General features: G+C 72.6%; 50 protein-coding genes and 3 pseudogenes (2 of these 53 only partly in view). 15 read left to right on the top strand and 38 right to left on the bottom strand.

What is annotated here, in order from left to right:
* On the bottom strand, positions 1 to 573 hold the 5' end (the start) of the coding sequence (locus tag Q2K16_RS28500; protein WP_302741351.1) for an ATP-binding cassette domain-containing protein. 3,000 nt of this gene lie to the left of the window's left edge; 573 of the gene's 3,573 nt are visible here — the first part of the coding sequence; its start codon is at positions 571 to 573; its stop codon lies beyond the left edge, outside the window.
* Positions 574 to 978: 405 nt separating this feature from the next.
* Complete coding sequence (locus Q2K16_RS28495) at positions 979 to 1,818, bottom strand: GNAT family N-acetyltransferase (RefSeq protein ID WP_302741349.1); 840 nt, start codon at positions 1,816 to 1,818, stop codon at positions 979 to 981.
* 129 nt (positions 1,819 to 1,947) lie between these two features.
* Here Q2K16_RS28495 and Q2K16_RS28490 point away from each other — a divergent pair, with 129 nt between their 5' ends.
* Positions 1,948 to 2,526, top strand: coding sequence for a PadR family transcriptional regulator (locus Q2K16_RS28490; protein WP_302741347.1), 579 nt, complete (start codon positions 1,948 to 1,950; stop codon positions 2,524 to 2,526).
* Positions 2,527 to 2,706: 180 nt separating this feature from the next.
* On the opposite strand, the gene ispG is transcribed toward Q2K16_RS28490, so the two are convergent.
* The 5 genes from ispG to Q2K16_RS28465 form a co-directional block, all read right to left on the bottom strand.
* Positions 2,707 to 3,879 carry a flavodoxin-dependent (E)-4-hydroxy-3-methylbut-2-enyl-diphosphate synthase gene (ispG, locus tag Q2K16_RS28485; protein WP_302741345.1) on the bottom strand — a complete coding sequence of 391 codons (1,173 nt, stop codon included), beginning with the start codon at positions 3,877 to 3,879 and terminating at the stop codon, positions 2,707 to 2,709.
* Positions 3,880 to 3,888: 9 nt separating this feature from the next.
* A complete protein-coding gene (locus Q2K16_RS28480; protein ID WP_302741344.1) occupies positions 3,889 to 5,130 on the bottom strand; it encodes a M50 family metallopeptidase in 1,242 nt (413 codons plus the stop codon).
* The gene (gene dxr, locus Q2K16_RS28475) at positions 5,130 to 6,341 is read right to left on the bottom strand and encodes a 1-deoxy-D-xylulose-5-phosphate reductoisomerase (RefSeq protein WP_302741342.1); all 1,212 of its coding nucleotides are present in this window, start codon (positions 6,339 to 6,341) and stop codon (positions 5,130 to 5,132) included. The genes Q2K16_RS28480 and dxr overlap by 1 nt, the downstream gene beginning before the upstream one ends.
* A gap of 265 nt (positions 6,342 to 6,606) precedes the next feature.
* Complete coding sequence (locus Q2K16_RS28470; protein WP_302741340.1) at positions 6,607 to 6,816, bottom strand: DUF397 domain-containing protein; 210 nt, start codon at positions 6,814 to 6,816, stop codon at positions 6,607 to 6,609.
* Between the two features lie 51 nt (positions 6,817 to 6,867).
* On the bottom strand, positions 6,868 to 7,611 hold the full coding sequence (locus tag Q2K16_RS28465; RefSeq protein WP_302741338.1) for a helix-turn-helix domain-containing protein: 744 nt from the start codon (positions 7,609 to 7,611) through the stop codon (positions 6,868 to 6,870).
* A gap of 150 nt (positions 7,612 to 7,761) precedes the next feature.
* Between Q2K16_RS28465 and Q2K16_RS28460 the strand changes: the two genes are divergently transcribed.
* From Q2K16_RS28460 to Q2K16_RS28450, 3 genes are read left to right on the top strand one after another with little or no spacing between them, the layout of a single operon-like run.
* Positions 7,762 to 8,022: a hypothetical protein gene (locus Q2K16_RS28460; protein ID WP_302741337.1), complete on the top strand. Its 261-nt coding sequence runs from the start codon at positions 7,762 to 7,764 to the stop codon at positions 8,020 to 8,022.
* The gene (locus Q2K16_RS28455; RefSeq protein ID WP_302741336.1) at positions 8,019 to 8,366 is read left to right on the top strand and encodes a hypothetical protein; all 348 of its coding nucleotides are present in this window, start codon (positions 8,019 to 8,021) and stop codon (positions 8,364 to 8,366) included. The genes Q2K16_RS28460 and Q2K16_RS28455 overlap by 4 nt, the downstream gene beginning before the upstream one ends.
* A complete protein-coding gene (locus Q2K16_RS28450) occupies positions 8,363 to 8,725 on the top strand; it encodes a hypothetical protein (protein ID WP_302741334.1) in 363 nt (120 codons plus the stop codon). Before Q2K16_RS28455 ends, Q2K16_RS28450 begins: the two co-directional genes overlap by 4 nt.
* 149 nt (positions 8,726 to 8,874) lie before the next feature.
* On the opposite strand, the gene Q2K16_RS28445 is transcribed toward Q2K16_RS28450, so the two are convergent.
* On the bottom strand, positions 8,875 to 10,524 hold the full coding sequence (locus Q2K16_RS28445) for a pectate lyase family protein (protein WP_302741333.1): 1,650 nt from the start codon (positions 10,522 to 10,524) through the stop codon (positions 8,875 to 8,877).
* 516 nt (positions 10,525 to 11,040) lie between these two features.
* On the opposite strand from Q2K16_RS28445, the pseudogene Q2K16_RS28440 reads away from it, so the two are divergent.
* Positions 11,041 to 11,874: pseudogene (locus Q2K16_RS28440) on the top strand (YhjD/YihY/BrkB family envelope integrity protein); the annotation flags it as partial.
* Here Q2K16_RS28440 and Q2K16_RS28435 read toward each other — a convergent pair.
* Positions 11,823 to 14,144 (bottom strand): MMPL family transporter, encoded by a 2,322-nt coding sequence (locus Q2K16_RS28435; RefSeq protein WP_302741331.1) that lies wholly within the window; start codon positions 14,142 to 14,144, stop codon positions 11,823 to 11,825. The pseudogene Q2K16_RS28440 and the gene Q2K16_RS28435 sit on opposite strands and share 52 nt — an antisense overlap.
* 222 nt (positions 14,145 to 14,366) lie before the next feature.
* On the opposite strand from Q2K16_RS28435, the gene Q2K16_RS28430 reads away from it, so the two are divergent.
* A complete protein-coding gene (locus tag Q2K16_RS28430) occupies positions 14,367 to 15,968 on the top strand; it encodes a phytoene desaturase family protein (protein ID WP_302741330.1) in 1,602 nt (533 codons plus the stop codon).
* A 62-nt stretch (positions 15,969 to 16,030) separates the two neighbouring features.
* Here Q2K16_RS28430 and Q2K16_RS28425 read toward each other — a convergent pair whose 3' ends face one another.
* The 3 genes from Q2K16_RS28425 to Q2K16_RS28415 form a co-directional block, all read right to left on the bottom strand.
* On the bottom strand, positions 16,031 to 16,987 hold the full coding sequence (locus Q2K16_RS28425) for a pyridoxamine 5'-phosphate oxidase family protein (protein ID WP_302741328.1): 957 nt from the start codon (positions 16,985 to 16,987) through the stop codon (positions 16,031 to 16,033).
* Between the two features lie 185 nt (positions 16,988 to 17,172).
* Positions 17,173 to 17,781, bottom strand: coding sequence for a TMEM175 family protein (locus Q2K16_RS28420; RefSeq protein ID WP_302746643.1), 609 nt, complete (start codon positions 17,779 to 17,781; stop codon positions 17,173 to 17,175).
* A 287-nt stretch (positions 17,782 to 18,068) separates the two neighbouring features.
* On the bottom strand, positions 18,069 to 19,634 hold the full coding sequence (locus Q2K16_RS28415; RefSeq protein ID WP_302741327.1) for a Rieske 2Fe-2S domain-containing protein: 1,566 nt from the start codon (positions 19,632 to 19,634) through the stop codon (positions 18,069 to 18,071).
* Between the two features lie 286 nt (positions 19,635 to 19,920).
* Between Q2K16_RS28415 and Q2K16_RS28410 the strand changes: the two genes are divergently transcribed.
* Complete coding sequence (locus tag Q2K16_RS28410) at positions 19,921 to 20,142, top strand: DUF2631 domain-containing protein (RefSeq protein WP_088645513.1); 222 nt, start codon at positions 19,921 to 19,923, stop codon at positions 20,140 to 20,142.
* Positions 20,143 to 20,209: 67 nt separating this feature from the next.
* Here the strand turns inward: Q2K16_RS28410 and Q2K16_RS28405 are convergent, their stop codons facing one another.
* From Q2K16_RS28405 to Q2K16_RS28370, 8 genes are all read right to left on the bottom strand, one after another.
* Complete coding sequence (locus Q2K16_RS28405) at positions 20,210 to 21,457, bottom strand: DivIVA domain-containing protein (RefSeq protein WP_302741324.1); 1,248 nt, start codon at positions 21,455 to 21,457, stop codon at positions 20,210 to 20,212.
* On the bottom strand, positions 21,457 to 22,632 hold the full coding sequence (gene rlmN / locus Q2K16_RS28400) for a dual-specificity RNA methyltransferase RlmN (RefSeq protein ID WP_302741322.1): 1,176 nt from the start codon (positions 22,630 to 22,632) through the stop codon (positions 21,457 to 21,459). The genes Q2K16_RS28405 and rlmN overlap by 1 nt, the downstream gene beginning before the upstream one ends.
* A 104-nt stretch (positions 22,633 to 22,736) precedes the next feature.
* Positions 22,737 to 24,008, bottom strand: a complete 1,272-nt coding sequence (locus tag Q2K16_RS28395) for a phosphatidate cytidylyltransferase (protein WP_302746642.1) — start codon at positions 24,006 to 24,008, stop codon at positions 22,737 to 22,739.
* A gap of 414 nt (positions 24,009 to 24,422) precedes the next feature.
* A complete protein-coding gene (gene frr / locus Q2K16_RS28390; protein WP_088645509.1) occupies positions 24,423 to 24,980 on the bottom strand; it encodes a ribosome recycling factor in 558 nt (185 codons plus the stop codon).
* Between the two features lie 86 nt (positions 24,981 to 25,066).
* Entirely contained in the window at positions 25,067 to 25,834 is a 768-nt protein-coding gene (gene pyrH / locus Q2K16_RS28385; protein WP_088645508.1) for a UMP kinase, read from the bottom strand.
* A 171-nt stretch (positions 25,835 to 26,005) separates the two neighbouring features.
* On the bottom strand, positions 26,006 to 26,833 hold the full coding sequence (gene tsf, locus Q2K16_RS28380) for a translation elongation factor Ts (protein WP_088645507.1): 828 nt from the start codon (positions 26,831 to 26,833) through the stop codon (positions 26,006 to 26,008).
* Positions 26,834 to 26,967: 134 nt separating this feature from the next.
* Positions 26,968 to 27,825, bottom strand: a complete 858-nt coding sequence (rpsB, locus tag Q2K16_RS28375; RefSeq protein ID WP_194823632.1) for a 30S ribosomal protein S2 — start codon at positions 27,823 to 27,825, stop codon at positions 26,968 to 26,970.
* Between the two features lie 350 nt (positions 27,826 to 28,175).
* A complete protein-coding gene (locus Q2K16_RS28370; RefSeq protein ID WP_302741318.1) occupies positions 28,176 to 29,441 on the bottom strand; it encodes a hypothetical protein in 1,266 nt (421 codons plus the stop codon).
* Between the two features lie 234 nt (positions 29,442 to 29,675).
* On the opposite strand from Q2K16_RS28370, the gene Q2K16_RS28365 reads away from it, so the two are divergent.
* The 3 genes from Q2K16_RS28365 to Q2K16_RS28355 all read left to right on the top strand — a co-directional run bounded on the left by Q2K16_RS28365 (position 29,676) and on the right by Q2K16_RS28355 (position 32,795).
* Positions 29,676 to 30,035 (top strand): YraN family protein, encoded by a 360-nt coding sequence (locus Q2K16_RS28365; protein ID WP_302741316.1) that lies wholly within the window; start codon positions 29,676 to 29,678, stop codon positions 30,033 to 30,035.
* Between the two features lie 64 nt (positions 30,036 to 30,099).
* Complete coding sequence (locus Q2K16_RS28360) at positions 30,100 to 31,620, top strand: YifB family Mg chelatase-like AAA ATPase (protein ID WP_302741314.1); 1,521 nt, start codon at positions 30,100 to 30,102, stop codon at positions 31,618 to 31,620.
* The gene (locus tag Q2K16_RS28355) at positions 31,617 to 32,795 is read left to right on the top strand and encodes a DNA-processing protein DprA (RefSeq protein WP_302741313.1); all 1,179 of its coding nucleotides are present in this window, start codon (positions 31,617 to 31,619) and stop codon (positions 32,793 to 32,795) included. The genes Q2K16_RS28360 and Q2K16_RS28355 overlap by 4 nt, the downstream gene beginning before the upstream one ends.
* 75 nt (positions 32,796 to 32,870) lie before the next feature.
* Here Q2K16_RS28355 and Q2K16_RS28350 read toward each other — a convergent pair whose 3' ends face one another.
* Together Q2K16_RS28350 and Q2K16_RS28345 are read right to left on the bottom strand one after the other, a co-directional pair.
* Complete coding sequence (locus Q2K16_RS28350; protein ID WP_302741312.1) at positions 32,871 to 33,089, bottom strand: hypothetical protein; 219 nt, start codon at positions 33,087 to 33,089, stop codon at positions 32,871 to 32,873.
* Positions 33,083 to 40,579, bottom strand: coding sequence for a LamG-like jellyroll fold domain-containing protein (locus Q2K16_RS28345; protein WP_302741311.1), 7,497 nt, complete (start codon positions 40,577 to 40,579; stop codon positions 33,083 to 33,085). Before Q2K16_RS28345 ends, Q2K16_RS28350 begins: the two co-directional genes overlap by 7 nt.
* Before the next feature lie 206 nt (positions 40,580 to 40,785).
* Here Q2K16_RS28345 and Q2K16_RS28340 point away from each other — a divergent pair, with 206 nt between their 5' ends.
* The 3 genes from Q2K16_RS28340 (at position 40,786) to Q2K16_RS28330 (ending at position 44,641) form a co-directional block, all read left to right on the top strand.
* Complete coding sequence (locus Q2K16_RS28340) at positions 40,786 to 42,117, top strand: serine hydrolase domain-containing protein (RefSeq protein ID WP_302741308.1); 1,332 nt, start codon at positions 40,786 to 40,788, stop codon at positions 42,115 to 42,117.
* Positions 42,118 to 42,291: 174 nt separating this feature from the next.
* Positions 42,292 to 43,347: a tyrosine recombinase XerC gene (locus Q2K16_RS28335; protein WP_302741306.1), complete on the top strand. Its 1,056-nt coding sequence runs from the start codon at positions 42,292 to 42,294 to the stop codon at positions 43,345 to 43,347.
* 106 nt (positions 43,348 to 43,453) lie between these two features.
* Positions 43,454 to 44,641 carry an aminotransferase class V-fold PLP-dependent enzyme gene (locus tag Q2K16_RS28330; RefSeq protein ID WP_302741305.1) on the top strand — a complete coding sequence of 396 codons (1,188 nt, stop codon included), beginning with the start codon at positions 43,454 to 43,456 and terminating at the stop codon, positions 44,639 to 44,641.
* 78 nt (positions 44,642 to 44,719) lie between these two features.
* On the opposite strand, the pseudogene Q2K16_RS28325 reads toward Q2K16_RS28330, so the two are convergent.
* A pseudogene (locus tag Q2K16_RS28325) lies at positions 44,720 to 45,274 on the bottom strand (murein hydrolase activator EnvC family protein); the annotation flags it as partial.
* Positions 45,275 to 45,482: 208 nt separating this feature from the next.
* On the opposite strand from Q2K16_RS28325, the gene Q2K16_RS28320 reads away from it, so the two are divergent.
* Positions 45,483 to 46,589, top strand: coding sequence for a sulfite oxidase (locus Q2K16_RS28320; protein WP_302741303.1), 1,107 nt, complete (start codon positions 45,483 to 45,485; stop codon positions 46,587 to 46,589).
* Positions 46,590 to 46,642: 53 nt separating this feature from the next.
* On the opposite strand, the gene Q2K16_RS28315 is transcribed toward Q2K16_RS28320, so the two are convergent.
* From Q2K16_RS28315 to proS, 12 genes and pseudogenes are all read right to left on the bottom strand, one after another.
* Entirely contained in the window at positions 46,643 to 46,966 is a 324-nt protein-coding gene (locus Q2K16_RS28315) for a DUF2469 domain-containing protein (protein WP_011905215.1), read from the bottom strand.
* Positions 46,963 to 47,775, bottom strand: a complete 813-nt coding sequence (locus tag Q2K16_RS28310; protein WP_302741287.1) for a ribonuclease HII — start codon at positions 47,773 to 47,775, stop codon at positions 46,963 to 46,965. Before Q2K16_RS28310 ends, Q2K16_RS28315 begins: the two co-directional genes overlap by 4 nt.
* Positions 47,769 to 48,248: an NUDIX hydrolase gene (locus Q2K16_RS28305; RefSeq protein ID WP_302741285.1), complete on the bottom strand. Its 480-nt coding sequence runs from the start codon at positions 48,246 to 48,248 to the stop codon at positions 47,769 to 47,771. Before Q2K16_RS28305 ends, Q2K16_RS28310 begins: the two co-directional genes overlap by 7 nt.
* A 58-nt stretch (positions 48,249 to 48,306) precedes the next feature.
* The gene (gene lepB / locus Q2K16_RS28300) at positions 48,307 to 48,942 is read right to left on the bottom strand and encodes a signal peptidase I (protein WP_302741283.1); all 636 of its coding nucleotides are present in this window, start codon (positions 48,940 to 48,942) and stop codon (positions 48,307 to 48,309) included.
* Positions 48,943 to 49,094: 152 nt separating this feature from the next.
* A pseudogene (lepB, locus tag Q2K16_RS28295) lies at positions 49,095 to 49,928 on the bottom strand (signal peptidase I); the annotation flags it as partial.
* Positions 49,929 to 50,120: 192 nt separating this feature from the next.
* The gene (gene rplS, locus Q2K16_RS28290) at positions 50,121 to 50,477 is read right to left on the bottom strand and encodes a 50S ribosomal protein L19 (RefSeq protein WP_088646705.1); all 357 of its coding nucleotides are present in this window, start codon (positions 50,475 to 50,477) and stop codon (positions 50,121 to 50,123) included.
* Between the two features lie 142 nt (positions 50,478 to 50,619).
* Complete coding sequence (trmD, locus tag Q2K16_RS28285) at positions 50,620 to 51,408, bottom strand: tRNA (guanosine(37)-N1)-methyltransferase TrmD (protein ID WP_302741280.1); 789 nt, start codon at positions 51,406 to 51,408, stop codon at positions 50,620 to 50,622.
* A 15-nt stretch (positions 51,409 to 51,423) separates the two neighbouring features.
* Complete coding sequence (gene rimM / locus Q2K16_RS28280; protein ID WP_302746641.1) at positions 51,424 to 52,008, bottom strand: ribosome maturation factor RimM; 585 nt, start codon at positions 52,006 to 52,008, stop codon at positions 51,424 to 51,426.
* Positions 52,009 to 52,010: 2 nt separating this feature from the next.
* Positions 52,011 to 52,271, bottom strand: coding sequence for an RNA-binding protein (locus Q2K16_RS28275; protein WP_172862164.1), 261 nt, complete (start codon positions 52,269 to 52,271; stop codon positions 52,011 to 52,013).
* Complete coding sequence (gene rpsP, locus Q2K16_RS28270; RefSeq protein WP_302741278.1) at positions 52,246 to 52,722, bottom strand: 30S ribosomal protein S16; 477 nt, start codon at positions 52,720 to 52,722, stop codon at positions 52,246 to 52,248. Before rpsP ends, Q2K16_RS28275 begins: the two co-directional genes overlap by 26 nt.
* 262 nt (positions 52,723 to 52,984) lie before the next feature.
* A complete protein-coding gene (locus Q2K16_RS28265) occupies positions 52,985 to 53,632 on the bottom strand; it encodes a ribonuclease FAU-1 family protein (protein ID WP_302741276.1) in 648 nt (215 codons plus the stop codon).
* A 152-nt stretch (positions 53,633 to 53,784) separates the two neighbouring features.
* The gene (proS, locus tag Q2K16_RS28260) at positions 53,785 to 55,191 is read right to left on the bottom strand and encodes a proline--tRNA ligase (protein ID WP_302741274.1); all 1,407 of its coding nucleotides are present in this window, start codon (positions 55,189 to 55,191) and stop codon (positions 53,785 to 53,787) included.
* A 69-nt stretch (positions 55,192 to 55,260) separates the two neighbouring features.
* Here proS and Q2K16_RS28255 point away from each other — a divergent pair, with 69 nt between their 5' ends.
* Positions 55,261 to 55,782 (top strand): hypothetical protein, encoded by a 522-nt coding sequence (locus tag Q2K16_RS28255; RefSeq protein WP_302741272.1) that lies wholly within the window; start codon positions 55,261 to 55,263, stop codon positions 55,780 to 55,782.
* Positions 55,783 to 55,862: 80 nt separating this feature from the next.
* Here Q2K16_RS28255 and Q2K16_RS28250 read toward each other — a convergent pair whose 3' ends face one another.
* The 3 genes in view from Q2K16_RS28250 to ffh are tightly spaced (at most 18 nt apart) and all read right to left on the bottom strand, a layout consistent with a single transcriptional unit that may run on beyond the window.
* On the bottom strand, positions 55,863 to 56,942 hold the full coding sequence (locus Q2K16_RS28250) for an amidohydrolase family protein (RefSeq protein WP_302741270.1): 1,080 nt from the start codon (positions 56,940 to 56,942) through the stop codon (positions 55,863 to 55,865).
* A gap of 18 nt (positions 56,943 to 56,960) precedes the next feature.
* On the bottom strand, positions 56,961 to 57,089 hold the full coding sequence (locus Q2K16_RS28245) for a hypothetical protein (RefSeq protein WP_302741268.1): 129 nt from the start codon (positions 57,087 to 57,089) through the stop codon (positions 56,961 to 56,963).
* Positions 57,090 to 57,098: 9 nt separating this feature from the next.
* A protein-coding gene (ffh, locus tag Q2K16_RS28240) for a signal recognition particle protein (protein ID WP_088646712.1) crosses the window boundary here: on the bottom strand, positions 57,099 to 57,156 show its 3' portion. The gene runs 1,499 nt beyond the window's last position; the window shows 58 of its 1,557 coding nt (coding positions 1,500-1,557); its start codon lies beyond the right edge, outside the window; it ends in the stop codon at positions 57,099 to 57,101.

Here is a 57,156-nt window from a genome sequence, read left to right as displayed (position 1 = left end):
CACCGCCTCCTCCATCACGGCGGCCAGATCCGACCAGGCTTCCTCCTCGGACATCCGGGCCGGGGCGATGGCGGCGGTGGGACGGCGCAGCAACACGATGAGCAGCACGGTGAGCAGCAGCATCGCCACCCCGGCCGGCCACCAGACGAACAGCGCGCTGACCGTGGCGAGCAGGCAGAGCACCAACCCCTGGACCAGCCGTACGCCGGTGTTCCGCAGCTCGGAGGCGACCTGGTAGACGTCGTTGTCGATCCGGTCGAGCAGTTCCCCGACCGGGGTGCCCTCCAGGGTGGGCAGATCCTGTCCGAGGGCGACCCGGCAGAGCCGGCGACGCACGTCGGCGGACCAGTCGGCGGTGATGCCCGCCATCAGCAGCGAGATGACCAGATCGCCGAAGACGGCGACGACCAGCGCGACGACCAGGGCGGCGAACCACCCGGCCGAGCGGTGCACCAGCACCGGGCCGGCGACCGCCGAGGCGGCGGCCTGACCGGCGGCACCGAGGACGACGAGGACGATCACGACCGTCACGCGGCGCGGCGCGGACGCCCAGAGATCACGGAGCAGGCGCATGGAGATTCCCTCCGGGACTCGGGGTGGCGGTACCCCCCAGCCTGACCCCCCGCACCCCTCCCCTCAACGCATTTACCACCACCCCGCCCAACTTCCCCCTCCCGCCCTGCCCCCACCACCCGCCCCACTCCACCCAGCCCCGCCCCGCCCTGCCCCACCCCGGTGATCAAGATGTTTGCGTCAAGGTTGATCTTCAAGTTGCCCCGAACCTCTTGATCAACTGACCTGAACCTCTTGATCACCGGGACGAGCCGGCGACCAGCGGGGCGAGCCGGCGACCAAGGGTGCGAGGCGGAGCAGGGCGGGGCAGGGCAGGGCAGGGCGGGGCAGGGCAGAGAGAGTCGGGGCGGGTGAGCGGGGGCAGGGTGGGGCCCCGGGGAGGTGGGAGAGTGACCGAGGGGTGGGTCAGAAGAGGATGGTGGCGAGGGTGCCTACGCGGTGGAAGCCGCAGCGTTCGTAGACCCGGCGGGCGGGGCGGTTGAAGTCGTTGACGTAGAGGCTGACCGTGGGGGCGACCCGGAGCAGCGCGTCGCGGACGACGGCGGACATCGCGGCGCTGGCGATCCCGCGTCCACGCCACGAGGGGGCCACCCAGACGCCCTGGATCTGGGCGGTACGGCGGGTCACCACCGCGAGTTCCGCCTTGAACACGACCTCCCCGTCGACCATGCGGGCGTACGCCCGGCCGGCGCGGACCAGGTCCTCGACCCGTCGGCGGTAGGCCCGGCCGCCGTCGTCGGCCAGCGGTGAGACGCCGACTTCCTCGGCGTACATGGCGACCGCGGCGGGGAAGAGCCGGTGCACCTCGTCGGGGCGGACCCGGCGCACCTCGGGGTCGACCGGGATGGCGGGCGGGGCGTCGGTGGCCAGTAGCGGCTGGTTGGGGCGGACGTCGCGGGCCGGACCCCAGTGGTCGGCGAGCCGGTCCCAGAGGCCGAGCACCGCGTCGGCCCGTCCGACGATGGAGGAGCAGAGCCGTTCCTCACCGGAGAGCTGCTCGGCGAAGGCGGCGACGGCGGAGTCGGTGGCGAGGATCGGGGTGAGGTTGCCGCCGAGCCAGCAGATCGACTCCAGGTTGCGGCGGGTGCCGTAACCGAGGATGCGGCCCTCGGCCCGCCACCAGGCCAGGCCGCGCGCGGAGACCCGCTCGGCGACCTGCGCGCCCGCGAACGGGTCGAGGTCGAGCAGCCGCTCGACGGCGCGCCGCTCCGACTCTCCCAGTTGGCGTACCGGCACCGTCAGCACGCTTACCAGCGTGCCAGATCCGGGCGGTGGTTCGCCGGGCGACTGGCACAGCCGCCAGGGGACTTGTCGTCAACACATTGCCGATATATCGTTGATGCATCAGCGACAGCACAACGAAGGGACGACACGATGGGATTCCACAGTCGGATCCATGCTCTACAGGAGGCCCGGCAGCGCGGCTTCGGCTTCCCGCCCGTACCGCCCGGCCCGCACGGGCACGGGGGTTGGGGCGGCGGCCGGGGCGGGCGCGGGCGGGGCCGGGGACGCCGGCCCAACGTCCGGGCCGCCGTGCTGGCCCTGCTCACCGAGCGGCCGATGCACGGCTACGAGATGATCCAGGAGATCGACTCCCGCACCGGCGGGGCCTGGCGACCCAGCCCGGGGTCGATCTACCCGACGCTGCAACTGCTGGAGGACGAGGGCGTCATCGCCGCCAGCACCGATCCGGGCGGCGGCGGGCGCAAGCGGTTCGACCTGACCGAGGCCGGCCGGGAGGAGGCCGCCACGGCCGCGCAGACCCCGCCCTGGGCGGAGTTCGCCGAGGACACCGTCAACAGCTGGCACGACATCCGCGACGCGGGCTCGCAGGCCATGCACGCGCTGCGCCAGGTGATGATGACCGGCACCGACGACCAGCGGGAACGCGCCGCCCAGGTGCTCGACGAGACCCGCCGCAAGCTGTACGCGATCCTCGCCGAATCCGAGTGACCGCCGGGCCCGCCCCGGCACCCCGACGACCGTCGACGTCCGGGCCCGGCACGGCGAACCCCGCCGGCCGGCCCGGACCACCACATGACCCCGGCGCCGGGTCACCACGACCCCGGCCCGGGTCGCGTACGAGGAAAGGGCGGCCCTCCCACCGGGAGCGCCGCCCTTTCCGACGGTGGATCAGTGCACGGTGACCGTGGGGCCGGGGACCAGGTCGCGCAGTTCCTCGGGGATCTCCGCGGCCATCTCGTCGGCGATCCGCAGCGCCTCCTCGATCAGCGTCTCGACGATCCGCCCCTCGGGGACGGTCTTGACGACCTGCCCCTTGACGAAGATCTGCCCCTTGCCGTTGCCGGAGGCGACCCCGAGATCGGCCTCGCGGGCCTCACCCGGCCCGTTCACCACGCAGCCCATCACGGCGACCCGCAGCGGGACGGGCAGCCCCTCCAGGCCGGCGGTGACCTCCTCGGCCAGCTTGTAGACGTCCACCTGGGCCCGGCCGCAGGACGGGCAGGAGACAATCTCCAGCCCGCGCTCGCGCAGCCCCAACGACTCCAGGATCTGGTTGCCGACCTTGATCTCCTCGACCGGCGGGGCCGACAGCGACACCCGGATCGTGTCGCCGATGCCCTCGGCCAGCAGCGCCCCGAAGGCGACGGCCGACTTGATGGTGCCCTGGAACGCCGGGCCGGCCTCGGTCACCCCGAGGTGCAGCGGGTAGTCGCACTGCTCGGCGAGCTGCCGGTACGCCCGGATCATCACCACCGGGTCGTTGTGCTTGACCGAGATCTTGATGTCCCGGAAGCCGTGCTCCTCGAACAGCGAGCACTCCCACAGCGCCGACTCGACGAGCGCCTCGGCGGTGGCCTTGCCATACTTGGTGAGCAGCCGCTTGTCGAGCGAGCCGGCGTTGACGCCGATCCGGATCGGCGTACCGGCGGCGGAGGCCGCTGCCGCGATCTCCCTGACCTTGTCGTCGAACTGGCGGATGTTGCCCGGGTTGACCCGGACGGCCGCGCAGCCGGCGTCGATCGCGGCGAAGACGTACTTCGGCTGGAAGTGGATGTCGGCGATCACCGGGATCTGCGACTTCTTCGCGATCGCCGGCAGCGCCTCCACGTCGTCCTGGCTGGGCACGGCGACCCGGACGATCTGGCAGCCGGACGCGGTCAGCTCGGCGATCTGCTGGAGGGTGGCGTTGACGTCGGAGGTGAGGGTGGTGGTCATCGACTGCACCGAGACGGGGGCACCGCCACCGACGGGCACCGAACCGACCATGATCTGGCGGCTGGCCCGGCGCGGGGCGAGCGGCGGGGGCGGTACGGCGGGCATACCGAGACTGACAGCGGTCACTTCAGGCACTCACCTTGTGAAGAGGGTGATGGGGTTGACGATGTCCGCGGTGGCGGTGAGCAGCGTGAACGCGCCGCCGATGAGGATCACCGCGTACGTGATGGGCATCAGCTTGAGGTAGTCGACCCGGCCGGGGTCGCGCCGGCCGATCCGGGCGTAGAGCCAGGAGCGGGCCCGTTCGAACCAGGCGATGGCGATGTGGCCGCCGTCCAGGGGCAGCAGCGGCAGCAGGTTGAACACGCCGACGAAGAAGTTCAGCGAGATGAACAGCAGCACCAGTAGCTGCCAGACGCCGTTCTCCAGGGCTTCACCGCCGAGCCGGCTCGCACCGACGACGCTGATCGGGGTGTCCTTGTCCCGTTCGCCGCCGGTGACGGCGGTCCACAGGGCGGGCACCTTGTCGGGGATGCGCTTGAGTGCCTCGTAGGTGCCGACGGCCAGGTCCTTGGTGTAGCCGGCGGTGGCGGGGATGGCCTCGACCGGGCCGTAGGTGACGTTCGCCGGGACGCCGGGCGGGAGCATCGGGCCGGCGACGCCGAGGGCGGAGACGGTGACCGGGGCGCCGTTCGGGTCGTCCAGCGGCTTGCGCTGCACGGCGGCGAGGTCGGCCCGGACCTGGCCGGCGACCCCGTCGCGTTCGTAGCTGATCGTCGCCGGCTGGCCCGGGGGCAGGTCACGGACGGTCTTGACCAGCGCGGTGTAGTCGGGGACGGCGATGCCGTTCACCGCGACGATCTTGTCGTCGTCGCGCAGCCCGGCCTGTTTGGCGGGGCTGACCGGGTCACCCGGGGCGCACTCGCGGACCGCGTCGGTGGGGACGACGCACTCGACGATCTTGACGTGCGCCGGGAGCGGGTTGGGTAGATCCTTGTTGGGCAGGCCCATGAACATGGCGGCCAGCCAGATAGCGATGACGGCCAGCGCGAAGTGGGTGACCGAGCCGGCGGACATCACGATCGTCCGCTTCCAGACCGGGTAACGCCACATCGCCCGCTTCTCGTCGCCCGGTTCGACGTCGTCGTCCTGCGGCGTCATGCCGACGATCTTGCAGAACCCGCCGAGCGGGATGGCCTTGAGGCCGTACTCCGTCTCGCCCCGGCGGAACGACCAGATGGTCGGCCCGAAGCCGACGAAGTAGCGGGTGACCTTCATGCCGAACGCCTTGGCGGTCAACATGTGACCGGCCTCGTGCAGGCTCACCGAGATGAGGATCGCCAGGGCGATCACCACCACCCCGAGCAGATAGAGCATCAGGCTTCCTTCCCCGACCCCGAGATGATCTCCTGCGCGTGCGCGCGCGCCCACGATTCGGCGGCGAGCACGTCCTCGACGGTACCTGGTTCACCGAAATCGGGGGCCTCCTCCAACACCCGCCCGAGGGTGTCGACGATGCCGAGGAACGGCAGCCGTCCGGCGACGAACGCCGCCACACACTCCTCGTTGGCCGCGTTGTAGACCGCCGGGCGGCAGCGGCCCGCCACGCCTGCCGCCTTGGCCAGCGCCACCGCCGGGAACGCCTCGTCGTCGAGCGGGGCGAACTCCCAGGTGTGGGCGGTGGTCCAGTCGACGGCGGTGGCGGCGTCGGGCACCCGGTCGGGCCAGCCGAGGCCGAGCGCGATGGGCAGCCGCATGTCCGGCGGGCTCGCCTGGGCCAGGGTGGAGCCGTCGACGAACTCGACCATCGAGTGGATCACCGACTGCGGGTGCACCATCACGGTGATGTCGGCGTAGGGCACGTCGAACAGCTCGTGCGCCTCGATCACCTCAAGCGCCTTGTTGACCATGGTGGCCGAGTTGATCGTGACGACCGGTCCCATGTTCCACGTCGGGTGGGCGAGCGCCTGCTCCGGGGTGACGGCGGTCAGCTCGTCGCGCCGCCGCCCCCGGAACGGCCCGCCGCTTGCCGTGACGACCAGCCGCCGCACCTCGCCCCGGGTGCCGCCGCGCAGGCACTGGGCCAGCGCCGAATGCTCCGAGTCGACGGGCACGATCTGCCCCGGCCGCGTCACCGCGGCCTTCACCAGCGGGCCGCCGGCCACCAGCGACTCCTTGTTGGCCAGGGCGAGGGTACGACCACAGCGCAGCGCGGCCAGCGTCGGCGCGAGCCCGAGCGACCCGACCACCCCGTTGAGGACCACGTCGCAGGGCCACCGCGCCAGCTCCGTCATGGCGTCCGGGCCGGCGATGATCTTCGGTAGCTTGAATTCCCCGGTGGCCCAGCCGCGCCGGCTCGCCTCGGCGTAGAAGGCGAGCTGGAGATCCTGCGCGGCGGACGCCTTCGCCACCCCGACCGCGTGCACGCCCAGTTCGAGGGCCTGCCGGGCGAGCAGTTCGACGTTGCCGCCGCCTGCGCCGAGCCCCACCACCCGGAACCGGTCGGGGTTGCGCCTGACGATGTCGATCGCCTGGGTGCCTATCGAACCGGTGGAGCCGAGCAGGACGAGATCCCGGGGAGTTGTCACCCGGCCATTCTGCCCCGTACGCGCTGTGCGCCGGCTGGGAGCCTCGCCCCTCGACGTCGCCCGCCGCGCCCGACGACCCACCCCACGCGCTTGATCAACACATCGGGGCCGATACGGGGGTGTCCCCGTCGACCTTCACCCCCATATCGGCCCCGTTGAGTCGATCATCACGTCGGCGGCAGGCACGTGGGACGGGCCTGTCGCCCGCCTGTCGTCCGGGCGGCGAACGGCAATGAAACGGCGGGCGACTGCGCCGGCAGTACGATCAATTTCGGGCGGAGTTCAGGTCACCTGAGCGGGTCGCGGCGACGAAGCTGACCCAGGCAGCGGGCGGGAAGGTCAGCGCGGGGCCGCCACGGTCCTTGCTGTCCCGCACCCCGACCACCTGCGGCAGATTCGTCGCCACCTCCACACAGGTGGAGCCACCGTTGTCGCTGCGGGTCGACTTGCGCCAGACTGCACCGGTCAAGTCCATGACTTCGCCAACTCCCGAATGAGATCCCGGGAGGCCCGGCGTGGCAGTGCTTCACCGCGCAGTCTCCCATCTGCGCTGAAGGCTATCAACATCGTCCGGCCGGTCGGTGATGTGCGCCCGCAGGGCGCTGTCCAGGTGCACGACCTCCCCTCCGTCGGGCACGCGGACCAGAATGAACGGACCAGCCAGGCCGGCGTGCATCCCCGCATCTGTTGGCACCACATGCACGCTGATGTGCGAGTGCTCAGTCAGCCGCAGCAGATGCTCGAACTGCTCGATCATCACCGCCGGTTCGCCGATCCCCCGGCGCAGCACCGCCTCGTCGATCACTGCCACCACCTCGGGCGGATGCTCCCGGGTCAGCACTGCCTGCCGATCCATTCGGGAGGAGACACGCTGCTCGATTTCACTCTCCCGGAGCATTCCGCCGCCGTGCAGCACCGCACGGGCGTACGCCTCGGTCTGTAGGAGGCCGGGGATGAGGGACGGTTCGAACCAGCGGATCAAGGTGGCCTCCCGCTCCACGCTGATCCATTCGCGTAGCCACGGGGGTGCGGAGTCGGCGCGGACCAGGGCGAGCAGCCGTTCGAAGAGGCCACCGGCCGCCAGGGCGGCGTCCGCGCGGGTGATGAAGTCCTGCGACGGCGTCCGGTGGCCGATCTCCACCATGCCCACCAGCGACGACGAGTAGCTGATCTGTTGGGCCAGGTCCTCCTGACTCAGCCCGCGCTCCTTGCGCGCCCGGCGCAGCTCCGCCCCGAGAAATTCCAGGGTCGACATCGGTCCACCGGTCATCACACCTCCACCACACATTTGTCACCAACCGCCAGCGCCGGCCACCTGGCCGGACCCGTTCGGCACACCCGACGCTGAGACCCCGCGCCACCTTCCGACAGTAGTCGCGTCCACAGCAGAGTGTGAACAGGCGTGAGGAAGGACGAACCAATGAGGAAGTGGCACACCCCCGTACCGATGTCGCCACGGCATCGGCGGAACTGGTCGCGGTGGGGTCGGTACTGCACCTGCGGCCTGCGCTGGCCGTGCCCGGACCGGCTGGCCGGCGTACCCCGGCGGGAACCGCCACCGGCCACGCTGCCCGCGCCGCGCCACCACCTGTGGAACGGCCCCACCGCCGTGCACTGGGTGAGCGCGGCGGGCCTGATCACCCGTGGCCAGGCCTACCGGGCGAACGGCGGACACCGGTGACCCCGCCGGCCGGCACGCCGCCGACGACCCGACCGGAGGGCACCGCGCCGGTGACCGCTGCGGAAGGTGCGCCACCGCTCGCCGCACCGGTCGTGTCAGCCGGCACGGTGACGGTGGGTGACCTGGTCACGGTGGGCGAGGTCGACTACTGCTACGGGACCGGCCCGTTGCGGCTGCGGCTCACCGCGCCGCCGATCGGCCTCGACCGCGTTGGGCTGGAGTGGGTCGAGCTGACCGGGGTGCCCCTGCACCCGGACGGCAGCGTGGCGCAGGGTGGACGATCGCGCACCGTCCTGGTCCGGGTGGCCGCGCTGCACCGGCGGTTCGCAGGACCGGCCCGATGAGCGACGACCCGGCGACCGACCGCCGGACAGGCGGCGACCGGGCGACGGCGCTCGAACGGTGGCGGCAGGCGGCTGCCCGGCGGGACGGTCCCGGGCCGCACGTCGCCGCGCGGCCCGCCTGGCGGTGCCGGGCCTGTGCCGCCCCGTGGCCGTGCCAGCCGGCCAAGCTGAGCCTGCGGCGGGAGTACGCCCACGACCGACCCGCGCTGTCCATCTACCTCTGGCTGCTGATGCACGACGCGATCACCGACGCGCTGCGGGTCGCCACCGGCCCGGTCGACCCGGCCACCTACTTCACCCGCTTCATCGCGTGGACCCGCCACGGCTGGCCGCCGCCCGGGGCGTCGGAAGAGCGGTGATCCCCACAACGGGGCCGATGTGGGGGTGTCCACGCCGAACGGACACCCCTACATCGGCCCCACTGAGTTGATCACCTCCCGCGCGGTTCGGACGTCACCCCGCGCCGCCTGGGGAGGCGGGCACCGCCCCCGGGACGGCCCGGAGGTGGTCAGGCGTAGGTCTCGAACTCGGCGACCTTCGGGGTGGCGGAGGAGCTGTTGATCCGGAAGGTGACCTTCTTCAGCGAGGTACGGGCGAAGGTGACCACGCCGGCCCGGCTGCCGGAGGCCAGCACCGCGCCGGTGTCGCCGTTGAGCACCTGCCAGGAGGTGACGCTGCCGGCCGAGCCGGACGCCTCCCGGATGTTGATCGAGGAGATGCTGGTCGCGGAGCCCCACTTGATCGAGATGTCACCTGTCGATCCGGCGGGCGACCAGTAGGTGCCCAGGTTGCCGTCCCGGACGTCGCCGTAGCTCGTACCGCTGGCCTTGCTGGAGCCGTCGGAGCCGGCGCCGATGCTGAGGTTGGTTCCGCCGGGGGTGCTGGTGGGCGGCGGGGTGGTCGGGGCCGGCGTGGTCGGGGCCGGCGTGGTCGGGGCCGGCGTGGTCGGGGCCGGCGTGGTCGGGGCCGGCGTGGTCGGGGCCGGCGTGGTCGGGGCCGGCGTGGTCGGGGCCGGCGTGGTCGGGGCCGGGGTGGTCGGGTTCGGGGTGGTCGGCGTGCAGCTTCCGTTCGACTCCTTGAGGCCGGTGTTCGCGCCGGCCGTCTGCCGGACGATGTCCGGCACGCAGCTCGCCCCGTCGAGACGGTACGAGTACGGGATGCTGACGCTGGTGTTCGACGGCATGCCCGGGCCGGCGGGGTTGGTCTCGCTGCCGGGGCTGGACCAGGTCACGTTGTCCAGGATGTTGCCGCTGGCCTGCCAGTACCCGGCCTCGCTGGTGTAGAAGGTACCCAGGACGTCCCGGGAGTTCTTGAAGTAGTTGTTCTCCACCTTGGCCCGCGCGCCGGCCCGGGAGTTGATCCCCGATTCGTTGAGCTGCACGTACGAGTTGTTGTAGGCGTGCGCGATCCCGCCCCGCAGCAGCGGCGTACGGGAGTCGATGTTCTGGTAGAGGTTGTGGTGGAAGGTGACGAAGCCGTTGCCCCGGTCGCTCTCGCTGGAGCCGATCAGGCCGCCCCGGCCGGAGTTGCGCAGGATGCTGTACGACAGCGTCACGTACTGGACGTCGTCCTTCATGTCGAACAGCCCGTCGTAACCTTCCGACTCGCCACCCGACGCCTCCAGCGTGGCGTGGTCGACCCAGACGTTGCGCACGCTGCTCTCCATGCCGATGGCGTCACCGCCGTTGGAGATGGGCGAGCCCGACTTCTTGACGTTCCGGACGGTCACGTTCTGGATGATGATGTTGCGGGAGTCGCGGAGGTGGATGCCGAGCTGGTCGAAGACCGCCCCGCTGCCGACCCCGACGATGGTGACGTTGCTGATCTCCTTCAGCTCGATCTTGTCGGCGGCGGTGTTGCAGCTGCTGCCGGAGACCTTCGTGGTGTTGCCGTGGTTGATCGTGCCCTGCACCTCGATCACGATCGGGGTGCTGCTGCTGGCCCGGTTGCACAGCGCCGCGTGGATCGCGGTGCCGGTGCTGGCCCGTACGGTCTGCCCGCCCGCGCCGCCGGTGGTGCCGCCGTTCTGGGTGGCGTAGCCGCTGGCGCTGCCGGCCGCCGCCGACGCCTGGTGCACCGGCAGGGCCACGCAGATCGCGGCACCGACGGCGGCCGTGGCCAGCCCCGCCTGGACTCGTCGTGCGACTGGTCGTCTCATCCTCGCGTCACCTTTCTCATTACCTGGTGGTGGTGCCGCTGCCGGGTGGTGTGTGGTGCCCGGTCGGGCGGCAGTGATGGTGGCGATCCTGTGGACCTCTGCGCGCCGGGGACGGGCCGGGCCTCCGCGGCCGTCAGGCGGAGTCGCCGGCCGGCCAGGGGTGCCTGCGCCGGTGTACCGGGTCGACCCGCTCGCCGTGCTGCCGCGCACGGCGAACTGACGCCTCCGGCGGTGGCTGAACTCACCGGGGCACCCGCACTGAGCATTTGGAAAGCGCTTTCCACAAGCGAGAATAGGGCGACGTCTATCGATACCGCAAGATGTCGTCCGGATTGCGGTTAATGACCGCCTACCCGCCGGTCAGTCCGCTAGTGATCCACTCGCCGGGGCCGATGTTGCGCCATCCCGGAGCCCCGACACCGCAACATCGGCCCAGTTGACCCGATCATCGACGGTGCCGGCCCTGACGCGGGATCGTGATGCGTGGCGGCGGGCGACAGGGGGAAGAACAGCGCGATGGGCGACGCATGGCAGCGTACGAAGCGGATCACCAGCGCCGCGTTCCGGCCGGTACGGGGCCGGGACCTCTCCCTGCACGCCGCCGCGATCACCTTCTACGGGGCGATCGCCGTGGTGCCGGTGGCGCTGCTGGCGATCTGGCTGACCTCGCTGCTGGCCGGCGCGGACCGGGTGCGCCGGCTCACCGCGTACGCCGTGGAGACGCTGCCGGACGCGATCGGCGCGCCCGAGGCGGTGGACGCCCTGGTCAACGCCGGGGTGCAGTTGACCCCGCTGCCGGCGCTGGCCTCCCTGCTGCCCGCCTCGCTCTACGGTGAGGGGCTACGCCGGGCGTTCGTCTCGGTCGCCACCGCACCCAACCCCGACGAGTCGCTGGTCGGCTGGCGGGGCCGGTTGCTGCTGCTGCCGCTACTCGCCCCCGCTCCCGCCCTGCTGCTGTCGATCCTCATCGCGCTGCCCACCACCACCCGGCTGATCCGGCAGGGTGGCTGGGTCGCCGCCCTGGGCATCGTGCTGTCGTTCCTGGCGGTGTGGCTGGTGCTCACCCCGGTGTTGATGTGGGTGTTCCGGGTGGTCGGGCCGGCCTCACCGGACTGGCTGTCGACGTTGGCGGTCGGCTCGTTCACCGCCGCCAACCTCTCCGGCTTCCTGCACGGCTTCGTGCTGTTCTGTTCGCTTCCGCTGGATCTCGGGGTGCCGTTCGGCGGCTTCGACCCGGTCGGGGCCGGCGTCGCGGTGCTGCTCTGGCTCTACCTGTTCCACGTGATCGTGCTGGCCGGCTACTCGGCCACCCTCGCGTTGTCCCGCTGGCGGGCCCGCCGCGCCGCCGCCTCCGGGTCGGCGTCGGGCTCCGGGGCCGACGCCGTCGGGACGTCCCGGTCCGCGACGGCGAACCACCCCGCGGCGTCCGACCCGGCCGTCGGGGCCGTCGGCCCCGACCCGTCGGGGGTCGGCGACTCCGCCGGATCGTCGGTCTCGCGGAGGCCGTAGCGGGCCCAGAACCGGGCCAGGGGCGTCGGGGCCCACCAGTTCCACCGGCCCAGCAGCCGCATGGTGGCCGGCACGAGCAGCGCCCGGACCAGGGTCGCGTCCACCACGATCGCCACGATCATGCCGACGCCGATCAGCTTGATGTAGGCCATTCCGCCGGTGGTGAAGCCGGCCACCACGATGATCAGCAGCAGCGCGGCGGCGGTGATGATCCGGCCGGTGCGTTGCAGGCCGGCGGCGACCGAGGCGGTGTTGTCGCCGGTGCGGTCCCACTCCTCGCGGACCCGGCTGAGCAGGAACACCTCGTAGTCGGTGGCCAGCCCGAACAGCACCGCGAGCATGAGGATGAGGTTGCTCGGCTCGATGAACCCGGTGGAGGTGAAGCCGAGCAAGCCGGACAGGTGCCCGTCCTGGAAGATCCAGACCACCACGCCGAACGACGCGCCGATCGACAGCAGGTTCATCAGCACCGCCTTGACCGGCAGCACCACCGAGCCGAAGGCGAGGAAGAGCAGCAGCAGGGTCGCGCCGGCCATCAGCAGGGCCATCCACGGCAGCCGGTCGCCGAGGCTGTCCAGCAGGTCGACGTCGGCGGCGGGCCGTCCGCCGACCAGCACCTGCGCCCCGTCCGGGCCGGGCAGGTCGCGCAGCGCCCGCACCACGTCCCGGGCGGCGTCGCCGGTCGGCTCCCCCGGGTAGCTCACCGACAGCAGCGTGGACTCCCCCTTCGCCGCCGTGACCTGGACCCCGGTCACCCCCGGCACCGCCGCGATCCGGTCGGCGAACGGGCGTACCGCGTCGGCCGACGCGCCGGAGACCAGCACCTCGACCGGGGCGATCGTGCCGCCGGGGAACTCGGCGGCGATCCGCTCGGAGACCACCCGGGGCGCGGCGTCCGCCGGCAGCACCCGCTCGTCGACTCCGCCGAAGGTGATCCGCGCGAACGGGGTGGCCAGCACGCCGAGCAGCACCGCGACCCCCACCAGGTACAGCACCGGCCGGCGCATCACGCTGCGCGCGATCCGGGCCCAGGCGCCGCCGGGCTCACCCGCCGCCCGCCGCGCACCCCGCGACCCCCGCCGCCACGGCAGCGGTACGCGCACCGCGTCCACCCGGTGGCCGAGCACCACCAGCAGGGCCGGCAGCACGGTGAGCGCGGCCAGCATGGCGATCAGCACGGCGGCCATCCCGCCGAAGCCCATCGACCGCAGGAACGGCTGCGGGAAGATCAGCAGGCTGGCCATGGCGAGCGCGACGGTCAGCCCGGAGACGAAGACGGTCCGGCCGGCGGTGAGCATGGTACGGCGGATCGCTTCGGCGACGGGCCGGCCGGCGGCCAGTTCCTCCCGGAACCGGCTGACGATGAACAGCGCGTAGTCGACAGCCATCCCGAGGCCGATCAGGGTGATCACGTTGATCGCGAAGATCGACACGTCGGTGACCATGTTGACCAGGCGTACCGCGAGGAACGCGCCGAGGATGGCCAGCCCGCCGACGAGCAGCGGGGTGCCGGCGGCGACCAGCCCACCGAAGATCAACACGAGCAGCACCAGCAGCACCGGCATGGACAGCAGCTCGGCGCGGGTGACGTCCTCGGTGCTCTGGGTGGTGGCCGCCGCCTGGAACGCCACCAGCCCGCCGACGTCGGTGCGCAGGCCTGGCGCGTCCAGTGCGGGACGCAGCGCCGCGAACTGCGCCGAGCGGGCGTCCTCGTCGCCGCCGGTGAGCTTGACCAGCGCGTAGGTGGCCCGGTGGTCGGTGGCGACCAGCGCGGGCGCGGGCGCGTCGTACCAGGTGGTCACCTCGGCCACCTCGGCGCGCTGGCGCAGCCCGGCCACCGTGAAGGTCACCGGGTCACGGAACCGCGGGTCCTCGACGGTGACGGTGTCGCTGGACCACAGGACGATCACGTCCGCGCCCTGCCTGCCGAGTTCGGCGGTGACCCGCTGCACGGTCCGGCTGGACTCGCTCGACGGGTCGTCGAAGCCACCCCCGCTCAGCTCGCCGAACACCCCGGTGCCCCAGGTCGCCCCGACGGCGATCAGCACCCCGGCGACGGCCAGCACCGCCCACCGGGCGCGCACCACCACCCGCCCCCACCAGGCGAACATCGGCCTCTCCCCTCGTCGACCCGCCGACCCGTCGTCGCCCGCACCCGGGCCGCCCACCGACGGGGGGCCGGCGTCGGCCCCGCAACGACCGACGTCAACTATCGCAACAACCGTTCACGTTCGACGGGCCGGCCCGGCCGCTCCCCCGGTTGCCCGCACCGGCCGGTCCCGCCGGTCGAGCCGGCAGACTTCACGCCGCGTACCGCACTAGGCTGCGCAGGCATGAGCGATGCGAGTGAGCTGCCGTCCCGCGCCGACGTCGTGATCGTCGGATCGGGGCACAACGGGCTGGTCTCCGCCGTCCTGCTGGCCCGCGCCGGGCTGGACGTGCTGGTGCTGGAGGCGGCGGAGGTGATCGGCGGGGCCACCCGTACCGAGAACCCGTTCCCGAAGGTGCCCGCGCTGCGCCACTCCACCGGGTCGTACCTGCTGGGGCTGATGCCGCCGGAACTGCTCGCCACCCTGGACGTCCGCATCCCCGTGCTGCGCCGCGACCCGCACTACTTCCTGCCCACCCCGGGCGGGCCCGGTGCGCCGTACCTGCTGTTCGGCAGCGACACCGCCGCGACCCGGCGGCAGCTCACCGAGTTCTTCTCCCCCGCCGACGTGGCCGCCGACGACGCGCTCCAGGCCGAGCTGGGCCGGCTGCGCGCCGACCTGGCCCCGGCCTGGCTGGCCGAGCCGCTGCCGGCGGAGCAGACCGCCGAACGCTACGTCCGCCCCGAGCTGCGGCAGGTCTTCGTCGACCTGGTACGTGGCTCCGTCGCCGACTACCTGGCCCGCTTCGACTTCCGCTCCGAGCTGCTGGTCAGCATGTACGCGGTCACCGACGGGCTGTCCGGCCTCAACGCCGGCCCGGACGACCCCGGCACCGGCCACAACTTCCTCGTGCACAACATGTGCCGGCTGCCCGGCGCCGACGGCACCTGGATGATCGCCGAGGGCGGGATGGGCACCGTCTCCCGCACCTTCGCCGAGGCCGCCCGGTCGGCCGGGGCGACCATCCTGACCGGTGCCCGGGTCGACGCCGTCACCCTGTCCGGGGGCACGGCCTCGGGCGTCCGGCTCGCGGACGGGCGGGAGGTCGCCGCCGAGGTGGTGCTCGGCGCGTGTGACCCGTACCGGCTGATGGAGCTGCTGCCCGACGGCGCGCTGCCGGCGGAGCTGGGCGCGCGGATGGCGGCGGTCCGCCGGCCCGGGACCACGCTCAAGCTGAACCTGGCGTTGACCGGGCTGCCCCGGTTCTCCTGCCTGCCCGCCGACGCGCCCAGCCCGTTCGGGTCCACCATCCACCTGCTCCCCGGGTCGGCGTCACTGGTCGGGGCGGGCGGCGAGTCGCCGATGGCGGCGCTGCGGGCGATGTGGGCGGACGTGCAGGCCGGGCGGCTGCCCGACGAGCCGACCATCGAGTGGTACCTGCACACCACCGTCGACCCGTCGCTGTCCGACCCGGCCGGGCACCACTCGTCGGCGCTGTTCGTCCAGTCGGTGCCCTACACGCTGGCCGGCACCGACTGGGACACCGCGCTGCCCGGTTACGTCACCCGGCTGGTGGAGATCTGCGAACGGTACGCGCCGGGCACCGGTGACCTGATCGCCGACGCGGTGCCGCTGCCCCCGCCCGGCATCGAGGCGCACTTCGGCATCACCGGCGGGCACATCCACCACGTCGACAACACCGTCTCGTTCACCGACCGGATGCCCTACGCCACAGGCATCGACGGCGTCTACGCGGGCAGCGCCGGCTGTCACCCGGCGGGCAGTGTGATCGGCGCGGCCGGCCACAACGCGGCCCAGCGCATCCTCGCCGACCTCGGCCGTTGAGGGGTGTCGACACCCACGGGCCGGCAGGCACCCCTCCACACCGCGGCCGACACCGGGCCCGGCTACCGGCTGCTGCCCTCGGGGCGCAGGGCGCGGTAGGCCGCCCAGGGGATGGTGGGTCGCTTCCAGCCACGCCGCCGCAGGTAGCGGCGGGTGGCGGCTCGGGTGGAACGCACCGTGCGCAGCGAGTCCGTCCGGCGGGGCTGGTGCCTGGCGGCCGGCTCGATCAGCCGCCGGGGGCGCAGCGTCCAGGCCCCGGCGTCGCGGACCAGCTCACCGCGCACGTTGGCGTTGTGCAGGTTCCACAACTGCGCGTCGTGCTGGTGGACCAGCAGGCTGGCCGGGCCCTCGACCGGTGCCAGCCCGTCCGGCACCACCACCCGGTAGCCGTCCACGCCGGCGGTCGCCGTGGTACGCACCAACAGCGGCGCCCCACCGGCGTCCAGGGTCGCCAGCACCACACTCGGGTACGTCGCCAGCACCTCCGCGCCGACCAGGCCCTCCCCCGACGGCGCGCTCCCGGCTGACCCGGTGACGGCGGTGGTGGTGGGCAACGGGCGGGTGCTCACCTCGGTCGGGGTGACGGTGATCAGTAGCCGCATGAAGTAGAAATCGGTGAACATGGTCGCCGGCCAGTCGAGGTATCCCCGGCTGACCGGCTGGCGCTGGAACATCTGGGCCCAGAAGGCGCCCAGGTCCCCGGTCGGCTCGGTGTGTACCTCGTCGGGGCAGTCCGCCGTGCCGCGTACCAGGATCTGCTCCGGCCGGGTCAGCCCGCTGGCCGTGGGGTCGGAGAAGAGCAGCGCCACCCGGGGATCGCGGCGCACGTTGAAGGCCTTCTGCGGGTACCCCAGCGAGGTGGTGATCATGATCGTGCCGTCCGGGCGGAGCAGCCCTGAGGTCGGCCAGGCGACCGGCGTACCGTCCTTGGCGAGCGTTGCCAGCTCACAGGTGCGGTAGGCGGATATCGCGGCACCGAGGAGGGATCCGGGCGCGATGCTCACCGAGGGTTGCTGCATGGCCCGCATCGTAGCGAGCCGATCAACTGGTGGAGATCTGCGGGCGGTACGCCCCGGGCACCGGTGACCTGATCGCGGGCGCGCGTGACCGGCGCGTCCGGCCGGAACGCCGCCCGACGCCTCCTCGCCGACCGGGGCCGCCGGACCGGGCCGCCCGGCCGGGCCCCGGGGCCGGCGCGGCGTGGTCAGGCGCGGGCCGGGCGGGAGGACGGCAGGTCGCCCGGACCCCGGATCAGGTACAGCCCGGTCAGCAGGAAGTACGCCGCGAGGCTGAGCACCGGGTCGACGAAGGAGATGCCGAACGCGACCACGTACAGCACCGGGCCGAGCAGGAAGCGGCGGGCCACGGCGCGGGCCAGCCGGGGGTCCAGCCCCGGGTCGAGCAGCCGGCGGCGGCGGGCCCACCACCAGCTCAGGTTGAAGAACAGCGCCTCACCGAGCACCGTGCCCACGTAGAGCGCGGCGGTCAACCGCTGGTCGGCGACGGTGCCCCGCAGGTTGTCGGCGAGCAGGCTGGCCGCGAACGGAATGGCCGCGACGAACAGCAGCAACAGCAGGTTGAGCACGAGCAGCAACTGGTCGACCTTGACCACGTACCGCCACATGTTGTGGTGGGTCAACCAGACCTGACCGACGATCACGAACGTGATCACGTACGCCAGGTAGGCGGGCCACTCGTGGAACAGCGCCCCGGGCAGGTCCTGACCCTCGGGCCGCTGCGGGCTGAGTTGGAGCAGCTCCACCGCCATCAGGGTGAGCACGATCGCGATCACCGCGTCGCTGAACGCCTCCACCCGCGAGGCGTCCCGCTCCTTCTCCCGCCGATGCCCGAACTCGTACTCCTCCTCGAACTCCTCCTCGAACTCCTCCTCGTCCCCCACCCCTCCCCCGCTCTCCACGCCCCCCACCCTCCACCCCCCACCCTCCATGCCTGTGTCGATCATGGAGTTGTGGTGCCCGGCGTGTACCGCTTCAGGGCCTTTGCGGCCCAGCACAACTCCATGATCGCCGAAAACGGGGGTGGGGTGGGGTGGAATCGGGGGGAGGGGGCGGGAGGGGAGGGGGTGGGGGGGTTAGGGGGTTAGGGGGTGGGGGTTTGGGTGCGGGCGGCGCGGATCTTGTGGCCGACGCTGGTCAGGCAGCGGCCGGACGGCAGGTCGAACTTCCAGCCGTGCAGCTGGCAGGTGAGCTGGTCGCCCTCGACGATGCCGAACCGGGTCAGGTCCGCCTTCAGGTGCGGGCAGCGGCGCTGCACCACCCAGTCACCCAGGGTGACGTCCTCCGCGTCGACGGCCCGCTCGTGCTCGTCGTACCAGCCCTCGGCGTACTGGAGGCGCTCGGTGGACAGGCACTTGAAGAAGGCGTAGACGAACTCGTTGTACTGGCCGATCCGGGCCGCCGAGAAGCGGCAGGACAGGAAGAGCGAGTTGACCCAGTCAACCTCGTCGATGTACAGCAGGTGCTCGATCAGCGCCCGCTCGGTACGGAACCGGTACCGGACCTTCTCGTCGGCGTACGGCCGGACCTGCTTGCCGGGAAAGTCCACCACGATGGATTCGACGGTCTCCCCGCCCGAGCCGTCGGTGCCCACCAGGTCGAAGCGGACCGGGCCGCCGACCCCCTTGGCCAGGTAGATCGACTCGTCGAGCAGCGGCTCGATCCGGCGCTTCATCCCGGCCAGGACGTCGATCTCGGGGTGCCGCCAGGACGCCTTCTCCGCCTCGATGACCTGGCGCTTACGCTCCCGCATCTCCTCCAGGTGCGCGGTCTTGTTCGCGAAGAACTCCTCGACCGGCTGCGGGTGGGTGGTGGTCGCACCGGAGCTGGTCACCTCGGCGACGCTGCCCGGCAGCAGCACGATGCCGTTGGTGCCGCCGACCTTCGCGTACTCCGACAGGAACACCGACTGGTCCGGGAAGATGTTGCCCTCGTCGCCGTGGATGTCGTTGAACTGCCACAACGCGTCGTCGAGGAAGCACGGCGGGCCGGCGATCGGGAAGACGTGGTCGGCCTTCAGGTCGTCGATGTAGCGCCAGGTCCGGTCGAACTGCCGCTCCCGCTTCTGCTTGCCGAACGCGGTCTTCGCCGCCTGCGGCAGCTCGTAGACCATCGGATACCAGATCGCGCCGGAGAACTGGAGCAGGTGCGCGTGCACGTGGCCCAGCTCGGCGAAGACGGTCAGGTCGGTGGGGCGGGCGTCGTTCTGGTTGAGCAGCCGGACCCCGTCGTACTCCACCCAGAGCGACGAGTCGCCGATCGGGCCGTCGGTCGGGCTGGTCAACGCCTGGATCATGATCTTCAGGCCGCCGTCCAGCTCCACCACCTGCTCGTTGGGGGCGCGCAGGAACTTCGTGAAGCCCAGCGCCCGCAGCTCGTCCTCCATCTCCGAGGTGGGGAACTCGGGCAGTAGGACGGTGGCGTCCTTCGAGACGAAGTCCCGCAGATGCTTGGCGTCGAAGTGGTCCCGGTGCAGGTGCGACACGTACAGGTAGTCGACCCGGCCCAGGGTCTCCCAGTCGAGCAGGGAGTTGTCGGGGAACGGGAACCACGAGGCGAAGTAGGCCGGATTGACCCACGGGTCGCACAGGATGCTGCCCGCAGCCGTGTCGATCCGCATGCTGGCGTGTCCCGTACCGGTCACTCGCACCGCAGTCCCCCTCAAACAGACAATCAAGGTGTACGTCAGAACGCTACCGGAGGCAGTGTGGTCGACGGCCCGCGACGCCGGTAGAGCCGACCCGCCCCACCGGGAAGGGGACCTTCGGCCCGGGTGCCGCCCCGGCCGGCCCACCCCACCCGGTGGCGTGGTCCTGCCCCACCCGGTTGCGTGGTCCTGCGCCGCACCGCGCCCTCAGCAGGGCGGACCCCGCACCGGGCCCGGGGCGGGGCGTGCCAGACTAGCCGGAGATCCGATCGCGAGGGAAGGACCGACAGTGGCAGGAAGCGAGCCGGTAACCGCGCCAGATCAGCACAGGCCCGGGCACCGCAAGGCCGGGCGGATCGGCGCGGTGCTCTCCGCGTTGGCGCTGCTGGCGATGCTGTGCGGCAACCACGAGGGCAAGGTCGAGGACATCTGGCTGGTCGGCCTGGCCGTGCTGTTGCTGGCGATCGTCGTCGGCGACGCCGTGCTGCGTCGCAGCGGGCTGCGCTCCTGACGCACCCCCCGGAATGTCACGTGGGCCCACCCCTGGCCGGGGGTGGGCCCACGTCACGTGTGGTGGATCACCTGCCGAAGAGGATGTCCTGCACGTCCTTGAGCGCGGCGTCGACCTCGGCCTCGAAGTAGCCGCCCGGCACCAGCCCGAAGCGCAACGTGTCCAGGTCCTTCGGGTTCACCGGCATCTGGTTGCGGCCCTGCATCCCGCCGAGCAGGCTCTCGAAGAACCGGTCCACCTGGTCCGGGTCGTACCCGCTGCCGAACCGGCGTACCTGGAAGCTGCGCCGGATCTGGTCGACCCGGTACAGCTCGCTGCCCGGCGGGCCGGCCATCGGCGGACCGACCATCGGCGGACCACCGACCGGCGGACCCATCGGCGCGGGCGGGCCACCCATCGGTGGACCACCCAACGGCTGCGACGGCATCGGCGGCGGGCCGGCCGGGCCCCGGCCACGCATGTCCCGGGGGTCCCGCTCGGGCATCCGGTCGCGCTCCAGCATGCGGTCCCGCTCCAGCATGCGGTCCCGGTCCGGCATCCGGTCGTGCTCGGGCATCCGGTCCCGGTCCGACATCCGGTCCCGCTCGGGCATCCGGTCCAGCATGCGATCCCGCTCGGGCATCCGGTCCCGGTCCGACATCCGGTCCCGGTCCGGCATCCGGATCTCGGCGGTCATGTCGGCGCGGCCGTGCCGCCCGGCCTCGAACCCGTCGAAACGCGGCTCGTCGGGGGGGCCGTAGCCACTGCCCGGACCGGCCGGCAGGCCACGCGGCGGCGGGCCACCGTGCCCCATCGGCGCACCCGGACCGGGGCCCATCGGTCCGCCCGGGCCCGGCCCCAACTGGCCGCGCGGGGCGTCGTACCCGCCGCGCGGGGCGTCGTAGCCACCGGCGAAGGCGCCTGTCGGCTCGTCGTAGCGGCTGCCGTACCGGTCGGGTGGGCCGGGCTGCGCCGGCATGGCGCGCGGCGGCATCGGCGGCGGGGCCTGCGGAAGACCCCGGTGGTCGTCACGCATCGGCGGGGCGAACCGTTCGCCGCCACGCGGGTCGGCACCACGGCCGCTCGGAGCGGACCGTTCCTCCAGCTCGGCCAGCTGCCGCTCCACCCGGTCCAGGTGCAGGTCGACCTGCCACTCGTCGTAGCCGTTGAAGCGGACCCGGAAGACGACGTCGTGGACCTCCTGGGAAGCCACCGGAGCACCGACCGGCTGACCGGCGAGGGTCGCCTCCACCCGATCCAGGAAGGCGTCGACCTCGTCGACCTTGTAGCCCCGGCGGAGCGCCTTACGCCGGAAACGCTGACCCTGACTCGCCACTATGTCTCCTGGTCTCGTACCGCTACGCCCGGTCGCGCCCCGCGTGGCGCTTCGCTGTCACTGTCCCCCGCGGCAGCCAACTGCCCGCACGCACCGTCGATCTCACGCCCCCGGGTGTCACGCACCGTGGTGGAGACGCCGGACTCGCGCAACCGTCGGACGAACTCCCGTTCCACGGGCTTGGCGCTGGCGTCCCACCGGCTGCCCGGTGTCGGATTGAGCGGGATGAGGTTGACGTGCGCCGACCGTCCGGCCAACAGGCGTCCGAGCAGGTCGGCCCGCCACGGTTGATCGTTCACGTCCTTGATCATCGCGTACTCGATCGACACCCGGCGCCCCGTGGTCGCCGCGTAGTCCCACGCTGCGTCCAGCACCTCGGCTACCTTCCAGCGCTGGTTGACCGGCACGAGTTCGTCGCGCAGCTCATCATCGGGCGCGTGCAGCGACAACGCAAGGGTCACCGAGAGGTCTTCGCTGGCCAGTCGGCGGATGGCCGGCACCAGGCCGACCGTGGAGACGGTGATGTGACGCTGCGACAGACCCAGCCCCTCCGGGGCCGGCGCGACCAGCCGCCGGATCGCCGTGACGACCCGGGAGTAGTTGGCCAACGGCTCACCCATGCCCATGAACACGACGTGGGACAGCCGGGGCGGCGACCCGGCCACCGCGCCCGAGGCGGCGACCCCGGCCAGGTAGACCGCCTGGTCGACGATCTCGGCGGCGGAGAGGTTCCGGGTCAGCCCGGCCTGGCCGGTGGCGCAGAACGGGCAGGCCATGCCGCACCCCGCCTGGCTGGAGATGCAGACGGTGACCCGGTCCGGGTAGCCCATCAGCACGCTCTCCACAAGCGAACCGTCGTGCAGCCGCCACAGCGCCTTGCGGGTGGCACCGTCGTCGCAGGCCAGCTCGCGGACCGGGGTGAGCAGCCGGGGCAGCAGCGCCCCGGCCAGCCGGTCCCGGCTGGCCGCCGGCAGGTCGGTCATCCCGGCCGGATCCCGGACCAGCCGACCGAAGTAGTGGTGGGAGATCTGCCGGGCCCGGAAGGCCGGCTCGCCCAGCTCGGTGACGAGCGCCCTGCGGCCCGGGAGATCGAGATCGGCGAGGTGCCGGGGAGGCATCGCCGGGCGGCGGCCGGGGGCATCGGGGTCAACGGGGATCACAGGCAGGCTCGTCATGGCTGGTCCAGTCTGTCACGCCGGGTGCCGCAGCCGCCCGTCCGGCGGTGCCGAATCGGCCTCCGCCGCCGGGCCCGCCCGGGTGGCACGGCGTGATTCATCCCTCAGCCCACCACCGGCACGAGGACCGCCAGCAGCAGATAGGCGGTGGGTACGGCGAACAGGATCGAGTCCAGCCGGTCCATCAGCCCCCCGTGCCCCGGCAACAGGCTGCTCATGTCCTTCACGCCCAGATCCCGTTTGATCATCGACTCGGCGAGGTCGCCCAGCACCGCGGCCACCGAGACCGCCACCCCGAACAGCGCGCCCCACCAGGGGGCCACGTCGAAGAGCAGCCAGATCAGCAGGGCGCTGCCGACGGCCGCGGCGACGACCGACCCGGCGAACCCCTCCCAGGACTTCTTCGGGCTGATCCGGGGCGCCATCGGGTGCTTGCCGAAGTTCGCCCCGGCGGCGTACCCGCCGGTGTCGGAGAGCACCACGCCGACCACGGTGACCAACACCCGCAGATGCCCGTCGCCGGGGGCCGCGGCGAGCATCGCCGCGAAACCGCCGAGGAACGGCACGTAGACCGCGATCAGAGTGGCCGCGGTGATGTCCCGTTGGAAACCGGCCGGGCCGTCACCCAGCCGCCAGATCATCGTGCCCAGCACGGTGACCAGCAGGCCCAGGCTCAGCGCGTCCGGGCCGGCGAACCAGGCCAGCCCGACGGTGAGCACGCCACCGGCGAGCAGCGGCACCAGCGGCGGATGGGCGCCGCTGCGCCGGACCGCGCGGGCCATCTCCCAGATGCCGACCCCGATCGCGCCGGCCAGCACGGCCAGGAACCCGGGGAGGAAGAAGAAGAGCGGGACCAGGACCAGCGCACCGAGACCGAGACCGACCCCGATCGCGGCCGGCAGGTTGCGCCCGGCCCGGCCGGTCGACGGTTGCGGGGTGGCCGGCCGGGCGGCGCTGGCCCGTCGCCGCCCCGGGGACCGCCGGCCGGGCGGTGGCTCCGGCGGGTCGGCGTCGACCTCCGGCCGGGCGGCGTCGTCGCGGACCGGGGCGAACGGCGGGGCGGGGACGTCGTCGTCGCGGACCGGCGTCAGGTGGACGGTCGGGGCGTCGTCGTCACGGACCGGGGGCAGTTGCGAGGTCGGGGCGTCGTCGTCGGCGAGGCCGGCCGCCGGCGGGTCGTACGGACCGTCAGGCGACTCGTCGTGCCGGCGCACGGGCGGCCGGGGCGGGGCCTGCGGCACCGCGGACAGGTCGGTGCCCGACTGCCGGAGGGACCACGGTTCGACCTCCCGGTCCGGCCAGGGCAGCGCCGGGGGACGGTCGGACCGCTCCCAGCCACGGGGCTCGGTGCCGCTGTAGGGGTCGAGGGGGGACATCACGTACCGGACGACGGTACGAGTGCCACCACATGACGCAAGACCACAACCATCCCCTACCCGCGTGACAACGTCGGTTGACCGGCCCGACGGCCGATCGATCCCCGCCGTTCACCGCCCGGTGGCCGGGAATCGTGCCGAGCCTACTGCACGGGCCGGCCGGGCACGGTGGATGCCGGGCCCGGCCGGCCAGCGGTGGCGTCCGGGTAGTCCGCCCGGCGGCTCCGTCCCGCCGGCCCGTCGCCGCCCGGAGGCGGCGGGTTCCCCGGGGCGCCCCCGCCGGCCGGTGCGCCGGGCGATCGGGTGACGGTCCGCGCCGCCGGCACCTCCACGACGACGGCACCCTCACGACGACAGCACCGGAGCGACGCCGCCGTCAGGCGGTGCCGCTCCGGTGCCGTGGCAGCCGGGAGGTCAGACTTCGAGCAGCTCCGACTCCTTGTGCTTGACCAGCTCGTCGACGGTGGCGACGTACCGCTGGGTCAGGTCGTCGAGTTCCTTCTCGGCGCGACGGCCGTCGTCCTCGCCGACCTCGCCGTCCTTGACCAGCCGGTCCAGCTCTTCCTTGCCCTTGCGACGGATGTTACGGACCGCCACCTTGGCTTCCTCGCCCTTGTGCCGGGCCACCTTGATCATTTCGCGGCGGCGTTCCTCGGTCATCTGCGGGAGCAGGATGCGCAGCTGGTTGCCCTCGTTGTTCGGGTTCACCCCGAGGTCCGAGTCGCGGATCGCCTTCTCCATGGCGTTGATCTGCGAGTTGTCGTACGGCTTGATGATGACCATGCGCGGCTCGGGCACCCCGATGGACGCCATCTGGGGCAGCGGGGTGGGCGTGCCGTAGTAGTCGATGACGACCTTGGAGAACATGGCGGCGTTGGCGCGACCGGTACGGATGGCGCCGAACTCCTCCTTGGCGTGCTCGACCGCACGCTCCATCTTCTCCTCGGCCTCGAGGAGGGTGTCGTCGATCACCGGTCTCCTCGCCTCCTTCTGTTGCTCGTCGTGGGCTGGTCTGCTGCTCTGGTGCGGAGGACCGCTGCGGTGGCCGGCGGGATCGGTCAGGCGGTGATCAGCGTACCGATCTTGTCGCCGCCGACGGCCCGGATGATCGTGTCCTCGCCCTGGGCGCCGAAGACGAGCATCGGCAGCCCGTTCTCCATGCAGAGGCTGAACGCCGCCGCGTCGGCCACCCGCAGGTTGCGGCGCAGCACCTCGGAGAAGGTGATCGAGTCGAACTTGCTGGCGTCCGGATCGATCCGCGGGTCGGCGCTGTAGACGCCGTCCACGCCGTTCTTGCTCATCAGCACCACGTCGGCGCGGATTTCCAGGGCCCGCTGGGCGGCCACCGTGTCGGTGGAGAAGTACGGCATCCCGGCACCGGCCCCGAAGATGACCACCCGCCCCTTCTCCAGGTGCCGGATCGCCCGCAGCGGAATGTACGGCTCGGCGACCTGGGCCATCGTGATCGCGCTCTGCACGCGCGTCTCGATGCCCTCCTTCTCCAGGAAGTCCTGCAACGCCAGGCAGTTCATCACCGTGCCCAGCATGCCCATGTAGTCGGCGCGGGCCCGGTCCATGCCACGCTTCTGCAACTCCGCGCCCCGGAAGAAGTTGCCGCCACCGACCACCACGGAGACCTGCACACCACGCCGTACGACGGTGGCGATCTGCCGGGCGATGGCCTGCACGACGTCCGGGTCGACACCGATCGCCCCACCGCCGAACACCTCGCCGGAGAGCTTCAGCACCACTCGGCGGGCGCGGCCGGGCGGCGGTGCCGTCGGGTCGTCCGCCTCCAGGCTCCGGTCGTTCACAACCTGTGTCATCCGCCCCGCCCTTCCCGCGCGCACGTCGACCGCGCCGCGTCACCGCGTACCTGCCCGTTGCCGACCCTATGTGACGAGGAGGCCGCGGTGCCTGTCACGTACACCGGCGGCCTCCTCGTCGACGTTGCGTGCCCGTCCGGGCGCGGCGTCCGCGCCCGGTCCCTGGGCGGCTCAGGCCTGGCCGACCTCGAACCGTACGAAGCGGGTCACCTCGATGCCGGCCTCGGCCAGCACCTGCTTGACGGTCTTCTTGTTGTCGGCGACCGACGCCTGCTCGATCAGGACGTAGTCCTTGAAGAAGGCGTTCACCCGGCCCTCGACGATCTTCGGCAGGGCCGCCTCGGGCTTGTTCTCCTCGCGGGCGGTCTGCTCGGCGATGCGCCGCTCGGACTCGACGACGTCGGCCGGCACCTCGTCCCGGGTGACGTACTTCGGGCGCATCGCGGCGATCTGCATCGCGGTGCCCCGGGCGTCGGCGTCGGCGGCCTCGTCGGTCTTGCCGGTGTACTCCACCAGCACGCCGACGGCCGGCGGCAGGTCCTGGCTCTTGCGGTGCAGGTAGACCGCGACGGTGCCGTCGAGCTTGGCGAAGCGGTTCAGCACCAGCTTCTCGCCGATCTTGGCGGACTGCTCCTGGACCAGGTCGGCGACGGTCTTGCCGTCCAGCTCGGTGGCGAGCAGTTCCTCGGCGGTGCCGACGCCGCTACGCTCACCGTGCTCGACCAACTGCTGGGCCAGGGCGACGAAGGCGTCGGTCTTGGCCACGAAGTCGGTCTCGCAGTTGAGCTCCAGCAGCGCCTTGCCCGAGTGTGCGACGAGGCCGTTGGCGGCGGTCCGGCCGGCCCGCTTGCCGACGTCCTTCGCGCCCTTGACGCGCAGGATCTCGACGGCCTTGTCGAAGTCGCCCTCCGCCTCGGTGAGCGCCTTCTTGCAGTCCATCATGCCGGCGCCGGTGAGGTCGCGGAGCTTCTTGACGTCCGCGGCGGTGAAGTTGGACATGACTCTCTCTTCGGTGTTGAGACTGCGGTGGGTGGTCTGGGGTGCCGGTTACCCGGAACGGAGCCGGACGTGCCCGGCAGGCACCGGCGCGTCCCGCCGCCCGGTCGACCGGGCGGCGGGACGCGCCGGTGCGGTCACTCGGCGGCGGCGGTGGCCGGCTGCTCGGCCGGCTGCTGCGCGTCGGCCGCCGGCTGCTCGTCGGCCTTCTTCGGCTCCAGCAGCTCGCGCTCCCACTCGGCCAGCGGCTCGTCGCTGCCGACCTGACCCGCCTCCGGCTTCTCGTCGCCACCGCGACGCCGGCCGGAACGGGCGATCAGACCGTCGGCGACGGCGGCGGCCACGACCTTGGTCAGCAGCTCGGCGGAGCGGATCGCGTCGTCGTTGCCCGGGATCGGGAAGTCGACCTCGTCCGGGTCGCAGTTGGTGTCCAGCACCGCGATCACCGGGATGCCCAGCTTGCGGGCCTCGTCGACGGCGATGTGCTCCTTCTTGGTGTCGACGATCCAGACCGCGGCCGGGAGCTTCTGCATGTCCCGCAGACCACCGAGGGTCTTGGTGAGCTTGGTCTTCTCACGGAACAGCTGGAGGGTCTCCTTCTTGGTGTACCCGGCGGCGGTGCCGGTCAGGTCACCCAGCGCCTCCAGCTCCTTCATCCGCTGGAGCCGCTTGTACACCGTCTGGAAGTTGGTCAGCATGCCACCGAGCCAGCGGTGGTTGACGTACGGCTGACCGACCCGGGTCGCCTGCTCGGAGATGGCCTCCTGAGCCTGCTTCTTGGTGCCGACGAACAGGATGCTGCCGCCCTCGGCCACCGTGTTGCGCACGAAGTCGTACGCCTTCTCGATGTAGTCGAGGGTCTGGCGCAGGTCGATGATGTAGATGCCGTTGCGCTCGGTCATGATGAAGCGCTTCATCTTCGGGTTCCAGCGCCGGGTCTGGTGCCCGAAGTGGACACCGCTCTCCAGCAGCTGACGCATGGTCACGACGGCCATGGTGGGGTACTCCTCAAGATCCCTGGTTGTTCCGCCCGACCGGTGGCCGGGCGTCCTGGCGCCTGGTCGCCGGCCATGGTGGGCCCGACAGGATCGGGACCAGGGAGGCCGTCGCCCCACGACGAGACGTGGGGAGGGCACGCGAGGTCGACCGCGCAAGGCGGTCGCCAAGAGGCCAGTGTACGCCCCCACCCCGCCACCCGGCCCCGGGCTCCCCTCCGACGGAAGGACGGCCCGAGCCGGTGCCCGGGGCACGGTCGGCGGTGGCCCCCGGCACAGCCGGCCGGTGGGCGTCGCTGCGGCCGGTCTCCCGTGCATCGGCCCGCGGCGCGCCGGGCGGGCTCGGCGGGTCAGCGGGCGGCGAGGGCGGCGGCGACGAAGAGGACCAGCCCGACGGTGAGGTAGGCGGTAGGCGGGCGCAGCCAGCCCCGGTCGCCGTCGGCCATCGCCAGCCCGCCGGCACGCAGCCCGTACAGGCCGCCGGCGAAGATCGGCAAGCCGACCACCAGGAAGATGCCCACGACGACGTGCGACACCGGGACCGGATCGCCGGTCAGGCCGTGCAGCAGCACCCGCAGCGCCGGGATCTCGAAGACCAGCACCGACAGGCCCAGCAGCGCCGCCACCGCCGGCCGCCGGGTGCGGTAGACGCCGTCGGAGGCCGGCCCACCCGTCCGGTACGCCCCGTCGGGGCCGGCCACGCCGTCCGGACGGGGCACGATCGGCGTCATCGGGCCGGTCGGCACCTCCAGCGGGGAGGGCTCGGCCGGCCGGTTGGGTTCGACGATCGGATAGTTGCCCAGTGCCGCCGGCCGACCCGGCTCGGAGCCGGCCAACTGGCCGGCCCCGCCGACCCCCAGCACGCCGGAGTCGGCGGCGAACCGACCGGTGCCGCCGTCAGCCCCGCCGAGCCGACCGGCACCGCCCGACCGGCCGGTACCCGGGTCACCGACGCCCCGGCCCACCCCGGTGTCGGCCAGCAGGCCGGCCCCGCTGTCACCGGCCCCCCGCACCGGGAGACCGCCGAGCGGCCCCGCGCCGGTGTCGCCGCTCGAACGGGCCGCGCCGAGCGGACCGCTCCCGGTGTCGGCCAGCCGGCCGGCGCCGGTGTCGCCCACGCTCCGCCCCGGCCCGGTGTCGGCCAGGCGACCGGTGCCGGTGTCACTCACGCTCCGCCCGAGGCCGGTGTCGGCCAGCCGGCCCGCGCCGGTGTCCCCGATGCCCCGGATGGACCCGCCGAGCGCCCCCGCGCCGGTGTCTCCGAGCGGACCTGGGTCGCCGACGCCGGCCTCCCGGGCGGCCCGTCGACCCACCCGGTCGGTGGGGAGTTCGCCGGAGACCTCCGGTTCGTCCCGACGCAGCCGCGTCGGCCGGTATCCGGCGGAGTCGCCCCCGCCGTCACCCAACGGGTCGGCCGCGTCGAAGCGCCCCGGATCGAGGCGGTTCGCGTCCGCGTACCGGCCCTCCTCGGCAGCCCGCTGGTCGGGTGTGCGCAGCTCGTCGTAGCGGCGCACCCCGCTCGCCGTCCGCCAGTCCGGGTCGTCGTACGCGCGGTCCCGGCCGGCCGGGTACCAGCGCGACTCCTGATCTTCGGGGTAGCTCCGTCGTGCGTCCACGTCCGGCACCGTATGCGACCGACCCGTCCGACGCCATTCGCAGGTCGGACCGCTCCACAGGACCGATCGGGTCGATCATCCCCGGCGGCCGACCCGCCCCGGGAGCAGGGCGTATCCGGGTGTCCGTAGCACGTCGGGGCCTTGATCGTCCGCTCGTCCACAGGCCGCCGGGTTGTCCACAGCCGGGGCGACGGGAGTCGCGTCCCGCCCACCCCCACCCGGACCCTGACGGTCATGACCAACCGGAACCAGGCGATCGGCGCGTACGGCGAGCGGTGCGCCGTACGCCATCTGATCGGGGCCGGGCTGCGCCCGGTGGCCCGCAACTGGCGCTGCCGCGCGGGCGAGATCGACGTCATCGCCTGGGACGGCCCGGTCCTCGCCTTCTGTGAGGTGAAGACCCGCCGGGGGGACGCCTACGGCAGTCCCGCCGAGGCGGTCGTCCCGGCCAAGGCCCGGCGGTTGCGCGGGCTCGCCGTGCGCTGGTTGGCCGAGACCGGGACCACCGCCGACGAGATCCGGTTCGACGTCCTGTCGGTCCGGCTGCCACCGGCGGGTCCGGCCCGGGTCGAACATCTCAAGGGGGCCTTCTGATGGCCGGCGGGCGGCAGGACGAGGACCGGCGGGCCGGCGGGCGGGTCCGGGCGGGGGTGGCGCGGTGAGCTACGCCAAGGTGCTCGGGGTGGGGTTGGTCGGCGTCACCGGCCACCTGGTCGAGGTCGAGGCGGACCTCTCCCCCGGGCTGCCGGCGGTGGTCATCTCCGGGCTGCCGGACACCGCCCTGCACGAGGCGCGGGACCGGGTCCGCGCGGCCGTGGTCAACTCGGGGCAGCGCTGGCCCAACCGCCGGATCACCCTCAACCTGCTGCCCGCCACGCTGCCCAAGTACGGCTCGGCGTTCGACCTGGCCATCGCGGTCGCCCTGCTCGGTGCCGCCGGTGAACTGCCGCTGCTGCCGGTGGAGGGGGTGGTGGTGCTCGGCGAGTTGGGGCTCGACGGGACGGTCCGGCCGGTCCGTGGCGTCCTGCCGATGGTCACCGCCGCCGTGCGTGCCGGGCTCGACCGGGTGGTCGTACCGGTGGGGAACGCGGCGGAGGCGGCGGTGATCCCCGGGGTGCGGGTCCGTGCCGTCGACACCCTGCACCGGCTGGTGGCCTTCATCCGGGACGGGACGCCCCTGCTCGAACCACCGCCACCCGTCCCCGTCGAGGCGGCGGCCGGGCCGGATCTCGCCGACGTCGCCGGGCAGGGCCTGGGCCGACGCGCGGTGGAGGTGGCGGCGGCCGGCGGGCACCACCTCTCCCTGCTGGGGCCACCCGGTGCCGGCAAGACGATGCTCGCCGAACGGTTGCCGTCGATCCTGCCGGCGCTCGACGACGCCGCAGCGTTGGAGGTGACCGCGCTGCACTCGATCGCCGGCACCCTGCCGCCGGACGGGCGGCTGCTGCGCCGTCCACCGTTCCAGGCACCCCACCACTCGGCCACCGTGGCGTCGCTCGTCGGCGGCGGCTCGGGACTGGCCCGGCCGGGGGCGGTGTCGCTGGCGCACCGGGGGGTGCTCTTCCTCGACGAGGCCGCCGAGTTCAGCAAGGCCGCCCTGGAGGCGTTGCGCCAACCGCTGGAGAGCGGGCAGGTGCACCTGACCCGGGCCCGGGGCGGCACCCGGTACCCGGCCCGGGTCCAGTTGGTGCTGGCCGCCAATCCCTGCCCGTGCGCCCGGCCCGGGGGCGACACGCTCTGCGAGTGCAGCCCGCTGGCCCGCCGGCGGTACCTCGGCCGGCTCTCCGGTCCCCTGCTCGACCGGATCGACGTACAGGTCAGGGTGCTGCCGGTGCGGGCGGCGGAGCTGATGGGCACCGACCCGGACGGTGAGCCGTCGGCGGTGGTCGCCGCCCGGGTGGCGGCGGCGCGCGGGGCTGCCGCCGAGCGGTGGGCGGCGGTCGGGCACCGGCTCAACGCGGAGGTGCCCGGCCCGCTGCTGCGCCGCCCGCCGTGGCGGCTCGCCGCCCGGGTCACCGCCGAGTTACGCGGTCGGCTCGACCGGGGTTCGCTCTCGGCCCGGGGCTTCGACCGGATCATCCGGCTCGCCTGGACGATCGCCGACCTCGACGGCCGGGACCGGCCCGACCAGGAGGACGTCCGGGAGGCCACCGGCCTCAGAACGGGGGAGGAAGCGTGACCAGCACCGAGGACCTGCACGCCCGGGTGGCGCTCACCTGGCTGGCCGAGCCGGGCACCCGGTCGGTGTACCGCCTGGTGGGCCGGCTGGGTGCGGCGGCCACCCTGGAACTGCTGCTCGACGGCGGTGCCCCCGACGACACGTTGCGGGCGACGGTGGCGGCCCGGCTGGACGCCGGTGACCCCAGGGCGGTGGCCGCCGGGGCGGTGGCGCTCGCCGACCGGCTCGGCGCGCGGATCGTCTGCCCCGCCGACGACGAGTGGCCCGCCCCGCTGGGTGACCTGGAACGGCTCGAACTGCCCGGGGCTAGCCGGAGGGTCGACCGGGAGACCGCCCCACCGCTGTGCCTGTGGGTACGCGGCGGGTGGCCGCTGGCCGAGGTGTTGGACCGCTCGGTCGCGGTGGTTGGCGCACGGGCCGCCACCGGGTACGGCGTACACGTCGCCACCGAACTCGGGTACGGCCTGGCCGACCGGGAGTGGACGGTGGTTTCCGGTGGCGCGTTCGGCATCGACGCCGCCGCCCACCGGGGCGCGTTGAACGCCGGTGGGGTGACGGTGGCGGTGCTGGCCTGCGGGGTGGACCGTCCCTACCCGATGGGCAACTCCGCGCTCTTCGACCGGATCGCCGAGACCGGCCTGCTGGTCAGCGAGTGGCTGCCGGGTGCGGAGCCGCTGCGTCCCCGTTTCCTGATCCGCAACCGGGTGATCGCCGCCGGCACCCGGGGCAGTGTGCTGGTCGAGGCGGCGGCCCGCAGCGGCGCGGCCCAGACCATGCACCGGGCGATCGCCCTCCGACGGCCCGCGATGGTGGTGCCCGGTCCGGTCACCTCGGCGCTGTCCGTCGGCGCACACGAGCTGCTGCGGGAGTACGACCGCACCCGACTTGTCACCGGGCTCGCGCACGTGCTGGAGGAGGTGGGTCGGATCGGGGCCGACCTGGCGCCGCCCGCCCGGGGCGCGGACCGTCCGACGGACGTCCTCGACGACGAGGCGGCCATGCTGCGCGAGTCGATGCCCCGGCGCGGCACGGTCGGCGCGGACGTGCTCGCCGCCCGGGCCGGGGTGCCGGTCCGGACGGCGCTACGCAAACTCGCCCTGCTGGAGGAGTTGGGCCTGGTGGCCCGCCGCGACGACGGCTACGCCCTCAGCCGACACCGATCGTCCGGAGGTTGAGGATGCCTGGGACGGCAGCTCGCCCTGGTGGGGCCGGCGGACGGCACCGCTCGGCCCCATCGAAGCACAAGGTTCTCAGGTGCCGGTGTTCCGACCGGGGGAATCGTGATCTCCCCTGGTCAGCACGTCCCGCAGGGCTTTCCCGAAGAACCAGAGTGCGAGTAGGAGCACTGGCAGGACGACCCACGAACGCCAGCTCCGCTCGGCGAGAACGTCGGGCGTCCGGATGCCGGTGTAGAGCAGCACCAGGCCCGCAACGAGCAGTCGCGTCCAGGGGTTGGAGGCCTTCACCATGCCCAGTTTCGTCGGTAGGATCGGCGACCGCACGAGGACCGGGACAGTCCACGGGTCCACTGGCCGAGCTTAGCGCACATGGTGTTGTAGCCCCTCGCGCCCCAGTCGTGCACCCGGTCACGCCAGAACCGGCCAGCCGTCCTGAGATTGTCGAGGTCGCCACCGATGGTGGCGGCCCAACCATTTCGCCAGACCTCACCACCGACCCGCGAGCCACACTTGCGCCAGTTACTCCGGCATCCCTTCCAGCCGATCTTGGCCACTCGCTTGCCGACCTTCCAGCCGGCCTTCGTCAGACGGACGCCCAGACGACCACCCTTGTAGAAGGAACCACCCGGAATCACCCAGGCCGCCAGGGCGATGTGGGCATGCGCCGCCTCCCGGTAGCTGCCGGACGGACGGCAGGCGGCGGACCAGAGCCACCTCAGGGTCCGACACCGCCCATCGAGGTCGAACGAGTTGACCGGGTCACCACACACGTACTCGTAGGCGTTGCAACTGCCGCCGGCCACCGGATCGGTGCTCAGGAATCGACCGGTCGACGGCAGGTAGAGCCGGACCCCCATCAGCAGGCCGCCACCGAGAGCGTCACCGGAACGCTGTTTACCGCCCAGCCAGCCGTAGCGCTGATCGGCCTGAGCGGAGGAGGGGACACCGAACTCGTCGTAGTCGAACAACTCGGGCTCGGTGAGGGCGAGGTCGATCGTGACAGCGACATCGCCATGCAGGTTCGTGAGGTGCAGGTTCACGTCGCCCGCGAGGGAGGTACTAGCGGCGAGGTCGCCGTCAGGGCCGCAGACGTTGCGGGTCACGACGCCTGTCGCGGTGTCCTCCTCGATCCACCGTGGCTTGTCCGAGTCGTCGCTGTAGTGGTTCAGCATCGTCGTGGGGCTGGACCACGACCCGTCGCTCTCTGTCTCGGTGGTGATCGCCCGGAACCGATGGGCCGGATCCAGCGTCCAGGTCCGGCGGCTGTCTCCGAGTTGCTGGCGCTGGACGAGGTCGTTGGCGTAGTAGGTGTTGGTGGTGCCTCCGGGCAGCTCGGTGATCCGGCCGAACGTGTCGTAGACATAGCCGGCGTCGGTCGTTCGATCGGCGGTGTCGTAGGTGTGGGTCTCGTGTTCCTGGGTCACGTCGCGCTGGCAGTCACCGGCCGCGTCCGGACCGTAGACCCGCTTGTCGTCACGGTTGGATCGACTGTCGTACTGGTACGCACGGGTGACGCAGCCGCCGGTGATCGCGCTGCTGTGCTGGGTCGTGACCAGCCGGCCGATCCGGTTGTACCGATGCTCCTTGCTGCCCCCGGTGTAGCTGTCGAGGACCACCTGGCCGGCGTTGTTCTCCACCACCGACTCCGAGTAGATCACGGTCTCGTCGGAGTCCCGGGTATAGGTGCGCTCCACCGGTTGGAGGTTGGCGTCCAGCCGATCGGTACGGGTCAGTCCACCCGGGTAACCCAGTTCGGTCAACTGCCCGTCGGGGGAGTAGCGGGCGCTGAAGGTGCCCGCGACACTGTCCGTGGTGCTTGTCACCATGCCTCTGGGCTCCACGGCACGGTCATAGGCGTACGTGGAGTACCCGGTGGGATCCGAGGACCTGGTCATCCTGCCGAAGCGGTCGTACTCGCTTCGTGAGATGGCACCATCGGCATCGGTGTAGCCGACCATTCTGCCCAGCAGGTCGTAGTCCCGGCTGATGGTGGCGCCACCCGTCGTCGTGGTGGTGGGCGCACCGGACGTCGGGCTGTACCCGGTCGTCACCGCGCCGACCGCCGTGCCCTCGTCGGACGTGAGCGTGGTGCTCACCACCCGACCGGCGGAATCGAACATGGTGGTCGTGGTCCGGGTCCTGCCATTGGACGTCTCGGTGAGAACCGCCTCCCGTCCGTACCGGTTGTAGGCGCTCACCCGTTTGACCGGCAGCGACGTGGTCATGCGGGACGGATCGTGGCCCGAGACGTTTCCTGCGACACGGGTCACGCAGGTGAGTCCCGCCCACTCGGGACGGTCGCCGCAGGCGCTGTCCTGGCTGTGTGCCCCGGCGGTGTAGTAAAGGGTCTCGTGCGAGCGGGCGTCCGTTCCGGAGGAATCGACGCCCACGGTCCTGACGACCCGACCCGACGAGTCGTAGACAGTTCCCGAGGCGAGATTCGCTCCTCCCGCCACCGCATCCAGGGTCTGCGCGGTCGGCTTCTTGAGCGTCCAGCCGGAGGTGCCGCCGTACTCGGCGTCGTAGCCGTTGCGGGTCACCCGGACGTCGGCATCCGGGTAGCCGACGATCTGCACGCCCTTGCTCTCACTGGTGACCAGGTGGTACGTGTCACCGTCCGGCTTGTCCTGGTCATACCGGTTGATGGTACGGGCGCGGCCGATGACCGTGCTCCCGGCAGGCAGCGCCTCCAAGGGCCCGCTCCCGTCCGGGTCGGCGAGTGCGTCCTCCACCACCAGCGTGGACGTCGGGCCGACGGTCTCCAGGAGATCGACGCCGTCGACGCTGTAGGAATTGATCGTGGACAGGGCGAGAGACCTGCTCGCCGGGTCGGACCCCGCCAGGCCGAGTTCGGCGAGGTGGCTGTCGGCACCCGCCAGGGTGCCCAGGGCCAGTGCCCGGTCGGTCGCCTCAAGGGTGCGGACGACGTTGCCGAACCGGTCGTACTCCTGGCTGTCGATGTCGCCACCGGGACTGGCCGTGTTGACCTCCCGACCACCCGCGTTGAGATAGTGGACGACCGCGTACGGGTACCCGTTGACACCGGGGGCGGTGGGCGTCGCCGCGTTGCGGCCAGGATTGTCCTGCGGGCCGAAGACAGCGGTGGCGTCGGTGGGCAGGTCCACCTGCCCCCACATCCCGACAGCGGCTGCGTTCAGGTCGTACGGTCCGCCTGCCGCCTTGTGCAAGGGAACGTTGTAGACCAGGTTGGTGGCGATCTCGCCATCGGTGGCGGTCATGGAGCCCTGTTGTAGAGCGGCCCGGCGGACCCGCAACAGGCGTCCGGTGTTCTCGTCTCCGGACAGGTCGGTGACCTGGTCGTCGGTGAGGGCCTTGCCGTAGATGCGGACGTCGTCGATCTCGCCGTCCCAGACGTTGGCTGCGGCGGCGGCCCACTTGGCCCTACCTACGACATAACCGCCGCTGGCGTTCCAGCCGCCGGTCGCCGCGGTCGTGGTCTGCGGCACGCCGTTGACGTAGAGCTTCATCCTGCCGCTGGCGGTGTCGTACACACCGGCCAGGTGAGTCCATTTTCCCGCCACCGCCGTGGTGTTGGCCAGCGCCCGCACCGGGGTCGCGCTGTCGCCATCCGAGGTGACCCGCGAGAAGGCGAACTTGTCCTCGGCGGCGACATAGTTGAGGAAGAAGCCGCTGGTCCGGGTGCCGTCCTTGGAGACGGCCGTCCGGTTGACCGACTTGTCCTTGATCCGCACCCAGGCCGCGACCGTGTAGGACGAGGTGTTGGACGAAGCGGCACCGGAGACAGCAATCTGTTGTCCGGACCCGCCGGTGAACACCGCCGCCCGGTCAGCCGGATCCGCCGGGTCGTTGCCCTGGCCCCACGTCACCCCGCCGGACATGGCACCGGAGCGTCCGCTGCCCGAGGAGTCGGCCACGGCGGTGCCGGCACCCTCGTGGAAGTCCCACCGTAGGGCCGCCGAATCCACGTCCGGGTTGCCGTAGTCGAAGCTCCACGGCAGTTCGCCCGGGGGCGTGGCCCCGGTGACCCGGCCTTCCCGGTACTGGTAGGTCGTCTTCAACGCCGGCGTGACACGCGGATCCCACACTTCGCGGAGCTGACCGAGGTTGTCGTAGGCGTACCGGGCGACCTCGGTGGCGGACATCGCCGCGCCGTCGGGGTCCCAGGCCCAGAGCTTCACCCCGCGCACCCGGTCGGTGTAGTCACCGAAGACCGTCTGGCTCAGTCCGGAGGTGGAGGCGGTGGCGTACTCGTACTCCAGGACCTGGCAACCGCGGGCGGGAGTCGCCGAGGTGCATCTGTTCGTGTCGTCCACACCCTGCTCGGTGGGGTTGATGACCTTCTTGAGCAGCAGCCTGTTGTCGCTCACGTCGTACACGTACTGCGTCGTCGTGTTCGCCTCCGCCGACCACGACGAGGTGACCGCCCACACTCCGCTGCGCTGGGCGAACTCGGTGACCGTTCCGTCCTCGTCGGTCAGCCGGTAGGCCGTGCTGCCGACCTTGGCCAGGCTCAGCCCCTCGAAACCCGGTTCCGGAGCGAAACTAGTGCCGTCAGCGTTCCGGGCGAAGGTGATCCAGCCACCGTCGATCGTGCTGACCTGGGCAAGCGAGGGCTCCGGAAACGTGATGGTGGTGTAGCTGGCCGCAGTGGCGCCACCCGTGGCACCGCCGGTCCACCCCGTGCCGAAGGGCGCGACGATCTCGGTGAAGGACAGGTTGTCCCAGTAGACGCTGCGACCGGAGCCGCCCTGCGCGCCGTTGTACAGACGGAAGAATGCCTCCGTGGCCTCTGCCGGCACGGTCATGTCCACCGACAGTTCCTGCCAGCCGTCGGTGTAGCCGGCCATCGCCGAGGTCACCTCGGTGTAACTCGTCCCCACCTTGTAGAAGCCGACGATCCGCAGACCCCGTTGGGTGTGCGCCGGCAGCAGACTCGTCGCCCCGGGCACGTACACCCAGCCCGTCATGCGGTACGTCCTGCCTCCCGTCATGCCGAGGCGCAGCGCACCGCCGTCACCACCGACCGCCACGTAGGTGTCGTTGCCGGTGGTGGCCCCGGGAGTGATCTCCAGGGAGTCGACCGGTGTGGTCTCCCCCTGGCCACGGACGGTGGACCGCGTCGCCGAGGACGTGGCCGGCACCGTGAAGCCGGTGAGGCCGGTGGTGATCTGCTGCTGGTTGGCGGTCAGCCGCTGGGCCATCGGCTGGTAGCCGATCCCCTTCTCCCGGGAGGACGCCGAGCGGCCCACGGACAGACCGAGCGCGTCGGCATCGCTCGTAGAGATGGAGTAGTCGCCGGTGAGCAGGTTGACCGACCCCGGGCCGATCTCGTCACCCGCCGCGCCGTCACCGCTGGAGTCGACGTTCACCCGGACCCACGGGATCGTGTACGCCGGGGTGGTGCCGGATGCCGTGTAGAGGTGGGCCCGCACCTCGACCACGCCGCCGATCAGGCCGAGGGTGTCGGTGGCGTTCCAGATCGCGTACCCGCCGAGGACGGACAGCGCGACCGGGCTGGCGGCGGTGGCGGTGATCGGCGCCCCGGTGGCCGAGGTCAGGTTGGCCGAGGGCACCGGCAGGGTCGCCCCGCCCGGCCCACGCCGGTACTCGAAGTACGTCCGGGTGTAGCCGGCGACCGGGCTGGTGATGCGCAGTTTGGTGCGCTTGACGATGGTCGCGCCGGGCAGCGGTTCGGCGAGGGCGGCGTTGCCGGCGTCGAAGACGTACAGGTTCGGGCTGGACAGGTTGCCGGCCGAGTCCTTGGCCTGCACGGTCAGCGTCCGGTGGCCGTCGCGGGGGCTCAGGGTGACCGACTTCGCGCCGGTCGCGGCGAGGGTGGTGGCGGCGGTGTCGTAGTCGAACTTGTAGACGAACGCGGCCAGGTCGGTGGTGCCCGACGCCGGGGTGAACGTGAACGTGTCGGACTGGCCCGCGCCACCGTGCGGCTGGGCGTCGTTGAGGTAGATCGTCGCGGCGACGAACGGCACCCCCGGCGGGGAGGTGTCCACGGTCAACGGGGTCCAGGCCGTCCAGCCGCCGTGAGCGTACGGGTCCTTCGCCCGGACCTGCCACTCGTACTGGGTGCCGTTGACCAGGTCGACGGGCACCTGCCAGGCGGCGGTGGAGCCGTTGGTCCACGCCGGGCTACCCGACCGCAGGCCAGACGAGGAGACGACAGCCTGGGTGGTCTTGTTCCGGACCACGAACTCGGCCTGCAGGGTCTGCCCGGCGTTGGCGTCGGCCAGCTTCGCCGACAAGGTGGGGCGCAGCGACGCCGTACGGGCACCGGAACCGCAGGCGGTGTAGCAGGGCGCGACCGCCAGGGCGGACGGCGCGGACGGCACGCTGTTGTAGGTGATGGAGACAAGCGGTGGATGGGTGCCCTCGGCCGAGTCGAACCGCTTCCAACCCGCCGTGGAGGTCTCCGAGGTGGCCCGCAGCAGCACGCTGGCGCTCGATGCGCTGTTGTCCGCCGCGTACTGCAACGCCCCGCCGACCTCGATGTAGACGTAGCCGTCACCGCAGGACGAGCTGTACCCACGGGTCTCGGTGGAGGTGCCCACCTTGGCCCGCGCGGTCGGCTGGTTGGTCCAGCGCGCCGACGAGTCGACATAGTCGGTGCGCCACGCCTCCCACGACGCGGCGGTGCACGACCACGAGTGGTAGTTCCACAGCCGCAGCTTCGCCGACATGATCCGGCTGCCGGCGAACCCGGTGGTGTTGAACCGCAGGTACGACCGGGCGGTGAACGAGCCGCCGTCGTTGGAGTAGCCCAGCTTCAGGTCGGCCGCCCCGGACTGGTCACTGGAGTAGCTGTTCTGCACGAACGCGTCGAACGACGCCGACAGCGACGTCGGCGGGTCGATGGTCACCGGGAAGGCCAGGTCCGGCCGGGCCAGGAACGCCGGGTCCGGCGTCAACTCCAGCACCGTACGGCCCTTGCCGCCGGCCACCGTTCGCAACCCGACCGGGGCGTGGTTGACGTGCTCACCGGAGTGCGGCGTCACGGTCGCGTCCCACATCAGCGGGGTCTGTGCCCGGCCGACCTGACGGCCCTTGCCGTTCTTCAGCACCAGCCCGCCCATGCCGTCCCGGGCCGCGCTGAGCTTGCCGGTACGCAGCGGCAGAGTCAGCTTCCGCACGTGTGCCAGGCCGGCCCGGTCCTTGACCACGACGTGCTGCTCGTAGCCGGTGGCGTGGGCATGGAAGACCAGGTCGACGCCGGGACGGACGTCGGGGTAGGTGATCGTGCGGCCGTCGAGCACCGGCTCGGGCAGCCGCCCGGTCCAGGCCAGGGCGGAACGGTCGGCCCCCGTGCCGAGCGCGGCCACCTCGTGCTCGCCACCGGCGGCGGTGGCCCCGGCGAAGGTTAGGCCGCGCGGGTGCGCCAGCGGCGCGACCGACCCGTCCGCACGGCGTTGCAGGGTGAGGTCGACGGGCACCCACTTCTCGCCGTCGCGCACCCGGACCGGGGCGAGCGCCTGCTCCTCGGTGAGCGTGCCGTCCGGGTTGGCGAAGAGCTGCGTCGACTCGGTCCGCCGGCCGGCAACCTCCACCCGCGCCCCGCAGAGCCGGGCCGCGACCGCGGCGGAGACCTCGTCGGCCCGGTCGTCCGGGCAGGCCGGCTTCGGGGCCGGTTTCGGCGCGGCCACCGCCGGCCGGACCGGCCGCGCCGGTAGGTCCGCCATGGTGGCCACCAGTACGAGCACCATCAGGACCCACAACCGCCGGATCCACCGGCCGTACGGTTCCTCGCTCAGTGTGCTGAAGACATGCGACCGCCAACGATGCGTCTGCACAACGCCCTCCCCCGTGAAGCCTCCCGATGAGGCGAACGGAGCGTACGGTCGACCTCACGGAAAGTTCAACACCTTGACGAGCAGCGAATTCACGGCTATTCATCGAGTCCGGGCGAGGTGTTTCGTCCACAATGGGAGGGGTAGGTAGGTTCAAACGGTCGAACCGCGATGGCCCTGTGGCGCTGCGGGATGCGATGATCGCTGCCGTGTCGATTCCCCGTCGTTCCGTCCTCGGTCTCGGGTTCGCCGCCGCCCTCGGGCTGACCGGCTGCGCAAAGAATCCACCCGCCGGGGCGGCAGGTTCCTGGGCCACCCCCGCCCCCGGTGACGGCCCGCCGGGCGGCCAGGGCGCGGCGGCGGCCGGCCGACCGGGGGCCGCCGCCCGGGGTGCCGCCCCGACCGCGACGAGAAAGCCGCGCGCGCTCACCGTGGCGCTCCAGCGCTACCTCCAGCCCACCACCGAGAACCCGAAGCACCCGACGTACGCCGGGGCGGTGGTGCTGGCGACGACCGACGGTGAACCGACCGACCACCTGGCGGTCGGTGAGGCACTGCGCTACGACGCCGGGCCGGTGCTGCTGCCGGCGGCGAAGCGGGTCGCCATGCGTCCCGACTCGATCTTCGACCTGGCCTCGCTCACCAAGGTCTACACCGCCATCCTCACCCTGCAGCAGGTCGACAGCGGGCAGATCGACCTGGACGCCCCGGTGGTGCGGTACCTGCCCGAGTTCACCGGCACCGGCAAGTCCGCCGTCACCGTGGCGATGCTGCTGGCCCACACCAGCGGCCTGCCGGTCGGGGCGAAGGTGACCGGCTACTCGACGATGGCGCAGCGGTGGCAGGCGGTGCTGGCCACGCCGCTGGTCAGCGGTGCCATTCCGGGCACGGTGTTCCGCTACTCCAGCGTCGGTCTGATGGTGGCCGGGAAGATCGTCGAGAAGGTCACCGGGCTCACCCTCGACCGGGCCCTGAAGACCAACCTGACCACGCCGTTGGGGCTGCGTTACACCGGGTTCAACCCCAACACCTGGCTCAGTTCGACCGACCGGGCCAACCGCCTGGTCGCCACCGACGCCCGGTCCTCGCGGGGGCTGCTACGGGGCGTGGTGCACGACGACGTCGCCAACCACCTCGGCGGCATCGCCGGTCACGCCGGCATCTTCGCTCCCGCCGAGGAGGTGGCGGTCATCGGGCAACTGCTGCTCGACGGCGGCAGCTACGGCGGGAAGCGGATCCTCGCCGAGAGCACGGTGACCCGGATGCTGCGCAACGCCAACACCGGGTTGCCCGCCGTCGACCCGGACCGGCCGGGCCGCACCTCCGACCACGGCCTCGGTGTGGTGCTCAACCAGCCCTGGTTCATGGGCAGGCTCGCCCGGCCCACCACCTTCGGGCACACCGGGTTCACCGGCACGTCGTTCCTGGTGCAACCCGACCGTCGCCGGGTGCTGGTGCTGCTGACCAACCGCGCCCATCCGAACTGGAGCTGGGCCGACCCGGACCCGGCCCGGGTCGCCGTGGCCAACACGTTCGCCTGACCCGCTCCCGCCGCCGGCTGGACCACAACCGGCCCGGCGGGTCGTCCGGTCGGCGGTGTCCCCCTGCCGGCGTCCGTAAGCTGGGCCGGTGAACCCGGACGAGTGGTCGGTCGCAGGTCGACGACCGTCGACCCCCGGCAGTCGCCGCCGGGCGACCTCGGCGGTGGCAGGGCGATGAGTAGTCGCGGGCCGGGTACCCGGGCCACCCGTCAGGCGCTGCCGCCGGCCATGCGGGACGCGGTCGACGGATTCGCCGTGCACCTGGCGCAGGTACGCAACCGCTCCGCGCACACCGTCCGGGCGTACGTCGCCGACCTGGTCTCGCTGCTCGACCATGCGGTCCGGATGGGTTGCACCGCCCCCGCCGAGCTGGATCTGGGCGTGTTGCGCAGTTGGCTGGCGAAGCAGCGGACCACCGGCGCGGCATCCAGTTCGTCGGCTCGACGGGCCGCCGCGGCACGTACCTTCAGCGGCTGGGCCCACCGGTCCGGCCTCCTGGCGACGGACGTGGCCGCCCCGCTGGCCACCCCCAAGACGCGTCGGGAACTGCCGGTGGTGCTCCGCGCCGACCAGGTCGCCACCCTCGTGGAGGCACCGGGCCGGGAGTGGGCCACCGCCCCGAGCCACCACGGGTCTGCCACCGGGCAACGCGACGCGCCCTCCACCGGGGCACCGTCCGCCCCGACCACCGGCGGGCCTTCCCCGCGGGTGGACCCGGCGGACGAGGCGGTCCTGGTACGTGACCGGGCGCTGCTCGAACTGCTCTACGCGACAGGCGCGCGGATCAGCGAGGTGTGCGGTCTGGACACCACGGACGTCGACCGGGAACGTCGGGTGGTCCGGGTCCTCGGCAAGGGCAACCGGGAACGGACGGTCCCGTACGGGCTGCCGGCGCAGCGGGCGGTCGACAGGTGGTTGGCGGCGGGCCGCCCCGAACTGGCCGGCCCGGACTCCGGGCGGGCCCTGTTCCTCGGTGCCCGGGGCGGGCGGCTGCACCCGACGATGGCCCGACGGATCGTCGCCGGGTACGCGCAGGCCGCCGGGCTACCGCCGACCAGCCCGCACGGGCTGCGGCACTCGGCGGCCACCCATCTGCTGGACGGCGGGGCCGACCTGCGGGCGGTGCAGGAACTGCTGGGGCACTCGTCCCTGGCGAGCACCCAGATCTACACCCACGTGTCGGTGGAACGGCTCCGCGCCGCCTACCGCCAGGCCCACCCCCGGGCCTGACCACCGCCGGGGCCGGAGCCAGCCCACCCCAGGAGCCGAGCCGGCCCTCAGGTGACCGGTGACGATCGGTCCGGCCGCTCTGCGGCATGCGGGCTACGATCGCCCGATGAGCGTCCCGACGCCACCCGAGTCGATTCCCGGGGCCCGACTGCTCTTCACCCTCGATCCCTCGGTCAGTTACCTCAACCACGGGGCGTTCGGTGCGGTACCGCTCAGCGTGCAGCGCACCCAGCAGCGGCTGCGCGACGAGATGGAAGCCAACCCGCAGCGCTTCTTCGGTATGGCGCTGATCGACCGGCTCGCCCACACCCGACGGCACCTGGCCGCCTTCCTCGGTGCCGATCCGGACGGCACGGCCCTGGTCGGCAACACCACGACGGGGGTGGCCGTGGTCCTCCAGTCACTCGGTCTGCGCCCGGACGACGAGGTGCTCGGCACTGACCACGGGTACGGCGCGGTGAACTACTCCGTCGCCCGGGAGTGCCGCCGGACGGGCGCGACCACCCGTACCCTGCACCTGCCCCGGTCCGCCACCGACGCGCAGATCGTGGAGATCGTCCGGGCCGGCCTGCGCCCGGGGCGCACCCGGTTGCTGCTGGTCGACCAGCTCACCTCGGCCACCGCCCGGGTGCTGCCGGTCGCCGCGCTGGTGGCGGTGGCCCGGGAGCACGGCATTCCGGTCCTGGTGGACGCGGCACACGTGCCCGGGATGCTGCCGGTGCAGGTCGACGCGATCGGGGCCGACTTCTGGGTGGGCAACCTGCACAAGTGGGGGTTCGCCCCACGCGGCACCGCCGTGCTGGTCGTCGCCCCGTCGTGGCGGACGCGGATCGAGCCGTTGGTGGTGTCCTGGCAGCAGGCCGAGGGCTTCCCGGGGAACGTCGAGTGGCAGGCCACCCTCGACTACACGAGTTGGTTGAGCGCCCCGGCCGGTCTCTACGCGCTGCGTAGCCTCGGCGTCGAGCGGGTCCGGGCGCACAATGCCGCACTGGCGGCGTACGGGCAGCGGGTGGTCGGGGACGCGCTCGGGGTGCCCCCGGCCGACCTGCCCGACCCGGGCGGGCCGGGGGTGGCGATGCGGATCGTGCCGTTGCCGGCGGGCGTCGCCGGCACCCTGGAGGAGGCCGCCGCCCTGCGCGGCCGGATCGCCGAACGCCTCGCCGCCGAGGTGGCGGTGATGGCCTGGCACGGTCGGGGTTGGCTGCGGCTGTGCGGCCAGGTCTACAACACCCCCGACGAGTACGAGCGGCTCGCCGCCCGGCTGCCGGCGTTGCTGGCCGGGGTCGGGGGCTGAGCCGCCGCCGGAGCGCCGACCGCACCGGCAGGGTGCCGCGCCGTCCCGTCGGGCGACCCCGTCCGGCCCGTCGGCCCGGCGGAGGCCGGCCGTCACCGGCAGCAGGCGGACCCGGCCGAGCCCGAGCAGGGCCAGCGGGTCGAGGTACTCCGGGCCGCGTCGGGCACCCCAGTGCAGGCAGCCGCCGGCCGGCGCGGCCGTCGCAGGGCAGCCCGGATGCCCGGCGAGCAGCACGCCCAGCGCGGCGCCCGCCGCCACCACGTCACCGGTGTGCACCCGGGGACGCACCGGCTCGTAGGTGGTCCGCAGCCCCTCCGGGTGGCCGACGGTGACCACCGGTCGGCCGGCCACCATGCCGGCGAAGAGCACCGTGCCGGCCCCGGCGGCCCGGACGGTGGCACCGGGCGCGGCGGCGAGGTCCACGCCCCGGTGGCCGGCGAGCCAGGGCAGCGGGGGTGGGTCGAACGGGCGTACCGGTCGGGGTGGGCCGTCGAGCGGCCACCGGAACGCCGGTGCGGGCGCGGCCCGGACCGGGACGGATCGTGGCGGGGTCGGCCGGCCGGGGAGCCAGTGCGGGCCGAACACGAGCACGGCGACCCCGAGGGCCGTCACCTGCCGTAGTCCTCTGCGCATCACCGCAGCATGCCGGGGTCGCCCGAGTGGTGCCGCGCACCTGGTGTCCGCTGTGGATGACCGGACGGGCTGTGGAAAACGCCTGTCGGGTCGGTGGATCTGTTATGCCGCGTGCCGGCCGCCACCGGGGTGGAACTACGACGGTGCCGGCCGGCGGACCGGTCTAGGCTGGCGGGAACGCAGTGCGGCGCGGACCGGGAGGCCACCGATGACCACCATGGACGACGTGAGCCGGCCCTCGCGGGTCGCCGGGCCGGACGAGGCGATCAGCCCGGAGGAACTCCGGTTGGCCGCCCGTAACCACGGCATACCGCTCGAAGCGCTGCGGTACGACGTCACCCCGGCCGGCCTGCACTACCTGCTCATCCACTACGACATCCCCGACCTCGACCCGGCGGCCCACACGCTGACCGTGGACGGGGCGGTGGGTCGGCCGCTCCGGCTCGGCCTGGCCGAGTTGCGCGAACGCCCCCGGGTGACCCACCGGGTGACGCTGGAGTGCGCCGGCAACGGCCGGGCGCTGCTGCACCCCCGCCCGGTCAGCCAGCCGTGGCTGGTGGAGGCGGTGGGCAACGCCGAGTGGACGGGCACCCCGCTGGCACCGCTGCTGCGCGAGGCCGGGATCGCGCCCGACGCGGTGCACGTGGTGTTCACCGGCGCCGACCACGGCGTGGAGCGCGGGGTGGAGCAGGGCTACCGGCGGGCCCTGCCGGTCGACGACGCGCTGCGCGACGAGGTGCTGCTGGCGTACGAGATGAACGGCGCTCCCCTGCTTCCCCAGCACGGCGCACCGCTACGGCTGATCGTCCCGGGCTGGTACGGCATGGCGCACGTCAAGTGGCTACGCACGATCAGCGTGCTGACCGGGGAGTTCGACGGCTACCAGAACGCGGTGGCCTACCGGCTGCGGCGCGACGCCGACGACCCGGGGGTGCCGGTGACCCGGATCGAGCCCCGGGCGCTGGTCCGGCCGCCGGGCTTCCCGGATTTCATGTCCCGGGCCCGGGTGCTGCGGCCGGGGCCGTGCACGGTGGACGGACGTGCCTGGTCGGGGCACGGGCCGGTGGTGGCGGTGGAGGTGACCACGGACGGCGGGGCGAACTGGTCGCCGGCCACCCTGGACCCGCCGGCCGGCGGCGGGTGGTCGTGGCGACGCTGGCGGTACGAGTGGACGCCGCAGCCCGGCCGCTACGCGCTGGGGGCGCGGGCGACCGACGCGTCGGGGCGTACCCAGCCGGTGGAGCAGCAGTGGAACCGGGGTGGGTTCGCCAACAACCTCGTCCAGCGGGTCGACGTGGTGGTCGTCGCGGAGTGAGGGCGGGGCGGGGTCCGGCGTCGGCGGGTGGGACGCCGACGCCGGGCCGCCGCTCAGCTACCGAAGCCCGAGTCGGCGGGCAGCGAGATGTCGGGCTTCTCCAGCTCCTCGACGTTGACGTCCTTGAACGTCATCACCCGGACGTTCTTGACGAAGCGGGCGGGACGGTACATGTCCCAGACCCAGGCGTCGTGCATCTCGACCTCGAAGTAGACCTCGCCGTCGGAGTTGCGCACGTGCAGGTCCACCTGGTTGGCCAGGTAGAAGCGGCGTTCCGTCTCCACCACGTAGGAGAACTGACGGACAATGTCGCGGTACTCCCGGTAGAGCTGCAGCTCCATCTCGGTCTCGTACTTTTCGAGATCTTCCGCGCTCATCGCACTCCGCCTTCCATGACCACATCTTCCCCCACCGGTGCCGGAGGCCGAGGCTGCTCGCCCAACGCCACGCCGACGGTACCCCCTGTCGAGCCCGAGCGCTCCATCGGCTCGGGAGCGGCTGCGCCGAGCGGCCGGCGGGCCCGGGGCGGGGCACCCTCCCGGCCCGTCACGGCGGCCACGTTGACGTACGAGAACCGGTGCTCCACGCAGGGCCCCCGCTCGCGCAGCGCCTCGGTGTGCTCGGCCGTGATGTACCCCTTGTGCTCGGCGAAACCGTACCCCGGGTGGCGTCCGTCCAGCTCCACCATGATCCGGTCCCTGGTGACCTTGGCCAGTACGCTGGCCGCCGCCACGCAGGCGGCCACCCGGTCGCCCTTCCAGACCGCCAGCCCCGGCACGTCCAGCCCGTCCACCCCGAAGCCGTCGGTGAGCACGTACTCCGGGCGGGTGGTCAGCGAGGCCAGGGCCCGGCGCATCGCGGCGAGGTTGCACACGTGCAGCCCTCGGGCGTCGACCTCCTCGGCGGGGATGACCACCACCGCGTACGCCAGCGCACGGGCGACGACCTCGGCGTACACCCGCTCGCGGCTGGCCGGGGTGAGCAGCTTGGAGTCGGCGAGTCCCTCGATCTCGCCGCGCCGCCCCTCGGGCAGCACCGCGGCGGCGGCCACCAGGGGGCCGGCGCAGGCCCCCCGGCCGGCCTCGTCCGCGCCCGCGACGTGTCGGAATCCGCGTCGTTGCAGGGCCCGTTCCAGCGCGTAGAGCCCACCGTCGCGGCGCACCACCGTGCGCGGCGGGGTCAGCACGACGGCTCCGACGCGGGGGCCACCGCCAGCACCCGGGTGAGCAGGCCCGCCAGGTCGACCGGGTAGCACCGCTCGGTGGTGTCGGCCAGTTCGGCCGCCGACCACCAGCGGTGCCCGGTGACGCTGGCCCGCTCGATCTCGTCGAAGCCGGCCGTGTCCACCTCCCAGGTGGATACCCGGACCACGAAGAACTCCTGTTCCTGGCGGTACCACACGCCGTCGAAGGGAAACTCGATCGTCTCGGAGCGGACCGACCCGCCCAGTTCGGCAGGCGTCAGCCGCAGCCCGGTCTCCTCAGCCAACTCCCGGGCGGCCCCGGCCGCCGGGGACTCCCCCGGGGTGAGCCCGCCGCCGGGGGTGAACCAGTACCGGTGACCCGGGCGGGCCGGGTCGATGCCCTCGAAGAGGAGCACCCGGCCGGACGCGTCGACGAGCAGCACGCGGGCCGCACGTCGGGGGTGGAAGACGGTCACCGCATCAGCCTGCCAGACGGTGCCTGTGGTCGGCCACGCCCGGGGCGGGCCCGGTCGGTCAGGGGTTGGGAATCCCGTCGAACGACTTCGGCACGCTGAGCCAGGTGGCCCGGTCGAACGGCCAGAACACGGTGAAGGCCCGGCCCACCACCTCGCTCTCGGGGATGGTGGCGCTGTCGATGTTGCGGCCGGACTGCTGCCAGTGCTCCAGCGAGTCGCCGGAGGCCGAGCGGTGGTCACCCATCACCCAGAGCCGCCCCGGCGGGACGGTGATGTCGAACTCCTGGTCGGCGGGTTTGTCCTGCTGCCCGTTGGCGGAGTAGATGTACGGCTCGTCGAGGGACTTGCCGTTGATGGTCAGCCGTTCCTGCGCGTCGCAGCAGACCACGTGGTCACCGCCGACCCCGATCACCCGCTTGATGAAGTCCTCACCGTCGGGGTTGCCGCTCCACTCGGTCGGCGCCTTGAACACCACCACCTCGCCGCGGTGCGGTGAGCGGAAGTCGTAGACCAGCTTGTTGACCAGCACCCGATCGTCGATCTTGAGGGTGTTCTCCATGGACGGCGACGGGATGAAGAAGGTCTGCAGCACGAATGCGCGGACCAGCACCGCCACCAGAATCGCGACGCCCAGGAGAATGGGCAGTTCCTTCCAGAAGGAGCTGCGCGGCTTTTCGGTCTGCTCGTCAATCACGGGTGGAGCCTACGTCGCCGGAGCCGAACGGGCCGCCCGGAACGCCGGAGGTGTTCGCGCCACCCGGCCCGTCGCCACCGTTCCCGTCGCCGGACCCGGCCCCGGCCGTCGGGCCGCGCGGGGTCGGGGGAGCCCGCCCGTCGCCCGGACCGGGCGACGGCGGCGAGCAGGGCGGCGACCGGGACGAGCAGCACCACGTCGCCGGTCGGGGTCGGCCGCACCGGGGCCGGGGCGGTGTTCGCGGCGGCGGAGTCGGACAGCTTGGCGAAGGTGGCCGGCACCGGCAGTGACGCCCACCGCGACGACGGCCACACCACCATGAACGCCCGGCCCACCACGTTGTCGATCGGCACCGGGCCCTGGCAGCGGGCGTCCTGGGAGACCAGCCGGTGGTCGCCCATCACGAAGATCTGCCCCGGGGGTACGACCACCTCGTCGAACCGGCGGGACCGGCACTCCTTCGGGTTCGGCGGGACGTCCAGCGGGGAGTCGCGCACCACGTACGGCTCGTCGAGCGGGATGCCGTTGACCATGACCCGACCCTGGTCGTCGCAGCACTTGACCCGGTCGCCGGGCAGCCCGATCACCCGTTTGATGAAGTCCTTCTCGCCGGGGCGACCCACCCCGACCAGGTCGCCGAGGGTGCGTCCGATCTTGCCGGCGGCGCCGGCCGGCGGCGCGGGACTCTCCTGGGCGACCCAGTTGTCGGTGCCCCGGAACACCACGACCTCGCCGCGCAGCGGGTCGCGCATGTCGTAGACGACCTTGTTGACCAGGACCCGGTCGCCGACGAGGAGGGTGTCCTCCATCGAGCTGGACGGGATGAAGAAGGCCTGGAGCAGGAAGGTGCGGATCAGCACCGCGAGGCAGAAGGCCACGATCAACAGCAGCGGCAGCTCCTGCCAGAGGGGCATCTGCCGACGGGCCGGGCGGGCCCGCCGACGCCACGGGTCCGCTGTGCCGTTCGAGTCAAGCACCTGCACCACGCCACTCCCCGGTCCGCAGAAACGACACTACCGCCCGGGAGCCTCGTCGAGGCCCCACGGGCGGCAGGGACGATCGGAGCGCCGCGACCTGTCGTCGCGACGCCACCCACCGCTCTGCGCCCGTACCGATCAGCGTAATGCGCTCTGGTCGATACGACATCCGCGCAGGTCAGGCGGCGTGGCGAACGAAGATCAGCTGGGCTGCTTCTCGCGCTTCTCCTTGATCTTGGCCTTCTTGCCGCGCAGCTCGCGCAGGTAGTAGAGCTTCGCCCGGCGCACGTCACCGCGGGTCACGACCTCGATCCGGTCGATACCCGGGCCGTTGAGCGGGTACGTCCGCTCCACACCCACACCGAAGCTGACCTTGCGGACCGTGAAGGTCTCGCGCAGCCCGTCACCCTGGCGGCGGATGACGACGCCCTGGAAGATCTGGACCCGGGACCGGTTGCCCTCGACGACCCGTGCGTGCACCTTGACGGTGTCGCCGGCCCGGAAGTCGGGGATGTCGGTACGCTTCGACTGGGCGTCAAGGGCGTCCAGGATGTTCATCGCTGCGTCCTCGTGATGCTCACGGCGCACCGTCACTCGGTGCGCGGATGGGTGATTCTGATCCCCGGGTGGTTGCCGGCGGGCCGACCCCGGTCGGGAATCCTCGCAGCCGCCCACGGCGTGGACGGATGCGGCAACCCCTCTACTTTGCCACATCCCCCGAGGGCAGGGGGAACCCACCCCGCTCCAGCGCGGCCACGTCCCGTTTGTCGAGGATTTCCGGGGACAGCGCGGCGATCATGTCGGGCCGCCGCCGGGCGGTACGGGTCAGCGCCTCGTCGCGCCGCCAGCGGGCGATCCGCCCGTGGTCGCCCGAGCGGAGCACCTCGGGCACCCCGTGGCCCCGCCAGCTCGCCGGCTTGGTGTACATCGGGGCTTCCAGCAGGCCGTGGGCGTGCGACTCGTCGTCAAGCGAACCGGCGTTGCCGAGCACCCCCGGCAGCAGCCGGGTGACCGCCTCCAGGATCACCAGCACCGCGACCTCGCCGCCGAAGAGCACGTAGTCGCCGAGCGAGACCTCGGTGACCCGCAGCCGGGTCGCGGCGTGGTCGAGCACCCGTTGGTCGATGCCCTCGTACCGGCCGCAGGCGAAGAGCAGGTGCGACTCGGCGGCCAGCTCGTGCGCCATCGCCTGGGTGAACGGCGCACCGGCCGGGGAGGGCACCAGCAGCCGGGGCAGGGTCAGGCCGTCCGGGGCCAGCTCGTCGGGGGCCAGCGCGTCGAGCGCCTCGCCCCACGGCTCGGGCCGCATCACCATGCCCGGCCCGCCGCCGTACGGCGTGTCGTCGACCGTACGGTGCACGTCGTGGGTCCAGTCCCGCAGGTCGTGGACGGCCAGCCGGAGCAGCCCCTGCTCCCGGGCCCGCCCGATCAGGGACAGGTCGAGCGGGGCGAAGTACTCCGGGAAGATCGACACGATGTCGACGCGCATGTGGGTGGCTTCCGGCTAGAGGTCGAGCAGACCGGCCGGCGGGTCGACGACGACGCGTCCGCCGGCGAGATCGACCTCCGGGACGATCGCCTTGACGAACGGGATCAACGCGCTGCCCCCCTGCGGACGGCGCAGGACGAGCAGGTCGGAGGCGGGCGCGTGGTCGATCTTCGCCACCTCGCCGAGGTGTTCACCGGCCGGGGTGACCACGGCCAGACCGACCAGCTGGTGGTCGTGGAACTCCTCCGGGTCCTCCGGCGGCGCGACGGAGGCGCTGTCCACCCCGAGCAGGGTGCCGCGCAGCGCCTCGGCGGTCTCCCGGTCGAGCACCCCCTCGAAGGCCACCAGCATCCGCCCCTGGTGCCAGCGGGCCGACTCGATGGTCAGCTCGCCGGGGACCTCGTACGCCACGCCGGGCGCGACGGTCACGGCCGGCTCGGTCCCGCCCCGGCGCGGAGCCGCGACCCGGGGCGTCGCCCCCGGCTCGGTGCACAGCACCGCGCCGGGGGCGAACCGCGCTTCGGGCTCGTCGGTCCGCACCTCCACGGTGACCTCACCGCGGATGCCGTGCGGTTTGCCGATCCTGCCGACGATGAGCAGCATCAGTACGAGTCGACGATGTCGACGCGTACCCCGCGTCCACCGATGGAGCCGATCACCTGACGCAGCGCCTTGGCGGTCCGCCCGGACCGCCCGATCACCGTGCCGAGATCCTCCGGGTGCACGCGGACTTCCAGCCGCTTGCCCCGACGGGAGTCGACCATGCGGACGCGCACGTCGTCCGGGTGGTCGACGATTCCCTTGACCAGGTGCTCCAGGGCGGGACGCAGCGGCATGTCAGGCCTGCTCACCGGCGTCGGCAGCAGCGGCCGGGGCCTCGGCCGGAGCCTCGGTCTTCGGCGCCTCGGTCTCGGCCGGAGCCTCCGCCTTGGCAGCCTTGCGGGCCGGCTTGGCCGGGGTCTCCGGGGCCAGGCCCGCGGCGGCCTTCGCCTCGGCCTCGTAGGCCGCCTTGCGGTCGGCGCGCTCGGCGGCGACCTTGAGCGGCGGCGGGGCCGGCAGGCCCTTGAACTTCTGCCAGTCGCCGGTCAGCTCCAGCAGACGCTGGACGGCCTCGCTCGGCTGCGCGCCGACCGAGAGCCAGTACTGGACCCGCTCCGACTTGACCTCGATGATCGAGGGGTCTTCCTTCGGCTGGTAGATGCCCACGAACTCGATCGCGCGACCGTCACGCTTGGTGCGCGAGTCCGCGACGACGATGCGGTACTGCGGGTTGCGGATCTTGCCCATCCGCAGGAGCCGGATCTTTACGGCCACAGTTGTTTCGCTCCTGTTGCGATTTCACCGACCCGGCTACGGGCGGTGCACGGGTGAGCGTCGACCGGCACAGTGGGGTTGGGCCGGAGACTGCTCGATGGACTGGCGACGCGCCCGGGTTAGAGGGCGCCGAACGCGCGCCGGATACCAGCGAACCATTCTGCCAGATCACCCGCCGAACACTCACATCGGGCCACCCCACCGGCGCAGCCGGTCGTCACCGCGCGGCCGGCGGGCCGCCCGGCAGTGGGCAGGGACACCCTCACCGCGCGGGCGGCCGGTCCCAGCCGGGTGGCAGCTCCGTCGGGGGCGTCCAGTCGGCCGGCGGGACGAAGTCGCACCAGGTGCCGTCGAACGGGAACTTCCCCGCCTCGACGAGGGCGATCACCCGCTCCCCCTCGGCGCGCACGGCCCGCTCGTCGGTCACCCAGTAGTGGTCGGGGAAGGCGAGCCGCTCGGTGAACTCGTCCTCGTCCTTCCACCGCCAGCTGCGGTCGGGCCGGACCACCACGTCCAGGTCCTGGTCGACCACGTCCACCCCCGCCAGCGCGCCGTCGTCCCACCGGACGCCGGGCTCCTCCAGGTTGACGTACCAGGTGGCGAACCGATCCTGGGCGTCGCGGAAGAACCAGACCGAGTGGGCCGCGCCGGTGGGCAGGAACTTCAGCAGCGGCGGGCCGTCCCAGCGTCCCCGGGCCAGCCGGTAGGACGAGGTGATCCACTCGGTGAAGGGCACCGCCCGCATGCCCAGCCCCGCCTCGGTGACCTCGTGCGCGACCGGCGTGTCGCGGGCGACCCAGAGCAGCAGGCCCCGGTCGTCGTCGAGCACCACCCGGGCCGGCCGGACCCACCCGATCCGGCCGTGCCGCACGTTCCGGTGCATGATCAGCCGACCCGGTTCGAAACGCACCACACCTCCACAGCTCTGCACGGACTTGCGGGGCACCGGCCCGGTGGTCCCGGGCGTCGACCGCGTACCCCGGGTCCGGCGTGCCGACGGCGCACGCAGGCGGGGACGGCCCGGAACCCGGTTCGGCGGACCCGGGTCCGCCGTGGGCCGGCTCAGTAGGCGCGGGCCAGGATGGCGGTGAGGTCCGGCTCGTCCTCGTTGTCCGGCACGGAGCCGTCGGCCCGCAGCAGGCACCGGACGGTGACGCCCTGACCGTTGGCCTCGGCCTCGCCCGCGACGCCGACGGCCGACCAGGGCACCATGGCCCAGCCGGTGGCCGCCGCCTCGATCGCCTCGGCGAGGGTGGACACCTCGACGGTGCGGGACCGCCGGTGGGCGAGCGCCTCGTCGTGCAGGGCCTGCTGGTCGGCCTCCAGGGCGGCCAGGACCGCGCCGACGACGTCGGCGACCGGGGTGGGGGCCTTCGAGCCGTCCGTCCGCCGGACCACGACCGCGTTGCCGGCGGCCAGGTCGCGGGGGCCGACCTCGACGCGTACCGGATAGCCGCGCAGCTCGGCGTCGACGGCCCGGCGGCCGAACGCGGTGTCGGTGCGGTCGTCGAGCGCGACCCGGACCCCGGCGTCGCGCAGCGCGTCGCGCAGCTTGGCCGCCGCCTCGCCGACGCCCTCGCCGTCCTTGACGATCATGACGTACGCCTGGACGGGGGCCAGCTTCGGCGGGACCCGCAGCCCGTTGTCGTCACCGTGCGCCATGATCAGCCCGCCGAGCATCCGGGTGGAGGTGCCCCAGGACGTCGTCCAGGCGTGCTCCCTACCGCCCTCGGCCGAGGAGTAGCTGATGTCGAACGCCTTGGCGAAGTTCTGCCCCAGCTCGTGGCTGGTGCCGAGCTGGAGGGCCTTGCCGTCGCCCATCATGCCCTCGCACGTGTACGTGGCGGTGGCCCCGGCGAAGCGCTCCCGGGCGGTCTTGAGGCCCACCACGACCGGGATGCCGAGCACGTTGACCATCAGGTCCTCGTACGCCTCGTGCAGGATCTTGCGGGCGTAGGCGCGGGCGTCCTCCCGCGTGGCGTGGGCGGTGTGCCCCTCCTGCCAGAGGAACTCGCTGGTCCGCAGGAAGACCCGCGGACGCAACTCCCACCGGACCACGTTCGCCCACTGGTTGAGCAGCAGCGGCAGGTCCCGGTACGAGTCGATCCACTTGGCCATGAACTCGCCGATCACCGTCTCGCTGGTGGGGCGCACCACCACCGGCTCGGCGAGTTGCTTGCCGCCACCGTGGGTGACCACCGCCAGCTCCGGCGAGAAGCCCTCGACGTGCTCCGCCTCGCGCTTGAGGTAGCTCTCCGGGATGAACAGCGGAAAGTACGCGTTCTCCGCGCCGGCCGCCTTGATCCGGGCGTCCATCTCGGCCTGCATCCGCTCCCAGATGGCATAGCCGGCCGGTCGGATGACCATGGTCCCCCGGACCGGGCCGTTGTCGGCCAGCTTCGCCTTGGCGATCAGGTCCTGGTACCAGCGGGGAAAGTCCTCCGCACGGGGAGTGAGCACGCGAGCCATGACCGCACATCCTATGCGCCCCCCGACGGGTCGACGCAGCCGGGCGCGTCCGCACTACCATCTGCCGTCATGCTCTCCGACCCGGCGCCGGCCCTGGCCCCGCTCGCCGCCCGCTGGGTGGCCTGGGTGGCCGCGCACCGCCAGCCGATCAACCCGGTCAAGGACGACAGCGGCCGGCACGGCGGGCGTCACCAGCCGGACGACGTGTGGTTCCTCGCGGGCACGTTCGGCGGCGGGGTCAGCCGGCGCTGCGTGGTGCCGGCGGACCGACCCCTGTTCTTCCCGGCGTACTGCTACTGGCAGCTCGGTCGCCGCGACGAGCCGGCCGAGCCGATGCCCGACGCCAGCGGGCACGCCGATCTGGACGGGGCCGCGGTGCCGGTACGGGCGGCCGGCTCCGCCGCCTCGTTCCCGGTCCGGGGGTTCTTCAACAACGTCGTCACCGCCTGGCCGTGGCCGGTGCAGGTCTCCTGCTGGGGCCTGTGGGGGCTGGTGCCGCCGCCGGCGCCGGGCACCCACCGGTTGACCTTCGCCGGCCACGACGGCGAGCGGCTCTGGGTCGAGGCCGAGTACGAACTCGAGGTGCGCTGAGGAGCACCCGTGGCCGTCGACCACCGTGCCCGGCGGAGGAACCGGCGCGTGGGACGGCCGTGGCCGACCCGGGCGGCCGGTCAGCGGACCACCCGGCCGCGCAGGACGATCCGGCTGGGCGCCCGGACCACCCGCAGGTCGCGGCGCGGATCCTCGGGGTACACGACCAGGTCCGCGAGGCCGCCCTCGACCAGGCCGGGGAAGCCGAGCCACTGCCGGGCCCGCCAGGAGGCGGCGGCGAGGACGTCGACGGCGGGCATGCCGGCCTGCTCGTGCAGCAGCAGCATCTCCTCGGCGGCCAGCCCGTGGTCGATGCCACCGCCCGCGTCGGTGCCCACGTAGATCGGCACCCCGGCCTCGTGGGCGGCGCGCACCACCTCGGGGAAGCGGTCGCGCAGGGCGAGCATGTGGTCGGCGTAGCCGGGGAACTTGGGACGGGCCGCGGCGGCGATGCCCCCGAAGGTCCGAATGTTGATCATCGTGGGGACCAGCGCGGTGCCCTGCCGGGCCATCAGGTCGATCAGGTCGAGGCTCAGCCCGGTGCCGTGCTCCACCGAGTCCACCCCGGCCTTCACCATGATCTCCACGGCCGACTCGCTGAACGTGTGCACCGCCGCGCGTACCCCGGCGGCGTGCGCGGCGGCCACGGCGGCGGCCATCGTGTCGGCGTCCCAGGCCGGCGCGAGGTCGCCGACGCCCCGGTCGATCCAGTCACCGACCAGCTTGACCCAGCCGTTGCCGGCGGCGGCCTGCGCGGTGACCGCCGCCGCCACCTCCGCCGCGCCGACCTCCAACCCGATGTCACGCAGGTAGCGCTTCGGCGGGGCGACGTGCCGCCCGGCGCGGGCCAGCCGCGGCAGGTCCGGTTCGTCGTCGAGTTCGGGGTACGGGTACGGCGAGCCGGCGTCGCGCAGCGCGAGCACCCCGCTGTCGCGGTCGGTACGGGCCAACGTACGGGCCTGGTCGAGGGAGGTGACGGGGGTGCCGCCCCGGGCGATGCCGAGGTGGCAGTGGGCGTCGACCAGGCCGGGAAGCACGAACCCGGAGTCGGCGACCGTCCGGGCGTCGGGCACCGGGTCGAAGGTGACCCGGTCGCCGTCGAGCCAGACGTCCCGGACCTCGTCGTCGGGCAGGAGCACACCGCGCACATGCAGAGCCATGCGCACAGTCCTACCCGATCACCGCCCGGCGGGGGCGAGCAGGTCGTTCTTCCGGGCGGTCAACGCCGGCAGGTCGACCGAGACCTTCCACGGCTGCCCGGTGACGAACAGGTCCTCGGTGTGGGTGCGCTGCTGGTAGTCCGCCACCGACACGCGTCAGCGGGGCCGGTTGTCGCCCCTGCCGAGCTTGTTGAAGTCGATCTTCGGCAGCTTG

The organism is Micromonospora cynarisoli, assembly GCF_030518815.1.
GTDB classification, from domain to species: Bacteria; Actinomycetota; Actinomycetes; order Mycobacteriales; family Micromonosporaceae; genus Micromonospora; species Micromonospora wenchangensis.
This window is presented reverse-complemented; position numbering and strand designations above follow the sequence as displayed.

Coding starts and splice junctions, on each gene's coding strand:
- rlmN (WP_302741322.1), bottom strand. CDS start 22,632: ATGACGAGCCTGCCTGTGATCCCCGTTGACCCCGATGCCCCCGGCCGC.
- Q2K16_RS28395 (WP_302746642.1), bottom strand. CDS start 24,008: ATGTCCCCCCTCGACCCCTACAGCGGCACCGAGCCCCGTGGCTGGGAG.
- Q2K16_RS28480 (WP_302741344.1), bottom strand. CDS start 5,130: ATGCTCTATCTGCTCGGGGTGGTGGTGATCGCCCTGGCGATCCTCATC.
- Q2K16_RS28255 (WP_302741272.1), top strand. CDS start 55,261: ATGCTCTCCGACCCGGCGCCGGCCCTGGCCCCGCTCGCCGCCCGCTGG.
- rplS (WP_088646705.1), bottom strand. CDS start 50,477: ATGAACATCCTGGACGCCCTTGACGCCCAGTCGAAGCGTACCGACATC.
- Q2K16_RS28330 (WP_302741305.1), top strand. CDS start 43,454: ATGAGCGTCCCGACGCCACCCGAGTCGATTCCCGGGGCCCGACTGCTC.
- Q2K16_RS28365 (WP_302741316.1), top strand. CDS start 29,676: ATGACCAACCGGAACCAGGCGATCGGCGCGTACGGCGAGCGGTGCGCC.
- Q2K16_RS28315 (WP_011905215.1), bottom strand. CDS start 46,966: ATGAGCGCGGAAGATCTCGAAAAGTACGAGACCGAGATGGAGCTGCAG.
- Q2K16_RS28430 (WP_302741330.1), top strand. CDS start 14,367: ATGAGCGATGCGAGTGAGCTGCCGTCCCGCGCCGACGTCGTGATCGTC.
- Q2K16_RS28450 (WP_302741334.1), top strand. CDS start 8,363: ATGAGCGACGACCCGGCGACCGACCGCCGGACAGGCGGCGACCGGGCG.
- tsf (WP_088645507.1), bottom strand. CDS start 26,833: ATGTCCAACTTCACCGCCGCGGACGTCAAGAAGCTCCGCGACCTCACC.
- trmD (WP_302741280.1), bottom strand. CDS start 51,408: ATGCGCGTCGACATCGTGTCGATCTTCCCGGAGTACTTCGCCCCGCTC.
- Q2K16_RS28490 (WP_302741347.1), top strand. CDS start 1,948: ATGGGATTCCACAGTCGGATCCATGCTCTACAGGAGGCCCGGCAGCGC.
- Q2K16_RS28435 (WP_302741331.1), bottom strand. CDS start 14,144: ATGTTCGCCTGGTGGGGGCGGGTGGTGGTGCGCGCCCGGTGGGCGGTG.
- Q2K16_RS28425 (WP_302741328.1), bottom strand. CDS start 16,987: ATGCAGCAACCCTCGGTGAGCATCGCGCCCGGATCCCTCCTCGGTGCC.
- Q2K16_RS28320 (WP_302741303.1), top strand. CDS start 45,483: ATGACCACCATGGACGACGTGAGCCGGCCCTCGCGGGTCGCCGGGCCG.
- pyrH (WP_088645508.1), bottom strand. CDS start 25,834: ATGACACAGGTTGTGAACGACCGGAGCCTGGAGGCGGACGACCCGACG.
- Q2K16_RS28250 (WP_302741270.1), bottom strand. CDS start 56,942: ATGGCTCTGCATGTGCGCGGTGTGCTCCTGCCCGACGACGAGGTCCGG.
- rpsB (WP_194823632.1), bottom strand. CDS start 27,825: ATGGCCGTCGTGACCATGCGTCAGCTGCTGGAGAGCGGTGTCCACTTC.
- Q2K16_RS28465 (WP_302741338.1), bottom strand. CDS start 7,611: ATGACCGGTGGACCGATGTCGACCCTGGAATTTCTCGGGGCGGAGCTG.
- Q2K16_RS28350 (WP_302741312.1), bottom strand. CDS start 33,089: ATGGTGAAGGCCTCCAACCCCTGGACGCGACTGCTCGTTGCGGGCCTG.
- Q2K16_RS28470 (WP_302741340.1), bottom strand. CDS start 6,816: ATGGACTTGACCGGTGCAGTCTGGCGCAAGTCGACCCGCAGCGACAAC.
- proS (WP_302741274.1), bottom strand. CDS start 55,191: ATGGCTCGCGTGCTCACTCCCCGTGCGGAGGACTTTCCCCGCTGGTAC.
- Q2K16_RS28335 (WP_302741306.1), top strand. CDS start 42,292: ATGAGTAGTCGCGGGCCGGGTACCCGGGCCACCCGTCAGGCGCTGCCG.
- Q2K16_RS28445 (WP_302741333.1), bottom strand. CDS start 10,524: ATGAGACGACCAGTCGCACGACGAGTCCAGGCGGGGCTGGCCACGGCC.
- Q2K16_RS28460 (WP_302741337.1), top strand. CDS start 7,762: ATGAGGAAGTGGCACACCCCCGTACCGATGTCGCCACGGCATCGGCGG.